The organism is Pseudomonas baltica (assembly GCF_031880315.1).
Classification (GTDB): Bacteria; Pseudomonadota; Gammaproteobacteria; order Pseudomonadales; family Pseudomonadaceae; genus Aquipseudomonas.
The window spans coordinates 2,694,955-2,752,375 of the sequence record NZ_CP134771.1 but is presented as its reverse complement, the minus strand read 5'-3'; the positions used below and the strand labels follow the sequence as shown (position 1 = coordinate 2,752,375).

At 62.1% G+C, this 57,421-nt stretch carries 50 protein-coding genes (1 of these 50 cut by a window edge); 27 read left to right on the top strand and 23 right to left on the bottom strand.

From position 1 onward, the window contains the following. Window positions 1-407: the beginning of an NAD(P)-dependent alcohol dehydrogenase gene (locus REH34_RS12170; protein ID WP_311971773.1), read on the bottom strand. Its footprint begins 607 nt before the window's first position; the window shows 407 of its 1,014 coding nt (coding positions 1-407); the start codon lies at window positions 405-407; its stop codon lies beyond the left edge, outside the window. A gap of 99 nt (window positions 408-506) precedes the next feature. Between REH34_RS12170 and REH34_RS12165 the strand changes: the two genes are divergently transcribed. Continuing rightward, entirely contained in the window at window positions 507-1,403 is an 897-nt protein-coding gene (locus REH34_RS12165; protein ID WP_311971772.1) for a LysR family transcriptional regulator, read from the top strand. Window positions 1,404-1,496: 93 nt separating this feature from the next. Here REH34_RS12165 and REH34_RS12160 read toward each other — a convergent pair whose 3' ends face one another. Together REH34_RS12160 and REH34_RS12155 are read right to left on the bottom strand one after the other, a co-directional pair. Then, window positions 1,497-2,582, bottom strand: coding sequence for an endonuclease/exonuclease/phosphatase family protein (locus REH34_RS12160; RefSeq protein ID WP_311971771.1), 1,086 nt, complete (start codon window positions 2,580-2,582; stop codon window positions 1,497-1,499). 70 nt (window positions 2,583-2,652) lie between these two features. After that, complete coding sequence (locus tag REH34_RS12155; protein WP_311971770.1) at window positions 2,653-3,324, bottom strand: YciC family protein; 672 nt, start codon at window positions 3,322-3,324, stop codon at window positions 2,653-2,655. A 199-nt stretch (window positions 3,325-3,523) separates the two neighbouring features. Between REH34_RS12155 and REH34_RS12150 the strand changes: the two genes are divergently transcribed. From REH34_RS12150 to REH34_RS12135, 4 genes are all read left to right on the top strand, one after another. Next, complete coding sequence (locus tag REH34_RS12150) at window positions 3,524-4,264, top strand: DUF2076 domain-containing protein (RefSeq protein WP_311971769.1); 741 nt, start codon at window positions 3,524-3,526, stop codon at window positions 4,262-4,264. A gap of 486 nt (window positions 4,265-4,750) precedes the next feature. Continuing rightward, window positions 4,751-5,230, top strand: a complete 480-nt coding sequence (locus tag REH34_RS12145; RefSeq protein WP_226506344.1) for an NYN domain-containing protein — start codon at window positions 4,751-4,753, stop codon at window positions 5,228-5,230. A 31-nt stretch (window positions 5,231-5,261) separates the two neighbouring features. After that, window positions 5,262-5,867, top strand: a complete 606-nt coding sequence (locus REH34_RS12140; RefSeq protein WP_226506345.1) for a PolC-type DNA polymerase III — start codon at window positions 5,262-5,264, stop codon at window positions 5,865-5,867. A gap of 97 nt (window positions 5,868-5,964) precedes the next feature. Further along, complete coding sequence (locus REH34_RS12135) at window positions 5,965-7,293, top strand: DEAD/DEAH box helicase (protein WP_311971768.1); 1,329 nt, start codon at window positions 5,965-5,967, stop codon at window positions 7,291-7,293. Window positions 7,294-7,347: 54 nt separating this feature from the next. Here the strand turns inward: REH34_RS12135 and REH34_RS12130 are convergent, their stop codons facing one another. The 3 genes from REH34_RS12130 to REH34_RS12120 all read right to left on the bottom strand — a co-directional run bounded on the left by REH34_RS12130 (window position 7,348) and on the right by REH34_RS12120 (window position 11,620). Beyond that, window positions 7,348-8,982 (bottom strand): ABC transporter ATP-binding protein, encoded by a 1,635-nt coding sequence (locus REH34_RS12130; protein WP_311971767.1) that lies wholly within the window; start codon window positions 8,980-8,982, stop codon window positions 7,348-7,350. A 322-nt stretch (window positions 8,983-9,304) separates the two neighbouring features. Beyond that, window positions 9,305-10,579 (bottom strand): TIGR03862 family flavoprotein, encoded by a 1,275-nt coding sequence (locus REH34_RS12125; protein ID WP_409373287.1) that lies wholly within the window; start codon window positions 10,577-10,579, stop codon window positions 9,305-9,307. Between the two features lie 129 nt (window positions 10,580-10,708). Beyond that, window positions 10,709-11,620 (bottom strand): histone deacetylase, encoded by a 912-nt coding sequence (locus REH34_RS12120; protein WP_311971766.1) that lies wholly within the window; start codon window positions 11,618-11,620, stop codon window positions 10,709-10,711. Window positions 11,621-11,713: 93 nt separating this feature from the next. Here REH34_RS12120 and REH34_RS12115 point away from each other — a divergent pair, with 93 nt between their 5' ends. From REH34_RS12115 to REH34_RS12100, 4 genes are all read left to right on the top strand, one after another. Continuing rightward, window positions 11,714-12,277, top strand: a complete 564-nt coding sequence (locus REH34_RS12115) for a GNAT family N-acetyltransferase (protein WP_226506350.1) — start codon at window positions 11,714-11,716, stop codon at window positions 12,275-12,277. A 68-nt stretch (window positions 12,278-12,345) separates the two neighbouring features. Beyond that, window positions 12,346-13,215: an acyl-CoA thioesterase II gene (gene tesB, locus REH34_RS12110; protein WP_226506351.1), complete on the top strand. Its 870-nt coding sequence runs from the start codon at window positions 12,346-12,348 to the stop codon at window positions 13,213-13,215. Continuing rightward, on the top strand, window positions 13,212-13,805 hold the full coding sequence (locus REH34_RS12105; RefSeq protein WP_311971765.1) for an HAD family hydrolase: 594 nt from the start codon (window positions 13,212-13,214) through the stop codon (window positions 13,803-13,805). The genes tesB and REH34_RS12105 overlap by 4 nt, the downstream gene beginning before the upstream one ends. 221 nt (window positions 13,806-14,026) lie before the next feature. Further along, on the top strand, window positions 14,027-15,298 hold the full coding sequence (locus REH34_RS12100; RefSeq protein ID WP_311972081.1) for a carbohydrate porin: 1,272 nt from the start codon (window positions 14,027-14,029) through the stop codon (window positions 15,296-15,298). A 140-nt stretch (window positions 15,299-15,438) separates the two neighbouring features. Here REH34_RS12100 and REH34_RS12095 read toward each other — a convergent pair whose 3' ends face one another. Continuing rightward, on the bottom strand, window positions 15,439-16,332 hold the full coding sequence (locus REH34_RS12095; protein ID WP_226506353.1) for a neutral zinc metallopeptidase: 894 nt from the start codon (window positions 16,330-16,332) through the stop codon (window positions 15,439-15,441). Between the two features lie 164 nt (window positions 16,333-16,496). Between REH34_RS12095 and pcaH the strand changes: the two genes are divergently transcribed. Then, entirely contained in the window at window positions 16,497-17,216 is a 720-nt protein-coding gene (pcaH, locus tag REH34_RS12090; protein WP_226506354.1) for a protocatechuate 3,4-dioxygenase subunit beta, read from the top strand. 13 nt (window positions 17,217-17,229) lie between these two features. Then, window positions 17,230-17,835 (top strand): protocatechuate 3,4-dioxygenase subunit alpha, encoded by a 606-nt coding sequence (pcaG, locus tag REH34_RS12085; protein ID WP_226506355.1) that lies wholly within the window; start codon window positions 17,230-17,232, stop codon window positions 17,833-17,835. Window positions 17,836-17,881: 46 nt separating this feature from the next. Here the strand turns inward: pcaG and REH34_RS12080 are convergent, their stop codons facing one another. Together REH34_RS12080 and REH34_RS12075 are read right to left on the bottom strand one after the other, a co-directional pair. Next, entirely contained in the window at window positions 17,882-18,673 is a 792-nt protein-coding gene (locus REH34_RS12080; protein WP_311972080.1) for an aldo/keto reductase, read from the bottom strand. A 69-nt stretch (window positions 18,674-18,742) separates the two neighbouring features. Continuing rightward, a complete protein-coding gene (locus tag REH34_RS12075) occupies window positions 18,743-20,461 on the bottom strand; it encodes an FAD-dependent oxidoreductase (RefSeq protein ID WP_311971764.1) in 1,719 nt (572 codons plus the stop codon). Between the two features lie 194 nt (window positions 20,462-20,655). Here REH34_RS12075 and REH34_RS12070 point away from each other — a divergent pair, with 194 nt between their 5' ends. The 3 genes from REH34_RS12070 to REH34_RS12060 all read left to right on the top strand — a co-directional run bounded on the left by REH34_RS12070 (window position 20,656) and on the right by REH34_RS12060 (window position 23,250). Next, window positions 20,656-21,432: an IclR family transcriptional regulator gene (locus REH34_RS12070; protein WP_311971763.1), complete on the top strand. Its 777-nt coding sequence runs from the start codon at window positions 20,656-20,658 to the stop codon at window positions 21,430-21,432. 104 nt (window positions 21,433-21,536) lie between these two features. After that, window positions 21,537-22,352, top strand: coding sequence for a sugar phosphate isomerase/epimerase (locus REH34_RS12065; protein WP_311971762.1), 816 nt, complete (start codon window positions 21,537-21,539; stop codon window positions 22,350-22,352). Window positions 22,353-22,356: 4 nt separating this feature from the next. Continuing rightward, entirely contained in the window at window positions 22,357-23,250 is an 894-nt protein-coding gene (locus REH34_RS12060) for a DMT family transporter (RefSeq protein ID WP_226506359.1), read from the top strand. Window positions 23,251-23,350: 100 nt separating this feature from the next. On the opposite strand, the gene REH34_RS12055 is transcribed toward REH34_RS12060, so the two are convergent. Continuing rightward, the gene (locus REH34_RS12055) at window positions 23,351-24,685 is read right to left on the bottom strand and encodes an MFS transporter (protein ID WP_311971761.1); all 1,335 of its coding nucleotides are present in this window, start codon (window positions 24,683-24,685) and stop codon (window positions 23,351-23,353) included. Between the two features lie 349 nt (window positions 24,686-25,034). Between REH34_RS12055 and quiC the strand changes: the two genes are divergently transcribed. Together quiC and REH34_RS12045 are read left to right on the top strand one after the other, a co-directional pair. Beyond that, window positions 25,035-26,945: a 3-dehydroshikimate dehydratase QuiC gene (gene quiC / locus REH34_RS12050; RefSeq protein WP_311971760.1), complete on the top strand. Its 1,911-nt coding sequence runs from the start codon at window positions 25,035-25,037 to the stop codon at window positions 26,943-26,945. Between the two features lie 111 nt (window positions 26,946-27,056). Beyond that, on the top strand, window positions 27,057-27,725 hold the full coding sequence (locus REH34_RS12045; protein WP_226506362.1) for a TetR/AcrR family transcriptional regulator: 669 nt from the start codon (window positions 27,057-27,059) through the stop codon (window positions 27,723-27,725). A gap of 105 nt (window positions 27,726-27,830) precedes the next feature. Here the strand turns inward: REH34_RS12045 and REH34_RS12040 are convergent, their stop codons facing one another. The 7 genes from REH34_RS12040 to REH34_RS12010 all read right to left on the bottom strand — a co-directional run bounded on the left by REH34_RS12040 (window position 27,831) and on the right by REH34_RS12010 (window position 36,907). Next, window positions 27,831-28,691, bottom strand: coding sequence for a shikimate dehydrogenase (locus REH34_RS12040; protein ID WP_226506363.1), 861 nt, complete (start codon window positions 28,689-28,691; stop codon window positions 27,831-27,833). 304 nt (window positions 28,692-28,995) lie between these two features. Then, window positions 28,996-29,871, bottom strand: coding sequence for an alpha/beta hydrolase (locus REH34_RS12035; protein ID WP_409373322.1), 876 nt, complete (start codon window positions 29,869-29,871; stop codon window positions 28,996-28,998). An 8-nt stretch (window positions 29,872-29,879) separates the two neighbouring features. Beyond that, window positions 29,880-32,123 (bottom strand): TonB-dependent siderophore receptor, encoded by a 2,244-nt coding sequence (locus tag REH34_RS12030; RefSeq protein ID WP_311972079.1) that lies wholly within the window; start codon window positions 32,121-32,123, stop codon window positions 29,880-29,882. 172 nt (window positions 32,124-32,295) lie between these two features. Continuing rightward, window positions 32,296-33,633, bottom strand: coding sequence for a sensor histidine kinase (locus REH34_RS12025; protein WP_311971758.1), 1,338 nt, complete (start codon window positions 33,631-33,633; stop codon window positions 32,296-32,298). Then, entirely contained in the window at window positions 33,633-34,349 is a 717-nt protein-coding gene (locus REH34_RS12020; RefSeq protein ID WP_311971757.1) for a response regulator transcription factor, read from the bottom strand. The genes REH34_RS12025 and REH34_RS12020 overlap by 1 nt, the downstream gene beginning before the upstream one ends. Window positions 34,350-34,529: 180 nt before the next feature. After that, window positions 34,530-35,615 (bottom strand): tRNA (uridine(54)-C5)-methyltransferase TrmA, encoded by a 1,086-nt coding sequence (gene trmA / locus REH34_RS12015; RefSeq protein WP_311971756.1) that lies wholly within the window; start codon window positions 35,613-35,615, stop codon window positions 34,530-34,532. After that, window positions 35,612-36,907: an NCS2 family permease gene (locus tag REH34_RS12010; protein WP_311971755.1), complete on the bottom strand. Its 1,296-nt coding sequence runs from the start codon at window positions 36,905-36,907 to the stop codon at window positions 35,612-35,614. The genes trmA and REH34_RS12010 overlap by 4 nt, the downstream gene beginning before the upstream one ends. Before the next feature lie 496 nt (window positions 36,908-37,403). Between REH34_RS12010 and REH34_RS12005 the strand changes: the two genes are divergently transcribed. Genes REH34_RS12005 through REH34_RS11995 form a run of 3 tightly spaced genes read left to right on the top strand, consistent with a single transcriptional unit; the run spans window position 37,404 to window position 40,078 of the window. Continuing rightward, complete coding sequence (locus REH34_RS12005; RefSeq protein ID WP_226506367.1) at window positions 37,404-38,837, top strand: cytochrome ubiquinol oxidase subunit I; 1,434 nt, start codon at window positions 37,404-37,406, stop codon at window positions 38,835-38,837. A gap of 3 nt (window positions 38,838-38,840) precedes the next feature. After that, window positions 38,841-39,848 (top strand): cytochrome d ubiquinol oxidase subunit II, encoded by a 1,008-nt coding sequence (gene cydB / locus REH34_RS12000; protein ID WP_226506368.1) that lies wholly within the window; start codon window positions 38,841-38,843, stop codon window positions 39,846-39,848. A 56-nt stretch (window positions 39,849-39,904) separates the two neighbouring features. Then, window positions 39,905-40,078, top strand: a complete 174-nt coding sequence (locus REH34_RS11995; RefSeq protein ID WP_226506369.1) for a DUF2474 domain-containing protein — start codon at window positions 39,905-39,907, stop codon at window positions 40,076-40,078. A 68-nt stretch (window positions 40,079-40,146) separates the two neighbouring features. Here REH34_RS11995 and REH34_RS11990 read toward each other — a convergent pair whose 3' ends face one another. Further along, window positions 40,147-41,271 (bottom strand): class I SAM-dependent methyltransferase, encoded by a 1,125-nt coding sequence (locus tag REH34_RS11990; RefSeq protein WP_311971754.1) that lies wholly within the window; start codon window positions 41,269-41,271, stop codon window positions 40,147-40,149. 141 nt (window positions 41,272-41,412) lie between these two features. On the opposite strand from REH34_RS11990, the gene REH34_RS11985 reads away from it, so the two are divergent. Further along, window positions 41,413-42,189, top strand: coding sequence for a ferredoxin--NADP reductase (locus tag REH34_RS11985; RefSeq protein WP_311971753.1), 777 nt, complete (start codon window positions 41,413-41,415; stop codon window positions 42,187-42,189). Window positions 42,190-42,257: 68 nt separating this feature from the next. Here REH34_RS11985 and mscL read toward each other — a convergent pair whose 3' ends face one another. Then, window positions 42,258-42,704, bottom strand: a complete 447-nt coding sequence (mscL, locus tag REH34_RS11980) for a large-conductance mechanosensitive channel protein MscL (protein WP_311971752.1) — start codon at window positions 42,702-42,704, stop codon at window positions 42,258-42,260. A 327-nt stretch (window positions 42,705-43,031) separates the two neighbouring features. On the opposite strand from mscL, the gene radA reads away from it, so the two are divergent. Genes radA through REH34_RS11965 form a run of 3 tightly spaced genes read left to right on the top strand, consistent with a single transcriptional unit; the run spans window position 43,032 to window position 45,364 of the window. Further along, window positions 43,032-44,399 carry a DNA repair protein RadA gene (gene radA / locus REH34_RS11975; RefSeq protein WP_226506480.1) on the top strand — a complete coding sequence of 456 codons (1,368 nt, stop codon included), beginning with the start codon at window positions 43,032-43,034 and terminating at the stop codon, window positions 44,397-44,399. Next, entirely contained in the window at window positions 44,383-44,616 is a 234-nt protein-coding gene (locus REH34_RS11970; protein WP_311971751.1) for a BrnT family toxin, read from the top strand. Before radA ends, REH34_RS11970 begins: the two co-directional genes overlap by 17 nt. Window positions 44,617-44,662: 46 nt before the next feature. After that, a complete protein-coding gene (locus REH34_RS11965; protein WP_311971750.1) occupies window positions 44,663-45,364 on the top strand; it encodes an HAD-IA family hydrolase in 702 nt (233 codons plus the stop codon). A gap of 35 nt (window positions 45,365-45,399) precedes the next feature. Here the strand turns inward: REH34_RS11965 and REH34_RS11960 are convergent, their stop codons facing one another. Then, entirely contained in the window at window positions 45,400-45,768 is a 369-nt protein-coding gene (locus REH34_RS11960) for a PilZ domain-containing protein (RefSeq protein ID WP_226506374.1), read from the bottom strand. Between the two features lie 193 nt (window positions 45,769-45,961). Here REH34_RS11960 and REH34_RS11955 point away from each other — a divergent pair, with 193 nt between their 5' ends. From REH34_RS11955 to REH34_RS11940, 4 genes are all read left to right on the top strand, one after another. Continuing rightward, complete coding sequence (locus REH34_RS11955; protein WP_311971749.1) at window positions 45,962-48,028, top strand: carbon starvation CstA family protein; 2,067 nt, start codon at window positions 45,962-45,964, stop codon at window positions 48,026-48,028. Between the two features lie 18 nt (window positions 48,029-48,046). Next, window positions 48,047-48,244 carry a YbdD/YjiX family protein gene (locus REH34_RS11950; RefSeq protein ID WP_226506376.1) on the top strand — a complete coding sequence of 66 codons (198 nt, stop codon included), beginning with the start codon at window positions 48,047-48,049 and terminating at the stop codon, window positions 48,242-48,244. Window positions 48,245-48,385: 141 nt separating this feature from the next. After that, entirely contained in the window at window positions 48,386-49,369 is a 984-nt protein-coding gene (yjiA, locus tag REH34_RS11945) for a GTPase (RefSeq protein ID WP_311971748.1), read from the top strand. A gap of 83 nt (window positions 49,370-49,452) precedes the next feature. Further along, window positions 49,453-50,919: a trypsin-like peptidase domain-containing protein gene (locus REH34_RS11940; RefSeq protein WP_311971747.1), complete on the top strand. Its 1,467-nt coding sequence runs from the start codon at window positions 49,453-49,455 to the stop codon at window positions 50,917-50,919. A 79-nt stretch (window positions 50,920-50,998) separates the two neighbouring features. Here the strand turns inward: REH34_RS11940 and glyA are convergent, their stop codons facing one another. The 3 genes from glyA to REH34_RS11925 form a co-directional block, all read right to left on the bottom strand. Further along, window positions 50,999-52,249: a serine hydroxymethyltransferase gene (gene glyA, locus REH34_RS11935; RefSeq protein WP_226506379.1), complete on the bottom strand. Its 1,251-nt coding sequence runs from the start codon at window positions 52,247-52,249 to the stop codon at window positions 50,999-51,001. A gap of 354 nt (window positions 52,250-52,603) precedes the next feature. Beyond that, window positions 52,604-56,449, bottom strand: a complete 3,846-nt coding sequence (locus REH34_RS11930) for an EAL domain-containing protein (protein WP_311971745.1) — start codon at window positions 56,447-56,449, stop codon at window positions 52,604-52,606. 207 nt (window positions 56,450-56,656) lie between these two features. Next, entirely contained in the window at window positions 56,657-57,379 is a 723-nt protein-coding gene (locus tag REH34_RS11925) for a FadR/GntR family transcriptional regulator (protein WP_226506381.1), read from the bottom strand. Window positions 57,380-57,421 lie beyond the last annotated feature (42 nt).

The window sequence follows — 57,421 nt, the reverse complement described above, 5'->3', positions numbered from 1 at the left end:
TGCTCATGGCTCAGCCCATCCGGCAGGCGCACCACGGCCTCGCGGGACACTACCTTGAATGCGGTCAACCAGCCGTCGCGGTTGTAGCCGTAGCTGCCAATCGCCCGCTCCGCCACTTTGCGCCCGCCGAACCAGCGGGGGTGGAACAGGCTGACCACGCGATCGCCGGGGCGAAAATCATCGACATCTTCACCCACCTCGACCACTTCGGCCGAAGCATCGCTGACGGGAATGCCGTTGGCCATCGCGGGCTTGAGAATGCGCCCGTTGATCAAGGCCAAGTCGCGATAATTGAGCGAGACCGCATGGACGCGCAGTAGCAATTCGCCGCGCTGGGGCACGGGCATTGGTTCATCGTGCAGGCGCAGGCCGTCGAGGGAAGGGCTGTCGAATCGATAGCTGTGCATGTCTTTCTCCAAGTGGGTGGGGCGTACCATCCATGCTATTGCTTTGGAAAAATTGATAAATGGGCTATAGCTTGCAGGACTCCCAAGGAAAATTTGCCAATGAACCTGCTCAAGTCCATGCAGCTGTTCGTGCTCGCCGTCGACAAAGGCAGCTTGACCGCCGCCGCCGATGAGGCCGGCCTGACGCCGACCATGGTGGGTAATCATCTGCGCGCGCTGGAAGAACACGTTGGCATGCAGTTGCTCAATCGCACCACGCGTCAGCAGCATCTCACCGCATTTGGCGCCCATTACTACGACCGCTGTGCGGAAATCCTCGGGCTGGTGCAGGCTTCGGAGACCTTGGCGTCCAGCGCCCGGGCCGAGCCGCAAGGGCGCTTGCGTGTGACCATTCCCCATGCGTTCGGGGCCGAGCGCTTGATGCCCGCGCTGCAGGAATACCTGGCGCAATATCCCAAGGTCGAGCTGGAGATCAGCTTTACCGACCGCCTGGTGGATTTGCTTGAGGAGGGCTTCGAGGCGGCGATACGCATTGGCGAGCTGCCGGATTCCGGCCTCATTGCCCAAATGCTCCAGCCCCATGATCTAGTGGTGTGTGCGGCCCCGGCCTATCTGCAGGCGCGCCCAGCGCCGAGCCATCCCGCGCAGTTGGTGGATCATGATTGTCTGACCTACCAGTACGCGACTCGCTCGGCGCTTTCGCTGTGGCGGCTGGTCGGGCCGGATGGCGAGCACGGGGTCAGGATCAAGGGCCGGGTGCAGATGGACAACGGCCCCGCGCTGCGTGAGGCCGCGTTGGCGGGCATGGGGATCACGCTGCTGCCGCAGGTGGTAGTCGAGCGGGATATCGAATCGGGGCGATTGCAACGGGTGTTGCCGGAGTACTGCGCGCCGGCGCGGCCGCTGCATGTGCTGTATCTGCCGGATCGTCAGGGCTCGCCGAAGCTGCGCAGCTTTATCCGCTTCATGGTCGAACGGTTCGGTTCGCCCCTGTAGCGAGGGTCTGCAGATGCGGCGCCGCAATCGTTCGCGTAACCGCAGCGTCCATGATTCACCGCGTATCGGGGGGCAAGCCCCCACGCTACAGGATTACCGAGGTGGCAACTGAAAGGTTGCCAACACCGGCAAATGATCGGATATCTCCAACGTATCATCCTGCCTCACCATCGCCTCCTGGCGCGTAATCCGTGGGCTATGGAACAGATAATCCACCGTCCGATCCGGGCTATCCCCCGTCTGACCGTTGGGATAATGCGTCAGCCATTGCGCGCGATCGACACTGCCGACCTCGGCATTGCTGGGGATCATCGGGTACTTGTCCCACAGCAGGTGCAGATCGGCGTCCGCTGAATAGCGTTGCTGTTGGTCAAGTGCCAGACGCTGGCGCTGGCCCAGTGGCAGCAGTTCGAAATCACCGCCGATCAGCCAGGTTTCGCCATGTGCTTCCAGTTGATCGAGCTGCTGGCTGACGGCCTGCAGTTGACGCAGTTGCGTATCCCGCCCGGCGGCATAGCGATCAAGGCGCGTGTTGAGCACCGCCAGTTGACCACCGCCCTGGATCGGCAGGTAGACGTTGAGCAGCGCGCGTTGGGGCGCGAACGGCAGCTTGAAGGGATTGCCTTCGGTGCGTTGCGGCAGTTGCAGGCGCTCGGCGTGCTCGATGCGGTAGCGGCTCAGGGTCGCCAGCGTGCGGCCGACGCTGCCGAAGACGTGCGTGCTGGGGTCGAAGTCGGCCTTCCACTCATAGGCCTGGGCGGAACAGGGGTAGAGGTCGGCGAGGCGTTCACGGATCAAGGCCAGTTGATCCTGGTAATCGCTGGACTTGGCGCCCTTGTCCACGGCCTGCAGCAGGACCACGTCCGGTTGCTCGTCGCGGATGACGCGCGACACTTCATCAAGGTTATAGGCGAGGTCGGCGCTGGTGGCGCGATCATCCGGGCCGCGGTCGTCGGCCAGCTCGTACCAGAACACATAGCGCTTGCCGGCCAGGAACTGCACGTTCCAGGTCATCACCTTGAGGCCTTGGCCTGCGGCCAGTTCGGGGGCGCCAGCATGACACTGCACGGCGATGTTCTGCCGTGCCGGCGGTCGCCAGCTCACTGCGTGTATGGCCAAAAACACCAGCAGTATGGCCAGGGCAATCAGGATCAAGGTGTAGCGCAGCAGTCGGCTCATGGGCGAGGCAGGTCGGTCAAGATCATCTCCCGAGCATAACCGACGCTGGGGGCCGCTGCACACCCGTGCTTCAGGCGGTGCTGTTGTCCAGGTCGGGTTCGGTGACCAGCATGAACAGGCGGAACATCACCACGCTGGTGAACAGCTGCAAAAAACTGTTGAGGCTGTCGATGATCAGGTCCACCAGCGGGTTCTGGCCGGCGGGGTAGAGCATGCCGCTGGCGTCATCCAGCAGCCACAGGGGGATCAGCGCTGCAAGGATGCAGGCCATGATCTGCCAGAAACGCCCGCGGCTCAGTTCCAGACTCTGCTTGATGGCAGCCAGCGGCGTCAGCCCGCGCAGCACCAGCAAGTACTCGGAAAACGCCAGTTTGGCCATCACCCACAACCCCGGCAGGATGAACAACGACATGCCGAGCATGATCAGCAGCGTGCTGATGGCGGCCAGCAAGGCGTAGGGCGGCCAGATCCGCAGGGCAACGGCCAGCAGGTCGCGATGGCGCGGCGTATCGCCATTGCTGCGCGCATCGAGAAACAGGATCAGCGCCCCGGTGTACAGCGGGTAGAACAGCAGCCCGACCATGACCTCGAACACGGGCGAGCCGTCCGGGCCGACCAGATGCCCCACCAGTTGCCGGCCCAGCGATTCAAGCACCAGCAGCGGCAGGCACAGTTGGGCAATGGCCCACAGATTGCGTTGGGAGAAGTAAAGCGAGTCGCGCAGAACGCTGAGTGGATTCATGGGTCAAAAAATTCAGAGTCAAAGCAATTGCACACTGTAGACGATGCGCCAGAGCCCTCCAACCGCTGTCACCTGTGCAGTAAATAATCTTTCATGGGGCCGGGCTATTGAATCGGTGCCCATGCTGCCCCATTAATCCTCTGTACCCGGTTCACCGTGAACCCGGTCGGATCAATTCCGGCAATCTGACGAGGTCGCCATGAACAGCGATGAACAAACCCTGATCGATGGACTGTTTTCCCGGTTGCAACAAGCCGAAAAGGACTCAGGCCCGCGCGACGCACAGGCGCAGGAGCGGATCAAGGAACACGTGACCGCTCAGCCGAACGTGGCCTATTACATGGCCCAGTCGATTCTGGTGCAGGAAGCGGCCATAAAGCGTCTCGATGAGCAGAACAAAAAGCTGCAGGCCGATCTGGCCCAGGCTCAAGCGCAGCTGCAGGCTCAGGCCGCCCCGGCGACGAGCAGCGGCGGTGGTGGTTTCCTGTCGAGCATCTTCGGCAGCGGCTCTCGTGATTCGGCGCCTGCTGCTCCGGCGCCCTCGACCGGCGGATGGCGTGAGCCGGCGCCGCGTTATGCCGCGCCGCCGCCTCAAGCTCCGCAGCAGCAATATGCCCAGCCAGCGCCTGCGGCCGCGCCGGCGGGTGGCGGTTTCATGCGTGGCGCGCTGCAGACGGCGGCGGGCGTGGCCGGTGGGGTGATGCTCGCTGAAGGTATCAGCAGCCTGTTCCATCACAACTCCCAGCCTCAGGAAATTGTCGAGGTGTTGCAGGAGTCGCCTGCCCAGTCCAACGACTGGGGCGGCGGTGGCGGTGAAGAACAGCAACGCCTGAGCAATAACGACAGCTGGGGCAACAACGACCAGGGTGGTATTGTCGACAGTGGTTACGATGATGGCGGCAGCGGCTTCTTCTCGGATGACGATGATAGTTTCGTTTGATTGATTGCCTTGTTGCACAGGACCGGCCTCTAGATGAGGCCGGTTTTTTGTGTGGGTATTAGTGTCAGGCATGCAGCCGTCTTCGCGGGCAAGCCTTGCTCCCACAGGCGTACACCGCACCATTGTGGGAGATGAGGCCGGTTTTTTGTGTGGGTATTGGTGTCGGGCATGCAGCCGTCTTCGCGGGCAAGCCTTGCTCCCACAGGCGTACACCGCACCATTGTGGGAGATGAGGCCGGTTTTTTGTGTGGGTATTGGTGTCGGGCATGCAGCCGTCTTCGCGGGCAAGCCTTGCTCCCACAGGCGTACACCGCACCATTGTGGGAGCAAGGCTTGCCCGCGATGAGGCCATAACAGGCGCCCGATAAAACTGCCGATACCCAGCAGCGAATTCACAGCAACCCTCCCCAGACTGGCATACTGGCGCCTCTTTCGGGCATTGGTTGCAATGCTCGCCCCAGCGGTCAATGTTCACGAGGACGAGCGGTGAAGAGAATCGCGGTGTTCGCCGACGTACAGAACCTCTATTACACGGTGCGTCAGGCATACGGTTGCCATTTCAACTATGCCGCCCTGTGGGCCGATATCAGCCAGCACGGCGAGATCGTCGAGGCGTACGCCTATGCCATCGATCGTGGCGACAGCAAACAGCAACAGTTCCAGCAGATCCTGCGCAATCTGGGCTTCGTGGTGAAACTCAAGCCGTATATCCAGCGCAGCGACGGTTCCGCCAAAGGGGACTGGGATGTGGGCATTACCATCGATATCATGGACGCCGCGCCTCATGTCGACGAGGTGGTGCTGGCCTCGGGCGATGGTGATTTCGACCTGCTGCTCGAACGTATCATCGGCAAGCATGGGGTCAATGCGGTGGCCTACGGCGTGCCGGGGCTGACCGCCAATTCGCTGATTCGCGCCGCCAGCCGTTATGTGCCGATAGACGGCGGGCTGCTGCTGCGAAATTGAAAGCCTTGAAATTGATCCTGCTGGAGCTGTTGTGGACCGTATAGCCGTCATCGACTTTGAAACCACCGGGCTGTCGCCGGGTGCCTGCCGCGCCACCGAAATCGCCGTGGTGATGCTGGAGCGCGGGCAGATCGTCGAGCGCTATCAGAGCCTGATGAACGCTGGCGTGCCGATCCCGGCGTTCATTACCGGCCTGACCGGGATATCCACGGCCATGGTGCGCAAAGCCCCAGCTGCGGCGCAGGTGATGAACGAAGTTGCCGAGTTCGTCGGCGATGTTCCGTTGGTCGCGCACAACGCTTCGTTCGACCAGAAGTTCTGGGACTACGAGCTGGGCCTGGTGCGTCGTCGTCGCGCGCAATCGTTCGCCTGCTCGCTGTTGCTGGCGCGACGCTTGTTGCCGGCCGCTCCCGATCACAAGCTTGGCACGCTCACTCGCTGGGCCAACCTGCCGCACACCGGCCAGGCTCACCGGGCCATGGCTGACGCCGAGATGGCCGCCAACTTGCTGCAGCACCTGGCCACCGAACTGCGCCAGACCCACGGTTTGAGCAACGTCGGCCATGAATTGTTCTGCTCTTTGCAGAAAGTCCCCAAGGCGAAGATCGCCGAGGTGCTGCAAAGGCATCGCGGGTAAGTCAGCGTTGTTGCGGTTGCACATGCACCCTGGACACACGAAACGCAGCCTTACAGGTAAACTGCGCGCCATTGCTGAAATTTCTGACGGTAGACCCATGACATTCGCCTCCCTCGGCCTGATCGAACCCCTGTTGCGCGCCCTTGAAACCCTCGGTTATCAGACCCCTACGCCCGTCCAGGCGCAGGCGATACCCGCAGTGCTGGCCGGCCGCGACCTGATGGCGGCGGCGCAGACCGGCACCGGCAAGACCGCCGGTTTCGGTTTGCCGCTGCTGCAGCGCCTGACCCAGGAAGGCGCCGTGGTCGCGCCCAACTCGGTCCGCGCGCTGATCCTGGTGCCCACCCGCGAGCTCGCCGAGCAGGTCCACGCCAACATCGCCGAATACGCCGAACACCTGCCGCTGCGCACCTACGCGGTGTACGGCGGGGTCAGCATCAATCCGCAGATGATGAAGCTGCGCAAAGGTGTCGACCTGCTGGTGGCCACCCCTGGCCGTTTGCTCGACCTGTTTCGCCAGAACGCCGTCAAGTTTTCGCAACTGCAGACGCTGGTGCTGGATGAAGCCGACCGCATGCTCGACCTCGGGTTTTCCGAAGAGCTGCGCGATATCTACAAGGCGCTGCCGAAAAAACGCCAGACCCTGTTGTTTTCTGCGACGTTCTCCGAAGCCATCCGGGCGATGGCCGGGCAAACGCTCGACAACCCGCTGAGCATCGAAGTCAGCCCGCGCAACGTGGCGGCCAGCACGGTCAAGCAGTGGATCGTCACTGTGGATAAAAAGCGCAAGCCGGAGCTGTTCATCCACTTGCTCAAGCAGCAGCACTGGAAACAGGTGCTGGTGTTCGCCAAGACCCGCAAGGGCGTCGATGAACTGGTGGACCGCCTGCAAGGGCTGGGCATCAACGCTGATGGCATCCATGGTGACAAGCCCCAGGCCACTCGTCAGCGCGCGCTGGATCGGTTCAAGGCCAGTGAAGTACAGATTCTGGTGGCTACCGACGTCGCCGCGCGCGGGCTGGATATCGAAGAGCTGCCGACTGTGGTCAACTTCGATCTGCCGATCGTTGCCGAAGACTATGTGCATCGCATCGGCCGTACCGGGCGCGCGGGTTTGAGTGGCGAGGCGATCTCGCTGGTCTGTGCCGATGAAGTGCAATTGCTGGCGGCCATTGAAGTGCTGACTCGTCAGACGTTGCGACGCATCCAGGAGCCGGATTTCGAACCCGACCACCGCGTGCCGGAAACCAGCGCCAGCGGTGAAGTGGTGAAAAAACCGAAGAAGCCGAAAAAGCCCAAGGCCAGCAGCGGCAAACGCAACCTGGGCAAATGGGTGGATAGCGGTGATAGTGAGCCGGCGCCTGCGGCCAAGCCTGTGCGCAAAGTCCCGGTGTTCAATACCGGACCGCGCAAGCGCAAGCCTTGAGATGATATGCAAGCAGTGCCGGCCGCTAAGAGGCCGGTACAGCCGCCACTCAATCTATGAGACTGGTCTCGTCGAAACGACTTGGCCTACTCCCTCCGCGTGACCACAAACCACCTCCTCATGATCCACCCCAATCGGGCTCTCGCCCCGGTGAGTCACGATGAACAACGTCGTTTGCGGGCTGATATGGGCAAGCAGATACTTCCACACCTGCGGCTCGGTCCGCATATCGAAAGAATTGGTTGCCTCGTCCAGAAACAATATCCTCGGCCCGCGCAATAAACTGCGCACTATCGCCACCCACTGCCGTTCCCCAGCCGACAGATCCTCCATCGCCTGATCCAGCCCCAACGCTCGATTGCCGAAGCCATAGCGCCATTGATCCAGTACCCGCTGAACGTCGTCGGTGCCAATTTCCGGATGCTGCAGCGCGATATTGTCGAATACCGACCCCTTGATCCACTCCACTTGGGCGCTTAGATAGTGAATGCGTTGGTGGTCAATCTGATTGCCATCGATCAAGTGTTTATAGATCCGCCGCAGGCAGGTGGACTTCCCTGCACCCGAAGCGCCCGTCAGCCGGATATGTTTACCCATGCCGACATGCAGGCTGTCGTCTTGCACCTCGAATATAGCTACATCGCTGAGCAACACCCGTTTCCAGCGCTGCTGACCATGCATAAAGGGCTCATTGCCCGACTTGCGCAGCAGATCATCCAGCAGGTCATAGCCCGCCCGAATGGAAATCAGCCCGTGCTGGATATTGTTGATCGCCGAAGACGCGCCAGTGATGGGCGCCAGCACCCGGTCCAGATAGACCACCAGCAAAAACAGCTGGCTGGCCACGATCGCCTGCTCCTGAATCAACCATCCCGCCCAGGCAAAGACAGCTGCGTAGGCGAAGCAGACCGCCAGCGACAGATATGTAGCGCGAACATATTTTTGCGTGAACAGTAGCTGATGTTGCTCCAGCGACGAATGAATCAATCCATCCAGTTGGGTCTTGAAGTAAGCGTCGGCGCCCATTTCGCGGTTGAGCTTGGAATTGGCCAGAATTTCACCGCAATACATCAGTACTTCATTGTCGCAACGGTAGGAAGTGCCCCCTAATTGAACTTCCCGTTCTCGTCCAAGATGGGTGGCGATGTACAGGATGACTGCGGCTATCAAAAAATAAGCGATGAATGTCGGGCCTATGAACCAGTAGATAACGCCAAAGACGATAGCGATCTCTATGAGCGCCGGGAATATGATCACAAACAACCCATGCGTGACCGACATGGAACCAACGTTCATCTTGCTGAGAATGGCGGTACGTTCAGAAACCTGAATCGCACTTTCCGCAAAACCGTTATTAGCCTTATAGGTCGCATTGATGCGCTGAACAATCGTGCGGCAGTATTGATAAGTGGCCGTGTACAGCAGCGGGTTGACCACCCGCCACCGTACATCGCTCAACGCCCTGCCCAGCAGCTTCAAGGCTATAAAGGCTGCAATATAAAAGGCCGGCTGTGAGTGCGGGTTGGCAATGCCCGAAATCACCTGTGCCATGGCAAGGGGGGCGAGTGCGGCAAAAATGACCGCACCCACGATGACAGCGATGCTGATCGACAGGGCGCCGAGATGATTGCGGGCGAAATCTTGAGTCAGGTCTTTATGGATTTTTTTAAGTAAGACTGAGTCGAGCACAATGGCCCCTTTTAATATATGACTTTTAATTAGGTGTGCGGCGGGAGTCGAACGGCCTGTTCAGTCGAGCAGCGGTGCTGAACTTAACATCTGTGATTGAAGTGTCCAGTAGGGGGTTCTGGATTACATGTCTTGTATCAAAAAAATCACGGACTTGTAGGAAGTTTCCGATTTTGATGTAGGGGGGTTGGAAACAGCATGTTGTCGATCCATTCGACATTGAAATTGTCGACGTTCTCTGTAGCTAGTGGCTCGCCCCCAATACGTCGTGTCACTCGCATCTGTTCTGTCTGGCACACCGTAATCGGGGCAAGCCCCCTCGCTAGAGGGGTGTGTTGGCGCGAAGCCAGCTCAGAACACCCTGGGCCGCCCATCGCCCACTGGCGAAACACGCCGTCAGCAAATACCCCCCAGTCGGCGCCTCCCAATCCAGCATCTCTCCCGCACAAAACACCCCCGGCATGGCCTTTAGCATCAACCCCTCATCCAGCCCCGCAGCCATCACACCACCGGCGGTGCTGATCGCCTCATCTATGGGCCGCGCTTTCACCAGTGTCAGCGGCAGTGCCTTGATCGCCCGTGCCAATGCCTGCGGATCGGCAAAGTCGTCCTTGCTGGTCAACTCTCGCAGCAAGGCCGCTTTGACCCCATCGATATGCACCTGCCTATGCAGATGCTTGGCCATCGAGTTCGCGCCCCGCGGCCTGCCCAGCAGGCTGGCGATTTTATCCACAGTCATGCTGGGCAGCAGATCGATGTGCACAGTCGCCGCACCGTCAAGGTTGATCGCCTCGCGGATAGCCGACGACAGCGCATAAATCAGGCTGCCTTCGATACCGGTCGCGGTGATCACGCACTCGCCTAAACGCATTGAATTGCCGGCCAAGCCGATAGCGACGTTCTTCAGCGGTGCTCCGGCGAACTTGTCCACAAGCAGCGGGGTCCAGGCGACCACATCGAAGCCGCAGTTGGCGGCCTGCAAAGGGGCGACCTGTACGCCTTGGGTCTGCAACCATGGCAGCCACGCGCCGTCGGAGCCGAGCCGCGCCCAACTGCCACCACCCAGCGCCAGCACCACAGCGCGTGGCCGCAGCGCCAGCTCGCCCTGTGGATAACTGATCTGCAGCGCCCCATCGGCCGACCATCCCTGCCAGCGATGCCGGGTGTGGATAACTACTCCCGCATCGCGCAGGCGCTTGAGCCAGGCGCGCAGCAGGGGCGCGGCTTTCATGTCCGTGGGGAACACCCGGCCGGAAGTGCCGACGAAGGTCTCGATCCCCAGCCCATGAATCCAGCCCCGCACTGCATCGGCATCGAAAGCCCGCAGCCACGAAGCGACCCAATCCGACTGCCCGCCATAGCGGCCGACGAACGCCGGGTAGCTTTCGGAATGGGTAATATTCATGCCGCCCACACCGGCCAGCAGGAACTTGCGCCCCACCGATGGCATGCCGTCGTACAGGTCGACGGGCACCCCGGCCTGGCTGAGCACTTCGGCCGCCATCAGGCCGGCGGGGCCGCCGCCGATGATGGCGACGCGAGAGGAGGACGGGGCAGAAGTCATGGCGCGCAGGTATCGGCTGAAATTGCCGGGCATTCTACCTCAGCCATCCGGGGGAAGTGGCTGTACAAAAAACGTACAGCGCTCTCTGGGCCTTGCCCTGCTTGGGCGCAGTGGCCTTGCGCTCAGGTTATCCACAGGCCGTTCCACAGCCAATGTGAGTAACTAACTGTTTTCCCAAACCCTTTTGGCGCTGTGGTGGAGGATGCCGTGGCGCCGCGCCAGCGCTTCGCGGTCCTTGCTGTAGCCGCCGCCGATCACGGCCATGACCGGAATATCGCGGCCCAGGCAGTGGCGCAGGACCCGCTCGTCGCGCGCGGCCACCCCTTCATCGGTCAGTTTCAGGTAGCCCAGGGCATCGTCCTTGTGCACATCCACACCGGCGTCGTACAGCACCAGGTCCGGCTGATACAGCGGCAGCAGGTAGTTGAGCGCGTCATCGACCACCTGCAGGTACTCGGTGTCGCCCATGCCCATGGCCAAGGGGATATCCCAGTCGCTTTGCGCCTTGCGCGCGGGGAAATTCTTTTCGCAGTGCAGCGACACGGTGATGGCCTCGGGGGTGTCGGCGAGAATCCGCGCGGTACCGTCGCCCTGGTGCACGTCGCAATCAAAAATCAACACCCTGGAGACTTTGCCTGCCGCCAGCAGGTAGCGGCTGATGACTGCCAAATCATTGAAAATACAGAAACCCGCCGGGTAATCGTAATGCGCGTGGTGGGTGCCGCCGGCCAGGTGACAGGCCATGCCATGGGCCAGCGCTTGCTCGGCGGTCAGCAGCGAGCCGCCCACGGCGCGTACCGTTCGTCGTGCCAGCGCTTCGCTCCAAGGCAACCCGAGGCGCCGCTGGTCTTCGCGGGACAACTCGCCACTCATGTATCGCTCTATATACTCAGGCGCATGGGCGAGGGCGAGGATCTCGGCCGGGCACAACGGCGGACGCAGCAAGTCCTCATCGCGGGTCACGCCGCTGGCGATGAGGTGATCGTGCAGTAAGCGAAACTTGTCCATGGGAAAACGATGATCGGGCGGGAAGTCCGGGCTGTAATCTTCGTGGTAAATAAGGGGCAGGTGCATGGGCGCGTCGATTGGCGAGGATGACCCATCTTGCCAGCAGCACGGCGCTCGCGACCAGCCCCGTTCGGATCAACCAGGCACCACAGGGAGGGAATGATGGCAATTACAGAGCTCGAAAGCGCGCGCCTGCTGATGCGTCAGTGGCGCGATGCCGACCTTGATACCTTTGCCGACATGTGCGCGGATGAACGGGTGATGAAGTACTTTCCCGGCACGCTCAGCCGCCTCGAAAGCGCGGGCGTGATCGGGCGTATCCGTGGACATTTCGCCGAATTCGGCTTTGGCCTGTGGGCGCTGGAGCGCAAGGATACCGGCGCCTTCATCGGCTTTACCGGGCTAAGCACCGTGAGCTTCGACGCGCATTTCACCCCGGCAGTGGAGATTGGCTGGCGCCTGGCCTACGACCATTGGGGCCTGGGGTTCGCCAGCGAAGCAGCCTGGACCGCGCTGCGTTGCGGTTTCGGCAAGCTGGAGCTGGAGGAGGTCGTCGCGTTTACCGCCGAACTCAACGTGCCATCGGAGAAAGTCATGCAGGCAATCGGCATGCGCCGCGATGCCGACGACGATTTCGACCACCCCGCGCTGGCCGAGGGGCACCCGTTGCAGCGGCAACGCTTGTACCGTATCACCCGCGAGCAGTGGCAGGCGACGCTCTGAGTGTGGTTGGCCACTGCCATCGTTCACCCTGTATGATTTCCCTCTTGAATTCGCTGTTGGAGTGAGACATGAGCCATGTGCTGGAAGATCTGGTCGACATGCTGTCGCTGGAGCCTGTTGAAGAAAGCATCTTCCGTGGTCGCAGTCAGGACCTGGGGTTTCGCCAGTTGTTCGGTGGCCAGGTGCTGGGTCAATCGCTGTCGGCGGCCACTCAAACGGTAGATCCCGAGCGCCAGGTGCACTCGCTGCATGGCTACTTTCTGCGCCCCGGCGATGCTTCGCTGCCGGTGGTCTACATGACCGACAAGGTCCGTGATGGCGGCAGTTTCAGTACTCGGCGGGTGACCGCCGTGCAGAAGGGCAAGCCGATCTTCTTCTGCTCGGCGTCGTTCCAGAGCGCCGAGGAGGGCTTCAACCATCAGGCGCAGATGCCCGAGGTGGTGGGGCCGGACAACCTGCCCACCGAGCTGGACATGATGCATCAGGTCGCGCACCTGATCCCCGAGCACATGCGCGAAAAACTGCTGTGCGCCAAGCCCATCGAGGTGCGCCCGGTCACTGAGCGCGATCCTTATAATCCCAAGCCCGGTGACCCGCTCAAATACGTGTGGTTCCGCGCTGATGGCGCGTTGCCGGACACCGCGGCGCTGCACAAGTACATCCTCGCCTACGCCTCGGATTTCAACCTGCTGACCACCTCGTTGCTGCCCCACGGCAAATCGGTGTGGCACCGCGACATGCAGCTCGCCAGCCTCGATCATGCGCTGTGGTTCCACGGTCCGCTGCGCGCGGACGAATGGCTGCTGTATGCCATGGACAGCCCGTGGGCCGGCAATGGCCGCGGTTTCGCCCGTGGCAGCATCTATAACCAGGCGGGCCAGTTGGTGGCCTCATCCGCGCAGGAAGGCTTGATTCGTCATCGCGAGGATTGGTCATGAGTCTGGCCGATGTGCGCCACTGGGTGTTCGACATGGACGGCACCCTGACCATCGCCGTGCACGACTTCGCGGCCATTCGCCAAGCCCTGGCGATCCCTGCCGAGGACGACATTCTCACCCACCTGGCGGCGTTGCCGGCCGAAGAGGGCCGCGCCAAGCACGCCTGGTTGCTGGAGCACGAGCGCGAACTGGCCGTAGCCTCGCAACCGGCGCAGGGTGCGGTGGCACTGGTGCGCGAGCTGGCCGCGCAGGGTTGCCGGTTAGGCATTTTGACCCGCAATGCCCGCGAGTTGGCACACGTCACCCTGGCGGCGATCGGCCTGGACGAATGCTTCCCGGTGGCCGATATCATCGGCCGTGACGAGGCGCTGCCCAAGCCCGATCCCGATGGCCTGTTGCAGCTGGCGAGCCGCTGGGGCGTGGCACCGAGCGAGATGGTGATGGTGGGTGATTATCGCTTCGACCTGGACTGCGGCCGCGCTGCCGGCGCGCGCACGGTGCTGGTCAATGTCCCGCAAAACCCCTGGCCGGAATTGACCGACTGGCATGCTGAAGATTGCCACGCGCTGGCGCGGTTGATCTCTCGGTAGCGAGGGGCATGCCCCCTCGCTGCAGTCGGCGCTGATGCCATGTAAATAAATTAACCAGTCGGAACATTCCGTCATGTTTCGGCAATAATCATTTTCACTTCGCCCGCTTAATCCCGCCCCTCTGTGTCTCTATCATGCCGCGCACCAGAGCCCTCCCTGCGACGGCTTGTCACATGATTTGTCTAAAGAGACCTATGCCTACTTTTGCCCCTCGTTCCCTGATGCCCTCCAGTCTGGTCGCCGGCCTGTCCCTGAGCGCGCTGTTGATCAGCCCAGGTGCATCCGCTGCCGATGACGACTTTTACACCCGGCCCTACATGACCGGTGATTGGGGTGGCGAGCGTCAAAAGCTTGAAGATGAGGGCGTCAAGCTCAGCGCCGACTATGTCTCGGAAACCTTCAACAATCTGCATGGTGGTATCAAGCGCAGTACCCGTTACGCCCAGCAGGTTCGCATGGGCGCACGCTTTGACCTGAGCAAGTTGCTGGATACGCCGAACGCCGGTGTCGTACAGGTGACCATCAATGATCGCCGCGGCAACAGCGCTTCTGACGATTTGGTGGGCAACCGTCTGGCTGTACAGGAAACTGCCGGCTACAACTACACCCGTATGACCGAACTGAGCTACGCCCGCTCCTTGTTCACTCCGGACCTGGAAGCCAAAGTCGGTTATATGGCCATGGGCAACGATTTCGGCGGCATGGGCATCCTCACCAGCTTTGTCAGCGCCGGTTTTTGCGCGCACCCGTTGTCGATGTCCGGTGGTAGCGGGTGGGGCAACTACCCGAACGCGCATTGGGGCGCCGAGCTCAAGTATCAGCTGACGCCGGAGTGGATGGTGCAGGCTGCGATCTTCCAGGTCGATGCGGCCAGCAACAGTCAATCGCGCTATGCATGGACCATGAAGTCCTACGGCGCCACCGGTAATATCCTGCCGATCGAGGCGGTGTATACCTACCGCGGCGCGCTTGAAGGCCAGTACAAATTCGGCTGGTACTACGACACGTCCAATACCACGCGTATCGGCAGCAGCCATGAAAACAGTGGCCGCAGCGGCGCCTATGTATTGGCCGACCAGACCGTGTGGCGTGACAGCGGTGATTCGACGCGCAATCTGCACCTGTTCGCCCAGGCCACGCAGACCGACAAGGCGACGTCGCCGTTCAGTCACTGGTACTCGGCCGGCGTGGTGCTGCACAAGACTTTCGCCAACCGCGAGCACGACACCCTGGGCTTCGCTTACGGCCGCGCGGTGCTGAACCCGCGGACCCGCGACGTGCAGGAGCAGCAGGCCGCCGACCTGGCCAGCGCCGACAATATCGACAACCTCGATAGCGGCGAGCAACTGCTGGAAGCCAGCTACGGCGCGCAGATCACCCCTTGGCTGCTGGTGCGCCCGGATGTGCAATACGTGATCGAACCGGGGGCGTTTTACGGCACCCATCAAGGCAACGCGCTGCTGGTGGGGTTGCAGGTCAAAGCGACGTTCTAGGTTGGGTCATTGATATCTGCGGTCGCAGGGCGGTCCTTTTCGCGGGCAAGCCTTGCTTCCACAGGTGTACGGCGCTGGAACCGTATTGTGGGAGCAAGGCTTGCCCGCGAAGAGGCCGGGAGCAACGCCGCATAACTAAGCTACAAACTCTTCGCCTTGAACGTATCGCACTGCCCTATCTGGCCCTGCGCAAACCCCGCCTTGAACCAGCGCACCCGCTGCGCCGAGGTACCGTGGGTGAACGAATCCGGCACCACGCGCCCTTGACCCTGCTGCTGCAGCCGATCATCACCAATCGCATTGGCGGCATTCAGCGCTTCTTCTATATCCCCCGGCTCCAGCCAGTTCAGACGCTGTTGAGCGTGGTTGGCCCACACCCCGGCCAGGCAGTCAGCCTGTAGCTCCTGGCGCACCAGCAAGCCACCATCGCCTTCCATCCGTTGCCCGCGTTGGCGTGCCGCATCGACCTGGGCGGACACCCCGAGCAACGTTTGCACATGATGGCCGACCTCATGGGCGATCACGTAAGCCTGAGCGAAATCCCCGGAGGCTGAGAACCGCCGAGACATTTCGTCAAAGAACGACATGTCCAGATACACCTGCTGATCGGCCGGGCAATAGAACGGGCCAGTAGCCGAGCTGGCCAGCCCGCACGCTGAGTTGACGCGCCCGCTGAAGAGCACCAGCTTGGGATCGCGGTACTGCTTGCCGGCTTGCTGGAAGATCGCCTGCCACGTGTCCTCGGTATCGCCAAGAATCGAGCGCACGAATTCGGCCTGCTGATCGTTGGCCGGCGGTGCGCTTCGTGTTTGCGGGGCTGGGGCGCTCTGCTGCTGGGTCATCTGCCCGGTCAGTTGGCCGAGGATCTGCATCGGGTCCTGCCCGGTCAACAGGCCGAAACCGACGATCAACACCACTGCGCCCAGGCTCAGGCCCTTGCCGCCCATGCGAAAGCCGCCACCACCGCTGCCGCCGCCATCGTCGCCGCGCTCGTCCACCACATTGTCGCTGCGCCGGCCTTTTTTCCAGAGCATGGCTAGATCCTTTTATTCGGGTTATCCATAACCATACGGTTATGTATGCGAGGGTTATTTTCAGTATCGGCCCGGGATGTTTTCCCTGAGACTAGTACCAAGCCTGACCGTGGGCTTTGTATGACAGCAAAAGCTCTCAATAAATCAAATAACAGGAGATCGACATGTCTGATCAAGACACTAGTCGTTTCGTAATCCGTGACCGTAACTGGCACCCCAAAGCCTTGACCCCCGACTACAAGACCTCTGTGCCGCGTTCACCGCGCCAGGCCTTGGTCAGCATCCCGCAAACTGCCAGCGAATCCACCGGCCCCGACTTCTCGCACCTTAAGTTCGGTGAGCACGACCACGACCTGCTGCTCAACTTCAACAATGGCGGCCTGCCCATCGGCGAGCGCATCATCCTTGCCGGCCGCGTGTGCGATCAGTACGGCAAGCCATTGCCGCACACCCTGGTCGAGATCTGGCAGGCCAATGCCGGTGGGCGTTATCGCCACAAGAACGACCGCTACCTGGCGCCGCTCGATCCTAACTTCGGCGGTGTCGGCCGCATGCTCACCGACAGCGAAGGCTATTACAACTTCCGCACCATCAAGCCGGGCCCGTACCCGTGGCGCAACGGCCCGAACGATTGGCGCCCGGCGCACATTCACGTGTCGGTGAGCGGCCCGTCGATCTCCACGCGTCTGATCACCCAGCTGTATTTCGAAGGTGATCCGCTGATCCCGATGTGCCCGATCGTCAAGTCGATCGCCAACCCTGAAGCGGTACAGAGTCTGATCGCCAGGCTCGACATGGCCCACGCCAATCCGATGGATTGCCTGGCCTATCGCTTTGACATCGTGTTGCGCGGTCAGCGCAAGACGCACTTTGAAAACCGTTGAGGGGGACACGCTCATGCCTATTCAATTGCTGAATGAAACCCCTTCGCAGACCGCCGGCCCCTACGTGCATATCGGCCTGGCCCTGGCGGTCGCCGGCCTGCCACCGCGGGAGCAGGAACTGTGGAACCGCCTGGCCAAGCCCGAGGCGCCCGGCGAACACATCCTGTTGCTGGGCAACGTCTACGACGGCAATGGCCACCTGGTGCGCGATTCGTTCCTGGAGTTCTGGCAGGCGGACCATCAAGGCCGCTATCAGCCCGAATACAACCAGGAAAACGCCTTCAACAGCTTCGGCCGCACGGCGACCACCTTCGATGCCGGTGAGTGGACGCTGAACACCATCAAGCCGGGCGTGGTCACCACCAGCGCCGGTGTGCCGATGGCGCCGCACATCAACGTCAGCCTGTTCGCCCGGGGGATCAACATCCACCTGCAAACGCGCCTGTACTTCGAGGATGAAGCCGAAGCCAACGGCAAATGCCCGATCCTCAACCTGATCGAGCAACCGGCCCGCCGCGAAACGTTGATCGCCAAGCGTTGCGAAGTCGACGGCCAACTGGCCTATCGTTTCGACATTCGTATTCAGGGCGAAGGCGAGACTGTGTTTTTCGATTTTTGATCGATGATGTCGCGAGGGGGCAAGCCCCTCGCGGCAGTCAATGCTGTCAGGCATCCCACTGCGGCGCGAAATCCGGGTTCACCAGCCGCTGATTCTTCGGCAACCCTGCAATCAGCGCCCGATCCTCATCATCCAGCTGCACCTTCAACGCCTCAAGATTGTTCCGCTGGTTGGCCTGGCTGGCGGCCTTCGGAATCGCCGCCACATTCGCCTGATCCAGCAGCCACTTCAACGCCACCTGCGTCGGCAGCACCCCGTGCTTGGCGGCGATCTGCTGTAGCTCGGCGATCTGCGATACCTTGTTGCGCACCAACGGGCTATACGCGGTCAGCGCCATATCGTGCTGGCGGGCGTAGTCGAGCAGCGCGGTCTGCCCCAGCGTCACGTGGTACTCCACCTGGATGGCGGCCAGCGGCGCATTCAGCTCCTCGACTACCTTTTTAAGCAGCGGCAGCGGGAAGTTGGCCACGCCGATATTGCGTGCCCTGCCGTTTTCCTTGAACGACACCAGCGTCTCGATGGTCTTGGGCAGGTCCCAGTCCTTGCCCGGCCAGTGGATCAGGAACAGATCGACGTAATCGCTGCGCAGCGCATGGAGGGTGGCCTCGAACGAAGCGCGCATGTCGGCCGGCTGCAACTTGTCCCACCAGACCTTGCTGGTCACGTGGATCTGCTCGCGCGCCACCCTCGACTGCTCCAGCGCCTTGCCCACTGCGGCTTCGTTGTTGTAACCGGCGGCGGTGTCGATGTGCCGATAGCCCAGTTCCAGCGCTTGCACCACGGCATCGGTGCATTCATCGCCGAGCATGGGCCAGGTGCCGAGGCCCAGCTTGGGCATTTTCAGGTTCAGCTTGTTGGTGATGTTGTCCACGTTGATCTCCTTGTGACGGGTAACGGGCACCGGCGGCTATTCATAAGCACAAACGCCGGCGATATGGCGTGCCGCGATGTAGCCGAAGGTGAGGGCTGGGCCGAGATTGATACCGCCCGCCGGGTAGTGGCCGCCCATGACGCTGGCCATATCAGTGCCGGCGGCGTAGAGGCCGGCAATGGCCTGGCCGTCGGCATCCAGCACCTGCCCGTGCGCGTTGGTCTTGAGCCCGGCGAAGGTGCCGAAGCTGCCCGGCCGGACCTTGACTGCATAGAACGGCCCTTGCTCGATAGGCGCGACGCAGGGATTGGGTGTGTGCAACGCGTCACCCTGCTTGCGGTTATAGGCTGTGCTGCCGCGGCCGAATTCAGGGTCTTCGCCCAGCCGAGCGTGGCGGTTGAATTCACTGACCGTGGCATTCAGGCCCTCGGCATCGATACCGCAGGCGTGGGCCAGCTCGGTGATCGTGTTGCCGATCTTCAGGTAGCCGGAGCGCACATAAGGGGCCACCGGAATGGGGAAGGGCCGCGAGATACCCAGCCCATAACGGCGCTGGAACGGCTGGCTGCAGATCAGCCATGAGGCGACTTCTTCACCGGGCGCGGCCTCGACCATGGCCTTGGCGTAATCGTAGTAGCCGCCGGCTTCATTGACGAAACGCTTGCCGTTGGCCAGCACGCCGATGATCCCCGGTTTGCCACGCTCGATGATGTGCGGGAAATGCCCGACACTGCCATCGGCGTAGGGCACCGCCGAGACCGGGCACCAGGCCACGGGCGAGGCGAGGTCGGTGGCCACTTGCGCGCCGACGCTTTCGCCCAGGCGCAGGCCGTCGCCATTGGCGCCCAACGGCGGCAATGCCAAGTGTTCTGCACCGGTCGGCGTGCGGGGGAACAGTGCCTTGCGCCGCTCGATATCGTTGGCGAAGCCCCCGGTTGCGAGGACCACGGCCTTGCGCGCGCGGATCGCCACGGGGCCTTTTGGCGTATCGATGTGGGCCCCGGCGACACGGTTTTGTTCGTGGATCAGCTCGGTAACCGGCGCCGATTCCCACAGCAGCACGCCCAAGTCCTCAGCCGATTTGGCCAACCGCGCCACCAGCGCCACACCATTGACCAGATGCGTGGCCCGACCCTTAATGGCCAGGCCCAGTAGATGCCGAGTCAAGCGCTTGCCCACATGCAGCGCCGAGCGCCACGAGCGGGTCAGGGTCAGGAAGGCGGTGAGGTCGGCGCCGGCCATGATCGGCATGCCTAGGAACGAAGTCTCGCGCATCGTGCGGCGCAGCCGTTTGAGCAGGCTGCCCAGCTGATAGGCGTTGTAGGGCGCGGCGATCACCGAGCGGCCTCCGGTGCCGGCGCCGGGCGTATCGCCATGGATGTCGGCGATACCGTTACCATCGGCGAATTGCAGCGCGGTGTGGCGCTCGAAGAACGACACCATGTGCGGCGCCGCGTGCAGAAAGGCATCGACCCGCGCGGCGTCGAAATGTTCGCCAAGCTCGTGTTCGAGATAGGTGCGAGGCGCGGCCGGGTCTTCGTTGATGCCGGCGCGTTGCGCCAGCGGATTGCGCGGCACCCACATCCAGCCACCGGACCAGGCGGTGGCGCCGCCGAACACTGGGTCTTTCTCGACCAGAATCACCTTTTGGCCATGCCAGGCGGCCGTCACGGCGCAGGCCAAGCCGGCGGCGCCGGAACCGATCACCAGCACGTCACAATCGACGGTGGCGCGTATCACTGGGCGGGCAGACATCAACATTGCTCCTCGCACTCGGTTCGGCTTGGGGGCGGATGTTGTAGTATTGTGGAACCGAGTTCCATATTCTATGGTTGCGAGTGGCCGATCGCCAAGAGGCGGGCCGCCGCAAGTGTTCGAAGATCGCACATCACTTGCCTTTCACCTCTGTAGCGAGGGGTTATTCATCATTGACCGGACTCCGTTGAACCATGGCTGGTAGTCAAATAGAACGCGCTTTGAGCCTCCTGGAAAGCCTGACGGGTGATGCCCGCGGGCTGCCGATGCAAGCCCTCGCCGAGCAGTTGCAGATACCCAAGAGCGCCGCTCATCGCATGCTTGCCGAGCTGATCCGCCTGGGGTACGTGCGGCAGAATCCGGATAACAGCCGTTATCAGCTGTCGACCAAACTCGTGGCCCTGGGTTTTCGTTATCTGGCCAACAGCGGCGCCGACATCGTCCAGCCCATTCTTGATCGCCTGGCCCAGGAAACCTCCGAGCTGGTACGTCTGGGGGTGGTGGAGGGCGACCACCTGACCTGGATTGCCAAGTCCCAGGGCGCGCGCTCCGGCCTGCGGTACGACCCGGACATGGGGCGCGATGCGCCGCTGTTCTATACGGCGTCGGGGCACGCGTGGCTGGCGCACCTGAGCGATGCCCAAGCGTTGGCGTTGGTCGAGGCTCAGGGCATTGCCGACCCGGCGGACTTTGGCCCTCAGGCACCGCGCAACAATATCGAGCTGCTCGATCGCTTGCGCTTGGCCCGTGAGCGCGGCTATGCCTGGGTGGTCGAAAGCTCGGCGGTGGGCATGTCAGCGTTGGCAGCGGCGGTACGCCATCCGCTCAGTGGCCAGGTAGTGGGAGTGCTGAGCGTGGCGGGGCCGACTGCGCGCCTTGCGGAGGCGCGCATACATGAGTTGTCCGCAGTGCTGGTGGGGGCGGCGGCAGAACTGTCGAATGCCAGCCCGGCGTCGGAGATGTTTGGTTGAGGTGTGAACGGGCAATAAGGCCCTCAGCAGCGACCGCTACTTCCCAGTTGCAAAAAAACTGGAACTAGGTTCTAAATAAAAAATATTCGCCGTTCGAGACTTCCATGAGCCAACGCATCATCTCCCTCGCCGCGCTCACCGTGCTCGAGCTGTCCCCTCCCGACATGATCGAAGTCGCAGCGCGGGCCGGTTACAGCCATGTCGGTCTGCGCACCGAGCCGGCGACCCTCGAAGAACATCATTTCCCTCTGCTGCGTGACGCCGAGCTGCGCCGCCAGACCCTGGCACGCCTGCGCGACACCGGCATCAAGGTGCTGGACATCGAAATCCTGCGGCTCAAGCCCGACACCCGTGTCGCCGACTTCGCGGTGCATCTGGCGGCCGGCGCGGAGTTCGGCGCTGGCGAGTTGCTCGTGGCCGGCAACGACCCCGACGAACAACGCATGACCGAGCGCTTCGCCGAACTCTGCGACCTGGCCGCACCCTACGGCATCCATCCGCATCTGGAGTTCATGCCCTGGACCGACTGCAAGCGTTTCACCGATGCGCAACGTGTCGTCGAAAACGCCGGCCGCGAAAACGGTTGCGTGCTGATCGACGCCTTTCATTTCGATCGCTCGGGCTCGCGTCTTGAACAGATCGCTTCACTGTCGCCCTCGCGCATGCGCTATGCGCAATTATGTGATGTGATTGGCCCCAGGCCCGATGACATGGCCGAGATCCTGCGCCAGGCGCGGCAGGAGCGGCGTTTTCCGGGGGAGGGCGACTGCGACCTTGTCGGCTTGCTGCGCGCGCTGCCGCCAAGCCTGCCATTGAGCCTCGAGATCCCTACGCAACGCCTGCTGGAGCAAGGTGTCAGCGCACTGCAACGTGCGCAAATGGCCATCGACCACACTCGCCGCGTGCTGGAGCGTCTATAGCCCCATGAGTACAACCAACACGTCGTTGACCGCCACCAGCCAGCCTTTCAAGGGCATTCTGGTGATGTTGTCAGCGACTCTGCTGTTCGCTGGCCACGATGTGTTGTCCAAGTATCTGTCGGGCTTTTACCCGGTGATGCTGGTCATTTGGGTGCGTTACCTGATCCACACGCTGTTGATGATGGGCATCTTCCTGCCGCAGTCCGGCTTGCGCGTATTGCGCACCAAACGTCCGGTGCTCCAGGTGGTGCGCGCGCTGTGTCTGCTCGGCACCAGCATGCTGTTCGTCACAGCCCTGCAATACATCCCGCTGGCAGAGGCGACTGCGGTCAACTTCCTCGCGCCCTTGCTGGTGACAGCACTGTCGGTACCGCTGCTCAAGGAGAACGTCAGCACCGGCCAATGGATCGCCGTGCTGGTGGGCTTTTGCGGGGTGATGGTGATCGTGCATCCCGGCGGAGAACTGTTCACGCCGGCGATCCTGCTCCCGTTCTGTTCGGCACTGTGTTTCAGCTTCTATCAACTGCTGACCCGGCTGGTGGCGCGGGTCGACAGCCCGACCACCAGTAATTTCTTTGCGGGCATTTTCAACACGCTGCTGATGAGCGCTATCGTGCCGTTCTACTGGCAGTGGCCGACGTTCTGGCACGGGGTGTTGATGCTGGCGCTGGGCGGCTGCGGGATGGGCGCCCATTTGTTTCTGACCCAAGCCTTCCGCCACGCGCCGCCGGCGGTATTGGCGCCCTTTGGTTATGCGCAGATCGTCTTCGCGGGAATCCTGGGATATCTGATTTTCGACCACACGCCGAGCCTGACCGCGCAGATCGGCATTGCGGTGATCTGCGCCAGCGGTATCGCCGCAGCATGGTTGCAGCGGCGGGCATCGCGCAAGATGTGAGCGGTGTGGCGCGTCCTTCGCGGGCAAGCCTTGCCTCCACACGGGTACCCCTGTGGAAGCAAGGCTTGCCCGCGAAGAGGCCCGCGAGACTGCCGCAGAATCAGGCCTGATCCAGCACCGGCACCTTGCGTGGCGCCATCAGGTACAGCCAGCTCAGGGCGATGAAGTACATCACCGGGATCAGCGTGAACAGCAACGCGTAGTTGTTGTTGGTCTTGGTCAGCATATAGCCGACGATCTGGGTCATGAACATCCCACCCACTGCCGCGCACATGCTGCCGAAACCGAACACGGTGCTCATCATGTGCTTGGGCGTGTAGTCCATCACTACGCTCCAGATATTCGCGGTCCAGGCCTGATGCGCGGCGATCGCCACCGAAATGGCGGCGACGGCGACCCATAGGCTGGTGGCGCCGGCGGCGAAGATCACGCTGATGATGGTCAGGGCGAACACCAGCATCGACACCAGGCGCGCCTTCACCGGCTGCATGCCGCGGCCGATCAACCAGGAAGACAGAATCCCGCCGCCGATGCTGCCAAAGTCCGCCGCTACATAGATGATGATCAGCGGAATGCCCATCTGGGTCACGTTGATGCCCAGGTTGTATTGCTGATTGAGGAACGGCGGCAGCCAGTACAGGTAAAACCAGAACACCGGCGCCGTGCACATGAAGGCCCCGGCGAATGCCCAGGTGCCGCGCATGCGCAGGATGCGATGGAAGGGCACGCCTTGCTGATCCGGCTCGGGTTCGCCCATCACGTAGGCGCGCTCGGTTTCGCTGAGGCGCGGGTGATCTTCGGGATTGAAGTATTTCAGGCCCCACAGCACTGCCCAGAACAGCCCCAGGAAGGCAATGCACAGGAACGCCGCCTGCCAGCCCCACACACTGAGGATCAGCGGCAGCATCAGCGGCGTCAGCAGGGCGCCGACGTTGGTGCCGGCGTTGAAGATACCCGTTGCGATCGCCCGCTCGCCGGCCGGGAACCACAGCCGCGTGGTCTTCACGCAGGCCGGGTAGTTGGCGGCTTCGGTCAGGCCGAGGATGAACCGGCAGACCATGAAGCCCGCCGCCGAAGTGGCCAGCCCGTGGGCGCCGGTCGCCAGGCTCCACAACAGTACGGCGCAGAAGAACACCCGTTTCACGCCGATCTTGTCGATCAACCGCCCTTGCAGCAGGAAGCCGACGGCATACCCCACCTGGAACCAGAAGTTGATGTTGGCGTAGTCCATCGCCGTCCAGCTCATTTCCTTGGCGAGGATAGGCTGCATGACGCCCAGGGCGGCACGGTCGATGTAGTTCAGGGTGGTGGCAAAGAACACCAGGGCGAGCATGCCCCAGCGGGTTTTGCCGACGGCCAGGCCACTGCGGATTTTTTCACCGATACCTGGCGTCGCGGCCTTGTCGAGTGGACGGGCTATCGCAGACATGAGCATTTACCGTTTGTTGAAATTTTTATGGGCGACTCTCAGGGTCTATGCACTGAGTAGGAGTAACCTGAGGCCCTGGCTGGCATTTAACACCTGGAAGGGCTTCACTAAGGGGGTGGATGGTGCTGATCATCAAAGGTATCGTCAATTAACAACGCGGTGGTCTGGCCGATTATCGCACACAAAACTAACCGGTTCGTACGCACTCAATTGCGCTATAGAATCGTCACCAACAGAATTCTCGCCCAAGATCGGCCCGCACTTTCAACCTGCGGGCCGGCGTGTCCGAAACCTGGCGCGCAGTGGAAACAGGGCCTGCAGCAAGGCCGTTTCAGCCGCCATTTGGAGTGGAAACATGCACCGTTCGATTGCCACCGTCTCCTTGAGCGGTACCCTGCCGGAAAAACTCGAAGCCATTGCCGCTGCGGGTTTCGATGGTGTCGAGATCTTTGAAAACGACCTGCTGTATTACGACGGCAGCCCGCGTGAAGTCCGGCAGATGTGCGCCGATCTGGGCATCGACATCACCCTGTTCCAACCCTTTCGCGATTTTGAAGGTTGCCGCCGCGACAAGCTGGCGCGCAACCTGGACCGGGCCGAGCGCAAGTTCGACCTGATGCAGGAGCTCGGCACCGATCTGGTACTGGTGTGCAGCAACGCCTCCGCCGATTCGGTGGGCGACCAGCAGATTCTGGTAGACGACATGCGCCTGCTCGCCGAGCGCGCCGGCGCCCGCAATCTGCGCATCGGCTACGAAGCGCTGGCCTGGGGCCGCCATGTCAATACCTATCAGCAAGTCTGGGACATCGTCCGGCAGGCCGATCACCCGAGCCTGGGCGTATTGCTCGACAGCTTCCACACCTTGTCGCTCAAGGGCGACCCGAGCGCCATCGCCAATATCCCGGGCGACAAGATCTTCTTCGTGCAAATGGCCGATGCACCGATCCTGGCCATGGACGTGCTGGAATGGAGCCGCCACTTCCGCTGCTTCCCGGGGCAGGGCGAGTTCGACCTGGCCAACTTCCTCGCGCCGATCATCAAGTCCGGCTACACCGGTCCGCTGTCGCTGGAGATCTTCAACGACGGTTTCCGCGCTGCACCGCCGCGCGCCAACGCGGCCGATGGCCTGCGTTCGCTGCTGTATCTCGAAGAGAAAACCCGCAAGGTGCTGGAGCAGGAAGCCGAGCCAGTACCGAACATCGATATCCTCTTCTCGCCGCCCGAGGCCAGCACCTACGATGGCGTCGAATTCCTCGAGTTCGCCGTCGACGAAGCGCTGGGCGCCAAATTGGGCCACTGGTTCCAGCGCCTGGGCTTTACCGCGTCGGGCAAGCACCGCTCCAAGGCCGTCGAGCTGTATCGCCAGGGCGATATCAACCTGATCCTCAACTCCGAGCCGTACTCCTTCGCCCACAGCTTCTTCGAATCCCACGGGCCGTCGCTCTGCGCCACGGCGATCCGGGTCAAGGATAGCGCCAGCGCGCTGCAACGGGCCATCGACTACCGCGGTCAGCCTTATCGCGGCCTGGTCGGCCCCAACGAGCGCCATCTGGCGGCCGTGCGCGCCCCCGATGGCAGCCTGATCTATCTGGTCGATCAGGACGCCGACGGGCGTACCATCTACGACACCGATTTCGACATCAAGCCATTGCCGCCGAGCACCGTCGGCCTCAAGCGCATCGACCACATGGCCATGGCCCTGCCGCCAGACAGCCTCGACAGCTGGGTGCTGTTCTACAAGAGCCTGCTGGACTTCAAGGCGGACGACGAGGTGGTGCTGCCTGACCCGTACGGGCTGGTCAAAAGCCGTGCGATCCGCAGCCGCTGCAGTACCATTCGACTGCCGTTGAATGTCTCGGAAAACCGCAATACGGCGATTTCCCATGCACTGTCGACCTACCGCGGTTCGGGCGTGCATCACATCGCTTTCGATTGCGATGACATCTTCGCCGCCGTCAGCAAAGCCAAGGAGTCGGGTGTGGCATTGCTCGATATCCCGCTCAATTACTACGACGACCTGGCAGCGCGCTTCGATTTCGATGACGAATTCCTCAGCGAACTGGCGTACTACAACGTGCTTTACGATCGTGACGCCAACGGCGGCGAGCTGTTTCACGTGTACACCGAACCGTTCGAAGATCGCTTCTTCTTCGAAATCATCCAGCGTCGCGGCGATTATGCTGGCTACGGTGCGGCAAACGTAGCTGTGCGCCTGGCTGCCATGGCCAAGGCCCGCGCCGGTGGCATCCGCCACGCAAAACTCTAAGTCGAAGCGACAGCCTGCGGGGCGACGTCTGATTCAGGCGCCTGCAGGCTTCCCTTACCCCGGCCACGGACTTCATAATTGGAGCTGATTCACGTCGGCCACGAGCGCCCCATGACAATAATTCAAGACCCTGGCGTCGAGCCTGCCGCGGCTCCGCGCAAATCGCGCAAGAACAACCCTGAAAAGACCCGTGAGAATATTCTGCAGGCGGCCATCACCGAGTTTGTCCTGCAAGGCTTGGCGGGCGCCCGCGTCGATGCCATCGCCGAGCGCACGCAAACCTCCAAACGCATGATCTATTACTACTTCGGCAGCAAGGAGCAGCTCTACGTCGAGGTGCTCGAGAAGCTCTACGGTGATATCCGCAACACCGAGAACGACCTGCACCTGGCCGAACTTGATCCTGTCGAAGGGATTACCCGGCTGGTGGAATTCACTTTCGATCACCACGATCGCAATGTCGATTTCGTGCGCATCGTGTGCAACGAAAACATGCACAAGGGCGAATACGTCAAACAGTCCGAGACGATCCGTTCGATGAACAAGAGCGTGTTGCTGGCGCTGGACGAGATATTGCTGCGAGGGGCCAAGCTGGGGGTCTTTCGCGGTGGTTTGCAGGCGATCGATGTACACCTGCTGATCAGTTCGTTCTGCTTCTATCGAGTGTCCAACCGCCACACCTTTGGCGAGTTGTTCCAGGTGGACTTCGGCGATGCGCAACTGCGCCAGAGCCATCGGCAGATGATCTGCGATTCGGTGCTGCGGTATTTGCTGGTTTAGTCCGCCAATCTACGGTGATGCAGCGGGCCCTTGCGCGGGCAAAGCCCGCTCCCACAGGTGCACGCGATACCCTGTGGGAGCGGGTTCTGCCCGCGAAAGGGATGATCAGCCATTCATGCTATTGAAGTGCTCGACCATCCGCTGGGCATCGGGCTCGATGCCACTGAACAGCTCGAACGCCTTGACCGCCTGGAACACCGCCATGGTGCCGCCGTCGAGGGTGCGTGCACCCAGCGCCCGGGCTTCGCGCAGCAGTTCGGTTTCCAGCGGGAAGTAGACGATCTCCGCTACCCACAGGTCGGCGCGCAGCAGCGCCTTGGGTACTGGCATGCCCGGCAGTTTGGCCATGCCCATGGGCGTGGTGTTGACCAGGCCGTCGGCGGCGCCGACGCTGGCGCTCAGGTCGGTACCGAGCACTGCGCGCTGGCCGCTGAAATGCTCATTGATGTTGTCGACCAGTGCCTGGGCACGGCTGGCTTCGACGTCGAAAATCGTCAGTTGCTGCACACCTTCGGCGATCAGCGCATGAGCCACGGCCGCACCGGCGCCGCCTGCGCCCATTTGCACCACGCGTTCACGGGCGACACCGGCCATGCCGCGCTTGAAGCCTTCGCCAAAGCCGAGGCAGTCCGTGTTGTGGCCGACGCGTTTACCGTCCTTGAGCACCACGGTATTGACCGCGCCGATGCCGCGGGCTTCGGCGGACAGGTCGTCGAGCAGGGGGATGATCGCCTGCTTGCAAGGGAAGGTGATGTTCAGGCCGGTATAGCTCATGCGCTCGGCGGCGGTGAGCAGTTCTTCGAGGTGACTGGTGTCGAGTTGCAGCTTGTCGAGGTCGATCAGCCGATACAGATAGCCCAGGCCCTGGGCGGCACCTTCCTGCTCGTGCAGGGCAGGGGTACGGGACAACTGGATGCCGGCGCCGATCAGGCCGGCCAGGACGCTGGCTTTTTTATTCTGGGACATACACGAATGCCTTTGTTGGTTCCAAGTGGCCGGCCGGCGAGGGCCGTGGGAGTGCCACACGAGCGCAGACGGACGAGCGTCCACGCCATTGTTATTTTGGGTACCTGCGGACAGGTTCACGGGCGACAAGGCGCTTGCCAGTAAATTGTACTAACCAGTTAATTTGGTCAAATGATTTCGTGTCCTCGAAGATGACATAGCGCAACTGTAGCGAGGGGGCTTGCCCCCGATAGCGGAATGTCAGCCACATCGATCTGGCAGGCACTTCGTATCGGGGACGAGCCCCTTCGCTACATGGGTGTATTCAGTGTCGCAACAGATAGCGTAGCGAGGCTTCCAGCATCGGCCCATGATTCAGCCCGGGGAAACTCCGGTACTGCACCTGTAACCCGGGCATCGGCTGCAGTGCCCTGAGCAAGTCCAGCATCGGTTGATCAGCCTGTACCCCGGGCATTGGCTGAGCATGGGGTTGCCCGGGTTCATCTTCACCGCGCATCAACAGCAAACTCGTGGATTGCCCCTGCAGGCGCGGCGCCAATCCGGCAACCGCCGCGTTCATGCGCGCCGGCCCCCACCACCACAAGGATGGGCTGGCCGACGCGTAATGCTGGAAGCTGTGCGGCCGGGTCAGCAGCGCATCCAATACCAGCAGGCCCCCATAAGAGTGTCCCCACAGGGTCTGCTGATGGTTATCCACCACCAGGCGCTGTGCCACCGCCGGCTTGATGCGCTGCTCCAGAAGATCCAGAAACGCCTCCGCGCCGCCGCTGGGCAGTTGCGTCAGCGGGTCGCTGCCCCGTGGTCCCGGGGTGTAATCCAGGGTCCGGCCGTCGCGGTCGATACGCTTGCCACCGGCATAACCGACCGCTACCAGCACCGGCGCCGCGCCTTGATTCAGCGCCCGCAGGTCATCGGGCTTGAGCGCGCCCAAGGCCGCATTGCCGTCGAGCATGTACAGCACCGGGTAACCGGAGGCGGGCACCGGGTGCTCCGGTTTGCCGATCCAGATCTGGTAGTGGCGTTGGCCATCGGTCGAATCCAGTGTCAGCGTCTGAAAGTGATAGCCCGTGCCACGGCTATGCACAATCGCGTCGTCCATCGGCTGATTCGGATCAGGCCTGGCCCAGGCCGTGGCACAGGCGCTCAGGCCCAGCAGCACAGTCAGCGCCCCGCGGCGCAGGCTGACCATCAGAACGACGCCGTCAGGCTGGTGAACAAGGTGCGTCCCGATTCGTTGTAGGTCGCCGCGCCAGCGCCTTCGATATTGGTCACGCCCTGGGCATTGCCTTCACGCCAGTGGCGCTTGTCGAAGAGATTATCGACGCCCGCCGTCACACTCAGGTGCTTGGTCAGCGCGTAGGTGCCGCTGACGCCCACCAGGGTGTAAGGCGCGACTTCCTGGTTGGCGGTGCCGGTCACGCGGTTGCCATGGTAATCGTACTTTTTCGGCTTCTGCTTGCCGTACCAGGCCACGGTGGTCTGCAGCGACAGCTTGTCGGTGGCCTGCCAATCGAGCATCGAGTTGAGGGTGTACTTGGGCGTCACCGACAGCACGTCGCCGGTTTCCTTGTTCACCGAGCGCAGCATGTAGGTGTAGTTGTTGGTCCAGGTCAGGCTGCTGGCGAGCGGCAGGGTCAGGTTGCCTTCCACGCCCTCGACCAGCGCCTTGGGCACGTTCTCCCACTGGAAGATGTTCGATGCGGTGCCGGTGCCCCCAGTTGCCGTGCCGACCGGCACCAGACCGGACTCGATCTTGTTCTTGTAGTCATTGCGGAAGTACGTGAGCCCGGCCACCACGCCGTCATGCTTGTACTCGATGCCCAGTTCCTTGTTGATGCTGTTCTCGGCCTTGAGATCCTTGTTGCCCTGCAGATAGCAGCTGACGGTCGAGCCATAGCAGCCTTGGCCGTTGCTGTAGAGCAGGTAGTTCGGATCCAGCTGATAGAGGTTCGGCGCCTTGTAGGCCCGGGCGATGCCGGCCTTGAGGGTGACGGTGTCGGTCAAGACTTGCGAGAGGTTGAGCGACGGGCTCCAGTTGTCGCCGACGATATCATGATGGTCGAAGCGCAGGCCTGGGGTGAGCTTGGTGCCAGGCAGCAACTGGATATTGTCCTCGACGAACACCGAGGCTATTTCCGACGAGAATCGGGTATCCCGGCCCGTGCTCGCGAGCCCCGCGACCGTGCCCCCGGCGGCGGTGCTGGTGGCCTGGGTATTGGCGCTCGGGTCGTCGAGTTTCGACTGCACCCACTCGGTGCCGACGGTCAGCACCTGATCTACGCCAAAGTGCAGCGGCAGGTTGACCTCGCCATGGGCGGTCAGGTCGTTGAGCGTGGTGGTATAGAAGTCGCTGTTGGAGAAAATCCCCTCCAGCCCGCCGGCCAGGCCCTCGTTGATCCGAGTGTTGCGGGTTTTCTCGTATTGCAAGTACGCCAGGGTGGTGCCGAAGTCGTAGTCGCCGCGATCGGTGAGCGAGAACGTCTGGCGATACATCCGATTGGTCTCGTGGCCCAGCAACGATTTCACGTAGGCATTGCTGTTGGTGTTCTGGGTGTCACCGGTGTAGATGTTGCCCTGACGGCTGTAGCCCATTTCGAAGTCCAGCGTTTGCTCGGGCGACAGCTTCCAGCTCAGCAGGCCATTGAGGTCCTTGTTGCGCACGCCTTCACGCCCAGCCGGCAAGGTGCCGACTTGATTGCCGGTGCGCACCGATTCGTGGCCGCTGTTGATGTCCGAGTCATCGGCGTCGGTCTTGGCGACGTTGCCGAAAACGCGATAGGTGAGGTTGTCGGTCAGCGGGCCGTCGAGGCTGAAATTCATACGCTGGGTGCCGCCCTCGTCGCTGTGGGTCGGGAAGCGGGTGTAGACCGTCGCCGAACCGTGGGTCTCCTGAGTGGGCTGCTTGGTGACGATATTGACCACGCCGCCGGCGGCGCCGTTGCCATAGCGCGCCGCAGCCGGGCCACGGATGACTTCGATGCGCTCGACCATCTCGGCCGGCACCCAGTTGGTGTCGCCACGGGAGTCCCGCTCGCCACGCCAGCCGTAACGCACCGAGCTGCGGCTGCTGACCGGTTTGCCGTCGACCAGGATCAAGGTGTTCTCCGGGCCCATGCCACGAATGTCGATCTGCCGGCCGTTGCCGCGCTGGCCACTGCTGGAATTGCCGGTGAGGTTGACGCCGGGCATGGTGCGGATGATCTCTGACAGGTCATTGGCCGGCGGGCGCTTCTGGATGTCTTCGGCGGTGATGATCGATACGCCCGGCGCCTGCTTGATCTCTTCCTCGGCGGTACCGAGGATGGTCTGACTGTCCAGCACGATGGGCTTTGGCGCTGCTGCGGGGGCCTCGGCGTGAGCGACGGCAGGCAGCAGGTTGCAGGTGCTCAGGAGCACGGCGAAAAAAGGCAGGGGCGGCAGGCGCAGTTGCATGGTGATCTCCAGGGAAAACATGGCCGACTGATAGCGGGTGGCCATGGCGATCACAGATGATAGTCAGTCTCAAATGAGAGTAAAGATCATTAACTTTCTAAACATTTGTGGAGTGATACACAGGTCGGGAGCTCAGCTTGCTGGCGAAGGCGTCGTTATGACAGCGCTCCATTCATGCCGCCGGCAAACGCAGATTCATGACCAGCCCAGCCTGGCCACGACTGGCCCATAACTTCCCATCCTGCAATTCGATCGCTCTTCTGGCGATGCTCAACCCCAGGCCGAAGCCCTTGCCCGGTGTGCCGTCCAGGCGCAGGAAGGGGTCGAAGATGCGTTCCAGTTCGGTCTCGGGCACTCCGGGCCCCTGGTCTTCCAGGCGCAGCTGCCAATAGTCGCCATCGCGGTAACCGCTCAGACGGATCACGGCCGCTTCAGGCGAATGCCGAATCGCGTTACGCAGCAGATTCTCCAGCGCCTGCGCCAGGCTGTTGAGATGCACCTGCACCTCGCAGTCCACCCCCAGATCACACACGAACCGTGACGAGCCCCAGCCCGACTCGAAGCAGGCATCCGCTACCAGCGCCTCCCACACGGACAGCATCAGCACCGGCTCGCGGGTCAGTTGCGGACGCTCGGTGTCGAGCCAGGCGAGGTCGAGGGAGTCTTCGATCAGGCGTTGCATGTCGTCGATTTCCCGCGCCAGGCGCTCTTGCAGATCCTCTACCGGCAGCTGGCTTTCGCTGGCGATGCGCAAGCGCGCCAGGGGCGTGCGGATTTCATGGGACAGGGTGCGCAGCAGTTGGCGTTGCTGCTTGAGGCTCTGGCGCAAGCGTGCGGCCATGTGCTCGAAGGCCTGAGCCAGTTCGCCGAGTTCGTCCTGGCGGCGGGCGACGTCACTGTGCATCACGCTGTCGAGGTCGTCGGCGCGCAGGGCGTTGGCACGTTCGCGCAGGTCGGTCAGCGGCACCACCAGATGGCGGTACAGCAGCAGGCCCAGACCCAAGGCCAACAGCGCCGGGACGACGCCATGGGTGAACAGGTGGGTCCAGGGTGTGAGGCCCTTGGGCAGCAGGCGTTCGGGCAGTTGCATCACCAGCCGGCCGGTTTGTGGGTGCGTGGGGAAATCGATGCTGACGAACGGCAGCTCGTCCTGCAGCCGTCGGCTCATGGGCCAGTCGAGCTTGCGCATGAAGGTCAGGTGGCTGTACTCCAGCGGCGTCAGCGGCTGAGTGCCGAGACTATGCAGGTGGTCACCCAGCACCGCCACCCAGGTGTGCTCTTGCCGCGCCAGCGCCTGGCGCCATTGCTCGACACCGGCATTGCCGCCTTGCTCCCAGGCACGCTCGGCCTGCTGAGCGTATCTGGCCAGGTGGTGCTGATCGGTCTTGTCGAGGAAGTAGGTGCTGCGCTCCACCTCGAGCCCCCAGAACCAGATCAGCCAAACCAGCAGCAGGCAAAAGCCGATTTGCAGCAGGGCAAGCTTCCACAGTAGCGAATGACGGCGGCGCATCAATAGGAGTCGCTGGTGACGAGCATATAGCCTTGGTTGCGCACCGCCTGGATGTGCAGATCGGTCACTTCGAGTGCCGCGAGTTTGCGCCGCAGGTTGCAGACGTGTACGTCGAGGCCGCGGTCCAGGCGGGTGTAGGGCCGGTGCAGCACTTGTCGATAGAGAAACGCCTTGCTCAATGGCTCGCCCTGGTGCTGGCGCAGCAGGCTCAAGAGGCGGAATTCGGAACCGGTCAGCCCGGCGTGGCGGCCGTGGTAACTGACGTCCTGGGCACTGAGGTCGTCTTCAAGATCGTGGGCCGGCGCGCGTACGGCGGGCTGTCGATCCAGCGCCACGCGGCGCAACAGGGCTTCGAGGCGGGCATCCAGTTCGGCCAGGCTGAAGGGCTTGGGCAAATAATCATCGGCACCGCGGGTGAAGCCGCTGATGCGATCCTGTTCCGCGCCCAACGCCGACATCAGCATCACCGGGATGCCCTGTTCGCGGCGCAGTTGTTCGAGCACCGCAAGGCCGTCCATGCCCGGCAGCATGATGTCGAGCAGCACCAGGTCGAAACGTTGCTGTTGCGCCAGGTGCAATCCGCCATCGCCACGTTCCACCGCGGTCACGGCGAAACCGCGCTGGCGCAGGTGATGGGCAAGGTGAGTGCGCAGTTCGGCATCGTCCTCGATCAGGAGCAGATGGGCGCGGGGGAGGGGTAATTGAGATTGGTTCACAGTTGCGGGAGTATCGCATCTGTGCGCAGGGACGTCAAAAGCCGCAGGCGCAATCCCTATGGTGAGCGGGCTTCCCCCAAGAGGCCGGTTCTGACACACCTGGGTGATCAGTGAAGGCCCATCGGGAGCAGGCACCCTCGCCACGGGGTAAGCAGATTTACCGCGTCCAGTCTGGGTGGCTCAACGCCTAACCAGCATCACGCCCGATTCCATATGGTGGGTATACGGAAACTGGTCAAACAACGCACAGCGCTCGATCCGATGGGTGTCGTGCAGTTGCGCGATATTCTGCGCCAGGGTCTCCGGGTTGCAGGAGATGTACAGAATGTTGTCGAAGCGCCGGGTCAGCTCGCAGGTGTCCGGGTCCATGCCGGCGCGCGGCGGATCGACGAATACGCTGGCGAAGTCGTAGCTCTTGAGGTCCACGCCTTCGAGACGGCGGAACGGCCGCACTTCATTCAGTGCTTGGGTCAGTTCTTCGGCGGACAGGCGTACCAAGGTGACATTATCTACGCCATTGTCAGCCAGGTTGTGCAGCGCGGCGTTGACGGACGTCTTGCTGATCTCGGTGGCCAGCACTTTACCCACTCGGGTCGCCAGCGGCAGGGTGAAGTTGCCGTTGCCACAGTACAGCTCCAGCAGGTCATCCTGGCGCTCGCCCAGGGCATCGAAGGCCCAGCTCAGCATCTTCTGGTTGACCGTGCCGTTGGGCTGGGTGAACGCGCCTTCGGGCTGGCGGTAACGGAAGGTGCGACCACCGACCTGCAGCTCCTCGACCGCGTAATCGCGGCCGATCACCACACGTTTGCCTTTGGAGCGGCCAATGATGCTGACGTCCAGTTCCTGCGCGAGCTGCTCGGCGGCGGCGTGCCAGTGCTCGTCGAGCGGGCGGTGATAGCACAGCGTGACCATGGCATCGCCGGCCATTGTAGTGAGGAACTCGACCTGAAACAGTTTGTTGCTCAGCGCTGGATTGCCCTGCCAGGCCGCCTTGAGACGCGGCATCAAGTCGTTGATGCGCAGGCTGGCGATGGGGAACTGTTCGAAGAAGATCGGCGTGTTTTTGTCGCCCGGCGCGAACATCGCGTACAGGCGCTGGCCGTCTTCGCGCCACAGGCGAAACTCGGCGCGCAGCCGATAGTGCTCGCGCGGCGAGTCGTACACGCTCGGCTCGGGGGCATCGAAAGGCGCCAGCAGTTCACGCAGGCGCGCGACCTTGGCCTGCAGTTGGGCGTCGTAGCTCGAGGGATCGAAGACAGCACTCATGCGTTGTACCAGCCCAGCTTGATGACGAACAGAATGGAGAGAATGATCAGCGCCGGGTTGAGGTCCTGGCGACGGCCCGACAGCAGCTTGATCGCCGTCCAGGTGATGAAGCCGAAGGCGATGCCGTTGGCGATCGAGTAGGTGAACGGCATCGCCAGCGCGGTGACCACGACGGGTGCGGCTTCGGTAATGTCATCCCAATTGATCTCGGCCAGGCCCGAGCACATCAGCACCGCCACGAACAACAGCGCCGGCGCGGTGGCGTACGCCGGAACGCTGCCCGCCAGCGGGGCGAAGAACAGTGCCAGCAGGAACAGGATCGCTACCACCACCGCGGTCAGCCCGGTACGGCCACCGGCGCTCACGCCTGCTGCCGACTCGATATAGCTGGTGGTGGTCGATGTGCCCAGCAGCGAGCCGGCCATGGCCGCGGTGCTGTCGGCGATCAGGGCGCGGCCCATCTTCGGCATATGGCCGTTCTTGTCCATCAGGCCGGCGCGCTTGGCCACGCCGATGAGGGTGCCGGAATTGTCGAACAGGTCGACGAACAGGAAGGCGAAGATCACGCTCACCAGACCGATATTCAGCGCGCCCTTGATATCCAGTTGCAGGAAGGTCGGCAGCAGTGACGGTGGTGCGGAAATGATGCCGCCGAATGGGCTGAAGCCCCCGACGATCGAGACGATGGTCACCGCCAGAATGCCGATCAGCACCGCGCCACGCACCTTCAGCGCTTCAAGGCCGACGATCAGGAAGAAGCCCAGAATCGCCAGCACCGGCCCAGGTGCCCTGAGGTCACCGATCCCGACCATGGTCGCCGGGTTGCCGACCACGATCCCGGCCTCATGCATGCCGATCAATGCCAGAAACAAACCAATGCCGGCGGCAATCCCCGAGCGCAGCGGCAGCGGGATGCTGTTGACGATCCACTCGCGGATGCGAAAGATCGACAGCAAGAAGAAGCACACCGCCGAAATGAACACCGCCCCCAGCGCCACCTGCCAGGTATGGCCCATGTGCAGGACCACGGTGTAGGTAAAGAAGGCGTTGAGGCCCATGCCCGGCGCCAGGGCGATCGGGTAGTTGGCGATCAGGCCCATCACGGTGGAGCCGATGGCGGCGGCCAGGCAGGTGGCGACGAACACCGCGCCCTTGTCCATGCCGGTCTCGCCGAGGATGCTCGGGTTGACGAAGAGGATGTAGGCCATGGCCAGGAACGTGGTCACGCCCGCCAGGATTTCGGTGCGCACAGTGGTGTCGTGCGCCTTGAGTTGAAACAGCCTTTCCAGCATGCCTGCCCCCGCAATGGATGTAACGACCCGTAGAGCACAGCACAGCCTGCGCCAGGTCGCAAAAAAGCCGGGCATGATACCAGTACCGGCCCGAAAACAAGAGCCCGTTCAGCCCCCTTGCCTATCCCTGTGGGAGTAGGCTGTGGCCGCGAAGCTTTTCCAGGCGCCGCCTGCGCAGCAGCAGTCAAGAACTTCGCGGGCAGAGCCCACTCCCACGGGGCGATTGAGTGGATTTACTGTTACTGATTCTGCAACACAGTTCCCATCGGGTGAGGCAATTGGCCACGCGGCAATAGACCACGCGGTCCGTCGCAGGGAATGGGTCTACTCTTTTACAGATCATTGATCCAGGTCAACGCTTGCAGCCTGCAAGCGGGTCGTGGCCATTGCTCGCAATCCCTGCGTATTCAGACCCTGAAATTGCCGTGCTCCCTATGCGCAGGGGCCGTTGGCCTGGTTAGCCGCCAGTCCGCATTACCCTGATAGAGGAAGCTATATGTTCGGTTTAGAGGCAATAGATCTCGCCCGAATGCAGTTTGCGTTTACGGTTTCGTTCCACATTCTCTTCCCTGCCATCACCATCGGTCTGGCCAGTTTTCTGGCAGTGCTCGAAGGTCTCTGGCTGAAGACCCATGACGACACCTACCGCGATCTGTATCACTTCTGGTCGAAGATTTTCGCCGTCAACTTCGGCATGGGCGTGGTCTCGGGCCTGGTCATGGCGTACGAGTTCGGTACCAACTGGAGCGGATTCTCCGACTTCGCCGGTGCCATCAGCGGTCCGCTGCTGACCTATGAAGTACTCACCGCATTCTTCCTCGAAGCAGGGTTCCTCGGCGTCATGCTGTTCGGCTGGAACCGCGTCGGCCGTGGTCTGCACTTTTTCGCGACCGTCATGGTGGCGATCGGTACGCTGATCTCGACGTTCTGGATCCTGGCCTCCAACAGCTGGATGCAGACACCGCAGGGCTACGAAATCGTCGATGGCCGTGCGGTGCCCGCCGACTGGCTGGCGGTCATCTTCAACCCGTCGTTCCCGTTCCGCCTGGCGCACATGTCGATCGCCGCGTTCGTCGCTACCGCGTTCTTCGTCGGTGCTTCGGCGGCCTGGCACTTGCTGCGTGGTCGCCGTACTCCGGCCATCAAGCGCATGTTCTCCATGGCCATGTGGATGGCGCTGATCGTCGCGCCGATCCAGGCCTTCGTCGGTGATGCCCACGGTCTGAACACCCTGGAACATCAGCCCGCGAAAATCGCTGCCATCGAAGGCCACTGGGAAAACGTCGGCAACGAGCCGACCCCGCTGGTGCTGTTCGGCTGGCCGGACATGAAAGCCGAGACCACGCGCTTCAAAGTCGAAGTGCCGTACCTGGGCAGCCTGATCCTGACCCACAGCCTGGACAAGCAGATTCCGGCGCTCAAGTCCTTCCCGCCTGAAGACCGCCCTAACTCGACGATCATCTTCTGGTCGTTCCGGGTCATGGCTGGCCTGGGCATGCTGATGATTTTCGTCGGCCTGTGGAGCCTCTGGCTGCGCAAGCGCGACGCGCTCTACACCTGCCGTCCGTTCCTGTACCTGACGCTGTGGATGGGCCCATCGGGCCTGATCGCGCTGCTGGCGGGCTGGTTCACCACCGAGGTCGGTCGTCAGCCGTGGGTCGTGTATGGCCTGCTGCGCACCGTCAATGCGGTATCTAATCACAGCGTCACGCAGATGACCATCACCCTGGTGACCTTCGTCGTCGTGTACTTCTCGCTGTTCGGCGTGGGCCTGGGCTACATGATGCGCCTGGTGCGCAAAGGGCCTAAAGCTCACCACGATGACCAGCCGCACGGTGGCCCTGGCCAGCAGCGTACACCGGCACGTCCACTGTCCGCCGCCGATACTGGCGAGCACAGCGGCCACGACAGCTTGAGCAAGGGGAACTGAGTCATGGGTATTGATCTTCCACTGATCTGGGCCGTGATCATCATCTTCGGCGTCATGATGTACGTGGTCATGGACGGCTTCGACCTGGGGATTGGCATTCTTTTCCCCTTCTTCAAGGACAGCAAAGACCGTGACGTGGCGATGAACACCGTCGCGCCGGTCTGGGACGGTAACGAGACCTGGCTGGTACTGGGTGGCGCAGGGTTGTTCGGCGCCTTCCCGCTGGCCTACTCGGTGGTGCTCGAGGCGCTGTATCTGCCGCTGATCTTCATGCTCGTGGGCTTGATCTTCCGCGGTGTGGCGTTCGAGTTCCGCTTCAAGGCCACACCCGCCAAGCAACACATCTGGGACAAGGCCTTCATCGGCGGTTCGCTGGTGGCGACCTTCTTCCAGGGCGTAGCGCTGGGCGCGTTCATCGACGGTATTCCGGTGGTCGGGCGCAAGTTCGCCGGCGGCGGCCTGGATTGGCTGACCCCGTTCAGCGTGTTCTGCGGCCTGGCACTGATCGTCGCTTACGCACTGCTGGGTTGCACCTGGCTGATCATGAAAACCGAAGGCGGGCTGCAGCAGACCATGCACAAGCTGGCGCGGCCGTTGACCCTGTTGCTGCTGGCGGTGACGGGTGCGGTGAGTATCTGGACGCCGCTTGCGCATCCGGACATCCACGAGCGCTGGTTCAGCACCCCGAACCTGTTCTGGTTCCTGCCGGTGCCGATCCTGGTGCTGGTTGCGGTGTACGGCCTGCTGCGCGCTGTAGCGCGTAAAGCGCATTACACGCCGTTCCTGCTGACCTTGCTGCTGGTGTTTCTGGGCTATACCGGGTTGGGCATCAGCCTGTGGCCGCACATCGTGCCGCCGTCGCTGACCATCTGGGATGCCGCCTCGCCGGCGAAAAGCCAGGGCTTCATTCTGGTCGGCACCTTGTTCATCCTGCCGTTCATCCTGGGCTACACCTTCTGGAGCTACTACGTGTTCCGCGGCAAGGTGACACCTGAGGATGGTTACCACTAGTCGTCTGTCAGGCGCCCGGGTCGTTGAGGTCCGGGCGTCCTTCTAGGAGATGAGTCATGGTTCACAAAGACGTTGTTACGAATGAACAAGCCGGCGAGACAGTACAGTCGCCGTGGTACAAGCGCGTTGGCTGGCTGGTATTGATCTATGTCGGCAGCGTCGTGGCCTTGGGGTTGTTCGCCATGCTGATCCGTCTGTTCATGACGGCGGCGGGGATGAAGTCTCACTGATATCTGTGTCGACTGGCTGGCCTCTTCGCCGCCGAAGAGGCCAGTACTGACACGCTGGAATTTGATCCTTACTTGCGCGCCTTGAGCACCACGAACTTGGGCGTCGCCGCCACCTGCTCCACCCCTCTGAACAACCGCGCCAGCTTGCTGTGATAGCCCAGGTGCCGGTTGCCGACGATATACAACGCCCCGCCCACCACCAGCGCCTCGCGCGCCTGCTGGAACATCCGCCACGCCAGGAAATCCCCCACCACCTGTTGCTGGTGAAACGGCGGATTGCACAGCACCACGTCCAGTGAGTCCTCCGGCTGCGTCGCCAGGCCGTCATCGGCGCGCGTGGTCACCGGGCGATCGCCCAGCGCTACCTGCCAATTCTCGGCCGCCGATTGCACCGCCATGTAGGACTCGTCCACCAGGCTGTACTGCGCCTGCGGGTTGGCCAGCGCACTGGCGATGGCCAGCACGCCGTTGCCGCAGCCCAGGTCTGCCACCCGAGCATCCCCAAGGTTGCCCGGCAAGTGCGGGAGAAAGGCGCGGGTGCCGATGTCCAGGCCTTCGCGGCAGAACACATTGGCGTGGTTGATCAGCTCGATGGCCGGCGCATCAAGGTGGTAGCGCGTCGGGTAGGGCGAGATGGCAATCGGCCGCGGCTGCGCCGTGGCAATCAGCAAACGAGCCTTCTTGACCGCCAGCGACGCCTGCATCGTGCCGATATAACGCTCCAGCAGATCACCGGCGGCCCGTGGTAAGTGCTTGACCATGGCGGCGGCGATCACCTGAGCGCCCGGCGCCAAGTGGCCCTGCAACCGAATCAGTTGTTCTTCGAGCAGGGCGAGGGTCTTGGGCACGCGGATCAGCACGCGATCGAACGGGCCCTGCCATGGCCTGCTGGCCGGCACAAAGGTAACCGAGTCGAACGGCTGGTGATTGCGCGTCAGGTTCTTTTCCAGGGCCAGGTGGCCCAGGTACGAGTCGCCGCTGCTGATCAATTGGCACTGCCCGCTAAGGCTCACCGCCAAGGCGCCGAAGCTGTCGTTGAGCACCAGTACCCGGGTGCTGGCCGGCAGTTGCTGTTCGGCCAGATGATTGAGCAGGTATTCATCGGCGGCGTCGAACGCCTGCAGCGGTTCGTCCGGCTGGTCTGGTTGGCGGATCAGGTCGAGCTGGGCGTAGGCGGTTTTGAGCAGGGGCATGGCAAGCGGACACGAGAGCGGCGGAGGCGGGTGATTCTACGGGGTTTTTGTAGGGCCTGCTGGGGATGACATTACAAACCGGCGGTGTTTATCTGCTGCCGTTTGCGGGAAACTGTCGCCATCAGTTCAATGGAGCGCGTCATGTCCGCCAGCGCAGAAAAATTTACCCGTCAGACCATCACCCATGTCGAGCCGCTGACCCCCAGCCTGTTTATCCTGCGCACCACCCGCGATGCCGGGTTTCGTTTCGTGGCCGGGCAGTTCGCGCGCCTGGGGGTGACCAAGGCCGACGGCACGGTGGTATGGCGGGCGTATTCGATGGTGTCGTCGCCCCATGACGAGTTTCTCGAGTTCCTCTCCATCGTGGTGCCGGGCGGTGAATTCACTAGCGAGCTCAGTCGCCTGCAGGTGGGTGATGAATTGTTGGTGGAGCGCCAGGCGACGGGCTACCTGACCCTCGATCGTTTCGTCGATGGCCGCGACCTGTGGATGCTGTCGACCGGTACCGGCGTGGCGCCGTTTCTGTCGATCCTGCAGGATTTCGAGGTGTGGGAGAAATTCGAGCGCATCGTCCTGGTGTACAGCGTGCGCGAAGGGCGCGAGTTGGCGTATCAGGAGCTGATCGCCGGCCTGGAGTCGCGTGAATATCTAGCGGACTACAAAGGCAAGCTGACCTTTATCGGTACGGTCAGCCGTGAGGATTACCCCGATACCCTGCGGGGCAGGATCACTGGGCTGATCGACAACGGCGAGTTGGAGGCCAAGGCCGGTGTGGCGCTGACGCCGGAGCATTCGCGGGTGATGATCTGTGGCAATCCAGAGATGATCGACGACACCCGCAAGTTGCTCAAGGCGCGCGACATGCAGCTAAGCCTCAGCCGCCGACCGGGGCAGGTGGCGGTGGAGAATTATTGGTAAGCGGTGGTTTGATCTTGCGCACGCTTGCCCGCGAAAGGGCCGGCAGCCCGATCGCGAATCCAGCAGGCTCAAACCAGCCTATCAGGCGCCGCTACAGTCGGAACCGCTTTGGCATTTTGATCCTTGAGCAAATCGCGGATCTCGCCCAGCAGCACTTCTTCCTTGCTCGGGGTCGGTGGCAGGGTTGGAGCCTTGGCTTCTTCGCGCTTGAGGCGGTTGATGGCCTTGACGCCCATGAAGATGGCGAACGCGACGATGATGAAATCGACGACCGTCTGGATGAATTTGCCGTAGGCCAATACCACGGCCGGGGCGTTGCCTTCCGCTGCCCGGAGGGTGATCGCGAGGTCGCTGAAATCAACGCCACCAATCAATAACCCCAGAGGCGGCATGATCACATCGCCGACAAAGGAGGAGACAATCTTGCCGAATGCAGCGCCGATGATGATACCAACGGCCATGTCGACTACATTGCCCTTGACCGCAAAGGCCTTGAATTCACTTAGCACGCTCATTTAGATATTCCTTGTTACAGATGAGGTTGGTCGACGCAGTGTAATTCAGCCTTGTTTCATGCTCTACGCCCGTTTTTAGTGACACGGTTATTAGCGAGAAGTTTTGTCGAATTTGAGCCTAGCCCTATTCGCGCGCCGCGCCGCAAAGTTTCATCCAGCCATTGCTCACCTTGTAGGGAGGGGGCTTGCCCCCGATTGCAACGGGTCGGAAAACACATGGGTGCCTGGTCCACCGCATTGAGGAGAAGCCCCCTCACCACAAGTAAGTGTCTGGCCACGGGCGGCGGCAGGCGCGGTATCATGGCGACTTTTGCCCCAGGAGTTTCCATGGCCAAGGCCAAGCGCATGTACGGCTGCACCGAGTGCGGCGCCACCTTCCCTAAATGGGCCGGACAGTGCGGCGAGTGCGGCGCGTGGAACACCTTGGTGGAAACCGTGCTCGACCAGACCTCCGCCGCACCGCCCAGCGGGCGCACCGGCTGGACGGGCCAGCAGGCGCAGATCCGGACCTTGGCAGAAGTCAGCGTCGAGGAAATCCCGCGTTTCTCCACCGCATCCGCCGAGCTGGATCGCGTCCTGGGGGGTGGCCTGGTCGATGGGTCGGTGGTGCTGATCGGTGGCGACCCCGGTATCGGCAAATCGACCATCCTGTTGCAGACGCTGTGCAATATCGCCACGCGCATGCCGGCGCTGTACGTCACCGGCGAAGAATCCCAGCAACAGGTCGCCATGCGTGCGCGGCGCCTGGGGTTGCCCCAGGACAAGCTGCGGGTCATGACCGAGACCTGCATCGAGGTCATCATCGCCACGGCCAAGGTCGAGCAGCCCAAGGTGATGGTGATCGACTCCATCCAGACCATCTTCACCGAGCAGTTGCAGTCCGCCCCCGGTGGCGTGTCCCAGGTCCGCGAGAGTGCGGCGCTGCTGGTGCGCTACGCCAAGCAGAGCGGCACGGCGATCTTCCTGGTCGGCCACGTCACCAAAGAAGGCGCGCTGGCGGGGCCGCGGGTGCTGGAGCACATGGTCGATACCGTGCTGTATTTCGAAGGCGAATCCGATGGCCGCTTGCGCTTGCTGCGCGCGGTGAAGAACCGCTTCGGCGCCGTCAACGAGCTGGGCGTGTTCGGCATGACCGATCGTGGCCTCAAGGAAGTCTCCAATCCGTCGGCGATTTTTCTGACTCGTGCGCAGGAAGAAGTGCCCGGCAGCGTGGTCATGGCCACGTGGGAAGGCACCCGGCCCATGCTGGTCGAAGTGCAGGCGCTGGTGGACGACAGTCATCTGGCCAACCCGCGCCGCGTCACCCTCGGCCTCGACCAGAATCGCCTCGCCATGTTGCTGGCGGTGCTGCATCGCCATGGCGGCATCCCCACCCACGACCAGGACGTGTTCCTCAATGTGGTGGGCGGCGTGAAGGTGCTCGAGACCGCGTCGGACCTGGCCTTGCTGGCGGCGATCATGTCGAGCCTGCGTAACCGGCCCCTGGCCAACGACCTGCTGGTGTTCGGCGAGGTCGGGTTGTCTGGCGAAGTGCGCCCGGTGCCCAGCGGCCAGGAACGCCTCAAGGAGGCCGCCAAGCATGGCTTCAAACGCGCCATCGTGCCCAAGGCCAACGCGCCGAAGGAGAATCCGCCTGGATTGCAGGTCATTGCGGTGACGCGGCTGGAACAGGCGCTGGATGCATTGTTCGAGTAAACCGATGCTGACCCTTTGCGACAAGCGCGCCGATAATGGCGAGGAGCGCTGGGTTGGCATTGGCTGGAGGGTGTCGCGGGTGGGTGTAGTGGTTTTCACCAGATCGACAGGAAATGTCATACGCTTCATTTCGGCCCGCAGGGCCACACGTGAAGTTACTGCGCCATTACCTACACGCACATCAAGGCAGATCGCTGTGCCAGCAGGGCAGCGCTAATCTGTGCTAGGTTGTTGCGATCAATTATCAGCTGAGGGCGTATCCCATGAGCTCGACACCTTTGAATGCAGTCGCTGAAGGCTACGGGCCGGTCAAGGCAGTGATCTTCGACATGGACGGGCTGTTGCTCGACACCGAGGGCGTGTACACCGAAGTCACGCAGATCATCGCTGATCGCTACGGTCGCACCTTTGACTGGAGCATCAAGCAGAACACCATCGGTCTTGGGGCCGGTGACCTGTCGAAGTACATCGTCAGCGCACTGGACTTGCCACTCAGCCCCGAGGAGTTCATGGAGGCTCGTGCGCCTTTGATGTACGAGCGTTTCCCCAAGGCCGGCGCTATGCCGGGTGCGGAGGCGCTGGTGCGGCACCTCAAGGCCCACGGAATCCCGGTAGCGGTAGGCACCAGCTCTTCGCTGCACTATTTCGATCTGAAGATCACCCGCCACCGTGAGTGGTTCGCGCTGTTCGATACCATCGTCACGGCGGACGACCCGCAGGTAGGCGCGGCCAAACCCGCGCCGGACATCTTTCTGGTCGCCGCCGAGCGCCTGGGCGTGAACCCGGCCGATTGTCTGGTGTTCGAGGATTCACCCTTCGGCATCACCGCCGCCAAGGCCGCTGGCATGTTCGCTCTTGCCGTACCCGACTCGGCGATGCCTGCCAGCAAATACACCCACGCCGACGGCTTGTTGCCCAGCCTCGAGGCATTTGTGCCGCAAGCTTGGGGGTTGCCGGCGCGTTGACGAGAAACGTCAGGCCTGGCGTTCATCCCTTGCAGTCACACCGCCAGCAACGCCGCCAGCTCTCGCTCCAGCTCCGCCTCATCGCCCAGGTTAAGCTCGATCAAGCGCCGCAGGTGGCTGATTGAATCCACGTCGATATGGCTGCAGTGAAAGCCCAGCTGGTTGTGGTCGTCGTGTACCAACTCGACTTCCATGACGACGGGGGTGTCGTCGTTCAGGTGGATGTTGGCGGTAAACGCCTGCTGGGGGTCACCTTCCCAAGGCTGCGGCTTTTCGATCAGCAGCCCTTTGAGGGACAGGTCCAGCAGTTTCACCGACCAACTGTGGCCGGCCTGGCTCAGTTCGGTCTTGGCGTCGAATGCAATGCGTACGAAGCGCCGACGTTCGGCGTGGGTGTCAGTCATGATCGATCTCTCCTGGGTTGCCTGACTATAGCTCAGCGCGCCGAAGGCGATGGCGAACCGGTCGACAATCCGCACCTGCGACCCATAAAAATATCCATGCCACGCCTCTAGGACGAACGTGGGGGTGCTCTTTGGCGTAACTCTGGCTAAACTCGAATGGCTGGTTTCCGTATCCCCTAGCTGGAACTAAAACATGAAAAATAATAATAGTCTGCTACGCCATCTGCCATGGCTCGTAGTGGCAGTCATAGGAGCGGGCGCATTGGGTGTCGTTGCCCTGCGCCGAGGTGAACCGATCAACGCTTTGTGGATCGTAGTGGCATCTGTCGCGATCTACCTGATCGCTTACCGTTACTACAGCCTGTTCATCGCCACCAAGGTGATGCAGCTCGACCCTAACCTCGCCACGCCGGCGGTGGTCAACAATGATGGACTCGATTACGTCCCGACCAACAAACATATCCTGTTCGGCCATCACTTCGCCGCGATCGCGGGTGCAGGCCCGTTGGTCGGCCCGGTACTGGCGGCGCAAATGGGCTATCTGCCCGGCACGCTGTGGCTGATCGCCGGCGTGGTGCTCGCGGGGGCGGTGCAGGACTTCATGGTCCTGTTCCTCTCCACCCGTCGCGACGGCCGCTCGCTGGGCGACATGGTGCGTGAGGAAATGGGCCGCATCCCTGGCACCATCGCGCTGTTTGGCTGCTTCCTGATCATGATCATCATCCTCGCGGTACTCGCGCTGATCGTGGTCAAGGCGCTGGCCGAGAGCCCTTGGGGCATCTTCACGGTCATGGCGACCATCCCGATCGCGATGTTCATGGGCGTCTACATGCGCTACATCCGCCCTGGCCGCATCGGCGAAATTTCCCTGATTGGCGTGGTGTTGCTGCTGGCGTCCATCTGGGCTGGCGGCCAGATCGCCGCAGATCCGGTGTGGGCCAAGGCTTTCTCGTTCACCGGTATCCAGATCACCTGGATGCTCATCGGCTATGGTTTCGTCGCCGCCGTGCTGCCGGTATGGCTGATCCTCGCGCCACGGGATTACCTGTCGACCTTCCTGAAAATCGGCACCATCATCGCCCTGGCGATCGGCATTCTGGTGACCATGCCCGAGCTCAAAATGCCGGCGCTCACCCAGTTCACCGATGGCACCGGGCCGGTGTGGAAAGGCACGCTGTTCCCCTTCCTGTTCATCACCATCGCCTGTGGCGCGGTATCGGGCTTCCACGCGCTGATCTCGTCGGGTACTACGCCCAAGTTGCTGGATAACGAAGTCAACGCACGTTACATCGGTTACGGCGGCATGCTCATGGAGTCGTTCGTGGCGATCATGGCCATGGTCGCTGCTTCGGTGATCGAGCCTGGCGTGTATTTCGCCATGAACAGCCCAGCCGCCGTGGTAGGTGGTGATGTGGTTGCCGTGGCGACGGCAGTCAGCAACTGGGGCTTCGCCATTACCCCTGAAGCGCTGACGGCGGTTGCCCACGACATTGGCGAAACCACCATTCTGGCCCGCGCCGGTGGCGCGCCGACGCTGGCGGTCGGTATCGCGCAGATCCTTCATCAGGTGCTGCCCGGCCAGAACACCATGGCGTTCTGGTACCACTTCGCGATTCTGTTCGAGGCGCTGTTCATCCTGACCGCCGTCGATGCCGGTACCCGTGCCGGGCGCTTCATGCTGCAGGATCTGCTCGGTTCGTTCGTGCCCGCACTCAAGCGTACCGAGTCGTGGGGCGCCAACGTGCTCGCCACTGCCATTTGCGTGGCGTTGTGGGGCTACCTGTTGTATCAAGGCGTGATCGATCCGCTGGGCGGCATCAACACCTTGTGGCCGCTGTTCGGTATCTCCAACCAGATGCTGGCCGGTATCGCCCTGATGCTCGGCGCGGTGGTGCTGGTGAAGATGAAGCGTCAGCGCTATGTGTGGGTGCCGCTGGTGCCGGCGGTGTGGCTGTTGATTTGCACCACCACGGCAGGCTTTATCAAGCTGTTCGATGCCAGCCCGGCGGTGGGCTTCCTGGCGCTGGCCAAGAAGTACAGCGACGCCCTGGCGGCCGGTCAGGTGATCGCGCCGGCCAAGAGCGTCGAGCAAATGCAGCACGTGATCTTCAACGCGTACACCAACGCGACCTTGACCGGGTTGTTCCTGTTCGTGGTCTTCGCGATTCTGTTCTTCGCGATCAAGGTCGGCGTTGCGGCCTGGGGCAAGAAGGAACGCACCGACAAGGAGGCACCATTCCAGGCGCAGCCCAATGTGTGATCAACCGAGGGTAGCGCCATGTTCAACGACCTGAGCCGGCTGGGCAAATACCTGGGCCAGGCTGCGCGCCTGATGGTCGGAATGCCTGACTACGACAATTATGTCGAGCACATGCAGACCGAACATCCGGACAAGCCGATGATGAGCTACGAGGCGTTCTTCCGAGAGCGCCAAGAGGCGCGTTACGGCGGCAAGGGCGGGCCCAAGTGCTGTTGACGCTCCGCTAATCCTGTAGCGAGGGGGGGCTTGCCCCCGATTGCGGACTTTCAGTCATCTCAATCTGGCTGATACACCGTCATCGGGGCCAAGCCCCCTCGCTACATACGAGACACGCATTTTTGAAGTTGGAGGCAACGTTTGACCCTTCCCATCCCCGTCACCGTCCTCAGCGGCTTCCTCGGCGCCGGCAAGACCACCTTGCTGCGCTACCTGCTACGCGCCGAACACGGGCTGAAAATCGCCGTGATCGAAAACGAATTCAGTGAAACCAGCATCGACACCCACCTGCTGGGCGACGAGCCGGTGCAGGTCATGACCCTCGCGAACGGCTGTGTGTGCTGTACCATCCACACCGACCTGACCAAGGCCCTGTACCTGCTCCTCGAACGACTGGATAACGGCACCATTGCCTTTGATCGCCTGGTCATCGAGTGTACTGGTCTGGCCGATCCGGCCCCGGTGGCGCAGACGTTCTTCATCGACGAAGAGCTGCGCGAGCGCTACATCCTCGACGGCATCATCACCTTGGTCGATGCCGCCAATGCCGATACCCATCTGGCCCAGACCATCGCCCAGGCGCAGGTCGGTTTTGCCGACCGCCTGCTGCTGAGCAAGACCGATCTGGTTGCAGCCGATGTCGTCGATGCGCTGAGCGCGCGCCTGACCCGCATCAACCGACGGGCACCGATCCGTATCGCTCAGCAGGGCGAGATCGACCTCGCCGAGTTGCTGGATGTGCGTGGCTTCAACCTCAATGCCGACCTGGGCGGTGGTCTGAGTCTGCGGCCTGTCGTCGGTACCTCGGCGGACCGTATCTCGAGCCTGGTGCTGCGCACCGAGAAGCCACTGCACATCGATCGCCTCAGCGATTTCATGAACGGCCTCCTGGAAACCCACGGCAAGCAATTGCTGCGCTACAAGGGCGTGCTGAACATCGAAGGGGAATCGCGGCGGCTGGTGTTCCAAGGTGTACTGAAGCTGTATGGCTTCGACTGGGATACCGAGTGGGGTGAAGATGAATCCCGTGAAAGCGTGATGGTGTTCATTGCCGATGAGCTGCCCGAAGCGCATATCCGCCGCTCGTTTGAGGACATGCTCGATGAGATTGAGAGCGAGCCCTGAATCCTGACGCGATGATTATGTAATGACTGGCAAGTGCCTGGCGCTCCTAGAGTCTTGGTTCATCCAAAGACAAGGTACTCGCCATGAATCTGCATCGTTACCGGGCTGCTATCGGGCTGTCACTGACACTGACTCTCACTGCACCGGCCGTAATGGCCGACCCTCCAGCGCCACGCTTTCTGGATAATGCCGACGGTCTGAATACGCTGTGGAATGGAGTCGGTAAGCTGGAAACTTCCGCCAGTGGGTGTACGGCGTTCCTCATCGATACGCGCAGTGCCGACCACGCTCAAACGCCTGCCTACATACTCACCGCTGGCCACTGCGTCGACAAGTCTCCCTCTAGCGTCATCCTTGACCAGCCCATTGAGGGTACGGTGGTGTTCAATTATTTCAAGGACACCGCTGAAACCCGGACCAGTGTTGCGCTAAGCCAGGTCAAATGGTCGGCGATGCACGGGGCCGACCTGGCCATTATCGAACTCGACAGCACGCTGGACCAGTTGACCGAGGCGGGGATCAATCCGTTGGCGCTTACGACCAAGCCTGTCGACGGAAGTGAAATGGTGATACTCGGTATCCCTGGTGCAGACACCCTGCAGTGGTCTGGCTGCAAGTCGGAATGGGCCGGCACCCTTATCGAGGCACCCTGGGTTTGGCGGCACCAGGTCAAGAACAACTGCCGTGGCGTGACCCAAGGGGTGTCTGGTGCCCCTGCTATCGATCCTGCGGGAAACCGCGTGTTCGCCGTGATTGGCACCACGACCGGTGGCAGTTCGGCAGACAGTCGTCAGAACGCGCCCTTTGAGGTTGTGGACGGCGTCGCGCACTGGCGCGACGTCACCAACTACGGCTCGACCGTAGAGCATCTACCCGCCTGCTTTGCCGAAGGGCGCTTTGACAGCACCCGTCAGGGCTGCGGCTTGCAGCCCAGCTTCTCGGTGATTCCCGACGCCGATCAGCCACCTTTGCAGGATATGAAAATGCGTCGGGATGAGCGCGGAGAGCTGATTGCACCTAGCTGGAATTATCGGTTCAGCATCAGCACACCCCATTATCGTTACAAGGCGGTTGGCGACGCCCAGGAGTGCGAAAGCGCAGTGGGCTACAGCCAAGCGCTGGACGCTCAGGACGCGGTGATCGACGATATCCTGCCGACGCAGACAGGTGTGCACGCGCTGTGTATTTTGGGGGTAGAGTCCGACCAGCAGCGATCCTGGCCAGGCCTGCTACGCAACAGTGTGACGCACGCGGTACAGCTCCACGATCCCAGCCCAGCTCGCGCGCCCCGCATAAGCCATGAGTGGAGCGATGACGGCAAGCTGTTGGTTCTCACTTATGTCTCCCAGCCACACACCACCACCTTGAAACTCAAGCGCGGTCTGGCGGGCGAAGTCGACTGCAGTGATGAGGAGGGTTACGTCTTCTTTGATCACAATATAGCGATGGTCCGCGGGTTGGACGAACCACCGCTGCAGTTGTGTGCCTACGGCCTCGATAGCAATGGGGCGCTTTCGGAGCTCAAGGTGCACTCGATTCCTGAGGCCTGACTCGATAACGGATGCATTTTCAATCAGTAACAAAAAGCCCGGCTCACTGAGCCGGGCTTTTCATGTCACATCAACGCGATCAGCCATAAACCGGCAGCTTGGCGCAGATGGCCTTGACCTTCTCGCGCACGGCGTCGATCACCGCTTCGTTGCCCAGGTCAGCCAGGATGTCGCAGATCCAGCCGGCCAGTTCCTTGCACTCAGCCTCTTTGAAGCCACGGGTGGTGACGGCCGGGGTGCCGAAACGCAGGCCCGAGGTCACGAACGGCGAGCGTGGATCGTTCGGTACGGAGTTCTTGTTGACGGTGATGAAGGCGCGACCCAGGGCGGCGTCGGCATCTTTACCAGAGATGTCCTGCTTGATCAGCGACAGCAGGAACAGGTGGTTTTGCGTACCGCCCGACACTACGTCGAAGCCGCGCTCGATGAACACGCCAGCCATGGCCTGGGCATTTTTCACCACTTGCTGCTGGTATTCCTTGAACTCAGGCTGCAGCGCCTCTTTGAAGCAGATCGCCTTGGCCGCGATCACGTGCTCCAGCGGGCCGCCCTGGGAGCCAGGGAAAACGGCCGAGTTGAGTTTTTTCTCGATGTCGGCGTTGGCACGGGCCAGGATCAGGCCGCCACGTGGACCGCGCAGGGTCTTGTGGGTAGTGGTGGTCACGACATCGGCGAACGGCACCGGGTTCGGGTACACGCCTGCCGCGACCAGACCAGCCACGTGGGCCATGTCGACGAACAGGTAGGCACCGACCTTGTCGGCGATTTCGCGGAAGCGCGGGAAGTCGAGGATCTGCGAGTAGGCAGAGAAGCCGGCCACGATCATTTTCGGCTTGTGTTCGACCGCCAGGCGCTCGACTTCGTCGTAGTCGATCAGACCATTGCCGTCGATACCGTACTGAATGGCGTTGTACAGCTTGCCCGACGAACTGACGCTGGCGCCGTGGGTCAAGTGACCGCCGTGGGCCAGGCTCATGCCCAGGATGGTATCGCCCGCCTGCAGCAGGGCCAGGTAGACCGCCGAGTTGGCTTGGGAGCCGGCGTGTGGCTGGACGTTGGCGTAATCGGCACCGAACAGTTGCTTGGCGCGATCGATGGCCAGTTGCTCGACCACGTCGACGAACTCGCAGCCGCCGTAGTAACGCTTGCCTGGATAGCCTTCAGCGTACTTGTTGGTCAGCACCGAGCCTTGGGCTTCCATGACAGCCGGACTGGTGTAGTTTTCGGAAGCGATCAGCTCGATGTGCTCTTCCTGGCGCTGGGCTTCTTGCTCCATGGCGGCAAAGAGATCGGCGTCGTACTTGGCAATAGTCAAATCACGGCGGAACATGGCGGTCCTCGAGGATCGGTCAGAAAAGGGGGGCATTCTAACCCATCAAAAGTTATCTGGCATATGAATGCCAATCATCCCTTGGACGAGCGGGATTCATATGGGCTGCATCAGACGACAGATTGGCGGCGCGCCGTTCGCGAGCAAGCTTCGCTCCCACAGTGCCAGCGTTGCGGCGGCGTCCACCTGTGATTCCCAGAGTGCTGACAGATCCGGCGGCGTCCACCTGTGATTCCCAGTGTGCTGACAGATCCGGCGGCGTCCACCTGTGATTCCCAGAGTGCTGACAGATCCGGCGGCGTCCACCTGTGGGAGCGAGGCTTGCCCGCGAAGAGGCCCGCAAGATCACCGCAATCAATCGAACATGAACAACGCATCGTTGCTGAACTGCGCCTCGAACCGATTAGCCGGCATCGGCCTCCCGAACAGATAACCCTGCACCTCATCACAGCCGTGCTCACGCAGGAACTCCAGCTGCTCGTGGGTCTCTACGCCCTCGGCGATCACTGCCAGGTTCAGGCTGTGGGCCATGGCGATGATCGCCCGAGCGATCTGCGCGTCCTGCTCGCCCGACGGCAGGCCATCGACGAACGAACGGTCGATCTTCAGCACGTCGATGGGGAACTGCTTGAGGTAGTTGAGCGACGAATACCCCGTGCCGAAGTCGTCCACCGCAATGCTCAGGCCGAGAAACTTCAAGCTGTCGAGGATCAACATGGCCTCGTTGACCTCGCGCATCAGGATGCTTTCGGTCAGTTCCAGCTCCAGGCAGGCGGGCGGCAGGCCGGTTTCCTTGAGAATAGTGGCGATCCGCGTCCCCAGTTGGCCGTCCGAGAACTGCCGGGCGGAGATATTCACCGAGACCTTCGGCACGCGTACCTTGGCCGCGTGCCAGGCCTTGAGTTGGCGACAGGCTTCGGTAATGACCCAGTCGCCGACATCCACCACCAGGCCAAGCTCTTCGAGTACCGGGATGAAATCCCCGGGTGGCACCAGCCCGCGCCGTGGATGGCGCCAGCGCAGCAGCGCCTCGGCACCGGTCAGGCGCTTGCCGTCGCCGCTGAACTGCGGCTGGTAATACAGCACGAATTCTTCTTGCTCCAGCGCGTGGCGCAGGTCGCTTTCCAGCTCCAGGCGCTCGAGCGCCGTGGCGTTCATGTCGGCCTGGTAGAACTGGAAGTTGTTCTTGCCGCGCTCCTTGGCGTGATACATCGCCGTGTCGGCATTCTTCATCAACTGGCTCAGCTCGTTGCCGTCCTGCGGGCTGAGGGCGATGCCGATACTGGCGGTCACGAAGAACTCGCGGCCTTCGAGCACGAACGGCTTCACCAGGCTGCCGAGGATCTGCTCGGCTACATGAATGGCGCGATTGAGGGCGATTTCGCGGCTGGCGCCGGGTTGCAGCAGCAGCGTGAATTCGTCGCCGCCCATGCGGGCCACGGTATCGTCGTCATCGACGCAGCCGAGCAGGCGCGTCGCCATCTCCTTGAGCATGCGGTCGCCGGCGGCGTGGCCCAGGGAGTCGTTGATCGGCTTGAAACGGTCGAGGTCGAGGAACATCAACACCACCCACGACTTCTGCCGCTCCGCCGATTGCAGGGCGGTGTGCAGGCGGTCCTGGAACAGCGTGCGGTTGGGCAGGTGGGTGAGGGCGTCGTAATAGGCCAGGCGATGAATGCGTTGCTCGCTGGCCTTGCGCTCGCTGATGTCGCTGAAAAAGCACACGTAGCTGGCCAGGTCGCCTTCGTCATCGACCACCGCGGTGATGCCGACCCAGGCGGGGTAATGCTCGCCGCTGCGGCGCTTGAGCCTGACCTCACCCTCCCAACTGCTGCGCTCGTGCAACTGCCTGATGATGTAGGCCAGATGGGCTTCCTGTTGGTCCACCACGGTGAGCATCTTGGGCAATTCGTCGAGGACCTGCGACACCTCGTAACCGCTCACGCGGGTGAAAGCGTCGTTGGCCTGGACGATATAGCCGGCGGGGTCGGTGATGAGGATCGCCGAGGTCGAGTGCTCGAACACCGTGGCGGCCATGCGCACGTCTTTTTCGGCGCGACGCTGCTGACTGATATCGCGGCCGACGCCCAGGATGCCCTCGAATTGATCGTTTTCGTCCCACACCAGTACCAGGCGCAGTTCGATCGGTATCTTGCGGCCGTCGGCGCGCAGGCAGTCGAACAGGAACAGCTGAGTATGCAGCGTGCGCCGCAGCTCGGCCATCGCCTCGGTTGTCTCGAGCGCGCGATAGAGACGCTCGATCAGCGCTTCGAGGTTCCCCAGCTGCGCCGGGTTGGCGATGATCGCCTGCCAGCCCTGATCGAAGATCGATGCCACGTCGTAGCCGAGCACGGTCTGCACCGACGGGCTGACATAGTTGAGTTGCAGGCGGCTATCGGTGGAGAAGATCACGTCGCTGATGCTTTCGGCCAGCATCCGATAGCGTTTTTCGCTGTCGCGCAGAGACTCGCTGGCCGCCAGTTGCTCGGTGATGTCCTTGGCCACCCCGATGATCCGCGTCACCCGCCCGTTAGCGTCGCGCGCCAGAGTTTGTTCACGAATGTCGAAGCGCCGCCAGCCGCCGTCCAGATGCTGAAAGCGGTATTGCACCTGCAAGGGACTGGCATAACCCGTATCGCGCTGGTGCTGGCGCAGATTGTGATAGTGGGCAGCGTCATCGGGGTGCAGCAGGGTTTCCCAGAACTGCTCGCCTTTTTCTTCCAGCTCGCCTTTGCGGTAGCCCAGTATCTCGCCCAGGTGGTTGTTGCTGTAGATCTGCGACCGGCTGAGCACGTCGCCCACGTACAGGTGGTCCGGCACGGTGCTGACCACGTTGGACCAGAACCGCTCGCGCTCCACCAGCGAGAGCTCGATCTGCTTGCGGCGGGTATTGTCGCTGAGGCTGAGGATGACCGCGTGGTAGTCGTCGGACTGCTCGGGGAAGCGCACCATGACCCACACGTGTCGATCGGGCCCGTTGGCATCGGTCAAGCGCACTTCGATCTCGACTTCGTGCTGGCGATCGAGCAGCGCTTCGACCACCTGATAGCCCACACCACGTGAGCTGTCCGATCCCTCCAGCAATTGCCGCCATTGACCCTGGTTGATATCAGGGCCCAGCAGGCTCACGGCCACCTGGTTGATTTCGGTAATACGCAGCTGTTTCATCAGCAGCGGCAGGCGGTCAGGGTGGATGCTCAACCAGCGATCGAGTTCTTCGCGGCGCTTGATGGCAATACCGTGCAAAAAATGCTGGACGTCGCTGAGATCGAGCACGCACAGGGCCACGCCGGTGCCTTCGAAAATATCCTGATAACGCCGGCGCCCGGCCTGCAGCTCGCGCTGGCGGCGGCGCAGGTTGAGCAGAGCGACGCCCGGCAGCAGCGACAGCAGAATCCCCAACAGGCACTTGGCCAGCAACGCCGGTATCAGCGCCCGGCGCGCCTGGGACTCGTCATACAGGGTGCGCAGCTGCCAGTCGCTGTTGCTCAGCCGCGACATCATCAGGCTCTGCTCATGCTCCTGGGGGGTGAGCTGCGTAGCGGTATGCGGGGTATTGTCCTCGCGACGAATGACCTGGCCGCTCAGGTGATTTTCCAGCAGCCAGTGCTCGGTGCTGGCGCGGCCGGCCTGATGCGTGAGGGTTTCATAGACGCCCGGTTGCAGGCGCAGCAGCCAGCGCGCGCCGTCGTGGCTGGCAGGCTGATTGAGCAGCAGGTAGATCCAGTCACCGTTGGCACTGTTGCTGTAGAAGTAGCTTTGGCCGGCAGTGCGCGCGGCGATGCGGCGGATCTCGTCCTGATCGCCGCTTTGCGCCACGCTGTCGGCGATCACCCGCCCGGCATCGTCGAGCCAGGCCACGCTGTGCAGATCGGGCAACGCCTGGCGCAGATTGTCGAGCAGGGTGGCCTTGTCGGTGGAGGTCGCCCAGGACGGGTTGCTGAGCATCTGGTTGAGGCCGATCTGGGCATACAGCGCCATGCCGCCATCAACCTGCGCGGTGAGGTCGGTGCTGTAGTCCAGCGCGCGCTGGCGCTGTTCGGCCTGGGTGCGCTGGAATTGGTCGATCAGTTGCCAGAACAACAACGCCAGCAGCAGCAAGGCGAGCAACGCCAGCGCGCTTTTTATGGAGCCGTGCAGAGATGTGCCAGTTTCCTGGCCTTTGAGGCGCGACGGCGACGGCTGCGGGAACTGGGTCAAGCTGGTTCATCCTGCGATAGGGCGGACTGGGCAGGTGGGGGTCGCACGGGCAAAACTGGCGCCTGCGTGTCACTCACAGATTTCACTATAGGCGGCACGCGCTAATGCCGCCTAGCTTGCCTTGAATTGTGGCAAAGGGCCAGACCCGATGATCGTCAGTTGGCGGCGATTGCGCCATTCTTGACGCAAAGCAGCGTTGCCCAGGTTTTATAGTGGGGTCAGCATATTCATCACGGTGTCCAGGGCATTACGCGTATCGTCCAGTTGCACCAGCGAAGCATGCCGAGCCCCCAGCGCGTCACGGTTCTTGATGGCGGTGAGGATGGCCTTGTGCCGTGGCAAGGTGAGTTCTTGCACGTTGGGCCGCTGGTTAGTGACATTGATCGACTCACGCAGGGGCAGCGAGAGCATGTTGCACATATAAGCGAGCAGATCATTGTGAGTGGCGTCGGCGATGGCGCGATGGAAATCCAGGTCGGCCTGCAGACGCACTTCGTGGGTTTGCGCGCCTTCCATGCGCTGATACGCCTGGGTGATGGTGTCGATATCCGCCTCGGTGGCGGTGTTCGCGGCCATGGCGGCGATTTCCGGCTCGAGCACCCGGCGTACCCCGGCCAAGGTGTTGAAGAACTCGCTGTGGGGCGTCGACTGCATCAGCCAGAACAGCACGTCCGGATCCAGCAGATGCCATTCCGCGCGGGGCCGCACCACGGTGCCGACCCGCGGCTTGGAAGACACCAGGCCCTTGGCGCTGAGCACCCGCGTGGCCTCGCGCAGCACCGGCCGGCTGACCTGGTATTCCTCGCACAGGCTCGACTCCAGCGGCAGCTTGTGTTCAGGCTTGAAGCGCCCGGAAACAATGTGCATGCCTAGCTCCTGGACGATCTGGGCATGCATGCTCTTGCGCGGTTTTGGAGCCTGATAATCCATAGCGAGGGGAGTGTCTCTGGCTAAATACCGGGCATCATAGCA

Bases quoted from the DNA above. Each gene is read 5' to 3' on its own strand.
- REH34_RS12055 (WP_311971761.1), bottom strand. From the start codon at position 24,685: ATGCTCATGTCTGCGATAGCCCGTCCACTCGACAAGGCCGCGACGCCA.
- pcaG (WP_226506355.1), top strand. From the start codon at position 17,230: ATGCCTATTCAATTGCTGAATGAAACCCCTTCGCAGACCGCCGGCCCC.
- trmA (WP_311971756.1), bottom strand. From the start codon at position 35,615: ATGAGTGCTGTCTTCGATCCCTCGAGCTACGACGCCCAACTGCAGGCC.
- REH34_RS12040 (WP_226506363.1), bottom strand. From the start codon at position 28,691: ATGTCCCAGAATAAAAAAGCCAGCGTCCTGGCCGGCCTGATCGGCGCC.
- REH34_RS11955 (WP_311971749.1), top strand. From the start codon at position 45,962: ATGAAAAATAATAATAGTCTGCTACGCCATCTGCCATGGCTCGTAGTG.
- REH34_RS12075 (WP_311971764.1), bottom strand. From the start codon at position 20,461: ATGTCTGCCCGCCCAGTGATACGCGCCACCGTCGATTGTGACGTGCTG.
- REH34_RS12065 (WP_311971762.1), top strand. From the start codon at position 21,537: ATGAGCCAACGCATCATCTCCCTCGCCGCGCTCACCGTGCTCGAGCTG.
- REH34_RS12100 (WP_311972081.1), top strand. From the start codon at position 14,027: ATGCCCTCCAGTCTGGTCGCCGGCCTGTCCCTGAGCGCGCTGTTGATC.
- REH34_RS12010 (WP_311971755.1), bottom strand. From the start codon at position 36,907: ATGCTGGAAAGGCTGTTTCAACTCAAGGCGCACGACACCACTGTGCGC.
- REH34_RS11985 (WP_311971753.1), top strand. From the start codon at position 41,413: ATGTCCGCCAGCGCAGAAAAATTTACCCGTCAGACCATCACCCATGTC.
- REH34_RS12105 (WP_311971765.1), top strand. From the start codon at position 13,212: ATGAGTCTGGCCGATGTGCGCCACTGGGTGTTCGACATGGACGGCACC.
- REH34_RS11965 (WP_311971750.1), top strand. From the start codon at position 44,663: ATGAGCTCGACACCTTTGAATGCAGTCGCTGAAGGCTACGGGCCGGTC.
- REH34_RS12025 (WP_311971758.1), bottom strand. From the start codon at position 33,633: ATGCGCCGCCGTCATTCGCTACTGTGGAAGCTTGCCCTGCTGCAAATC.
- REH34_RS12115 (WP_226506350.1), top strand. From the start codon at position 11,714: ATGATGGCAATTACAGAGCTCGAAAGCGCGCGCCTGCTGATGCGTCAG.
- REH34_RS12165 (WP_311971772.1), top strand. From the start codon at position 507: ATGAACCTGCTCAAGTCCATGCAGCTGTTCGTGCTCGCCGTCGACAAA.
- REH34_RS12080 (WP_311972080.1), bottom strand. From the start codon at position 18,673: ATGCCCAAGCTGGGCCTCGGCACCTGGCCCATGCTCGGCGATGAATGC.
- REH34_RS12150 (WP_311971769.1), top strand. From the start codon at position 3,524: ATGAACAGCGATGAACAAACCCTGATCGATGGACTGTTTTCCCGGTTG.
- REH34_RS11970 (WP_311971751.1), top strand. From the start codon at position 44,383: ATGCATTGTTCGAGTAAACCGATGCTGACCCTTTGCGACAAGCGCGCC.
- REH34_RS12005 (WP_226506367.1), top strand. From the start codon at position 37,404: ATGTTCGGTTTAGAGGCAATAGATCTCGCCCGAATGCAGTTTGCGTTT.
- REH34_RS12160 (WP_311971771.1), bottom strand. From the start codon at position 2,582: ATGAGCCGACTGCTGCGCTACACCTTGATCCTGATTGCCCTGGCCATA.
- REH34_RS11940 (WP_311971747.1), top strand. From the start codon at position 49,453: ATGAATCTGCATCGTTACCGGGCTGCTATCGGGCTGTCACTGACACTG.
- REH34_RS12070 (WP_311971763.1), top strand. From the start codon at position 20,656: ATGGCTGGTAGTCAAATAGAACGCGCTTTGAGCCTCCTGGAAAGCCTG.
- REH34_RS11950 (WP_226506376.1), top strand. From the start codon at position 48,047: ATGTTCAACGACCTGAGCCGGCTGGGCAAATACCTGGGCCAGGCTGCG.
- REH34_RS12155 (WP_311971770.1), bottom strand. From the start codon at position 3,324: ATGAATCCACTCAGCGTTCTGCGCGACTCGCTTTACTTCTCCCAACGC.
- REH34_RS11995 (WP_226506369.1), top strand. From the start codon at position 39,905: ATGGTTCACAAAGACGTTGTTACGAATGAACAAGCCGGCGAGACAGTA.
- REH34_RS11990 (WP_311971754.1), bottom strand. From the start codon at position 41,271: ATGCCCCTGCTCAAAACCGCCTACGCCCAGCTCGACCTGATCCGCCAA.
- REH34_RS11925 (WP_226506381.1), bottom strand. From the start codon at position 57,379: ATGGATTATCAGGCTCCAAAACCGCGCAAGAGCATGCATGCCCAGATC.
- REH34_RS12060 (WP_226506359.1), top strand. From the start codon at position 22,357: ATGAGTACAACCAACACGTCGTTGACCGCCACCAGCCAGCCTTTCAAG.
- REH34_RS12095 (WP_226506353.1), bottom strand. From the start codon at position 16,332: ATGCTCTGGAAAAAAGGCCGGCGCAGCGACAATGTGGTGGACGAGCGC.
- mscL (WP_311971752.1), bottom strand. From the start codon at position 42,704: ATGAGCGTGCTAAGTGAATTCAAGGCCTTTGCGGTCAAGGGCAATGTA.
- REH34_RS12120 (WP_311971766.1), bottom strand. From the start codon at position 11,620: ATGCACCTGCCCCTTATTTACCACGAAGATTACAGCCCGGACTTCCCG.
- radA (WP_226506480.1), top strand. From the start codon at position 43,032: ATGGCCAAGGCCAAGCGCATGTACGGCTGCACCGAGTGCGGCGCCACC.
- quiC (WP_311971760.1), top strand. From the start codon at position 25,035: ATGCACCGTTCGATTGCCACCGTCTCCTTGAGCGGTACCCTGCCGGAA.
- cydB (WP_226506368.1), top strand. From the start codon at position 38,841: ATGGGTATTGATCTTCCACTGATCTGGGCCGTGATCATCATCTTCGGC.
- pcaH (WP_226506354.1), top strand. From the start codon at position 16,497: ATGTCTGATCAAGACACTAGTCGTTTCGTAATCCGTGACCGTAACTGG.
- REH34_RS12030 (WP_311972079.1), bottom strand. From the start codon at position 32,123: ATGCAACTGCGCCTGCCGCCCCTGCCTTTTTTCGCCGTGCTCCTGAGC.
- tesB (WP_226506351.1), top strand. From the start codon at position 12,346: ATGAGCCATGTGCTGGAAGATCTGGTCGACATGCTGTCGCTGGAGCCT.
- REH34_RS12125 (WP_409373287.1), bottom strand. From the start codon at position 10,579: ATGCCCGGCAATTTCAGCCGATACCTGCGCGCCATGACTTCTGCCCCG.
- REH34_RS12045 (WP_226506362.1), top strand. From the start codon at position 27,057: ATGACAATAATTCAAGACCCTGGCGTCGAGCCTGCCGCGGCTCCGCGC.
- glyA (WP_226506379.1), bottom strand. From the start codon at position 52,249: ATGTTCCGCCGTGATTTGACTATTGCCAAGTACGACGCCGATCTCTTT.
- REH34_RS12135 (WP_311971768.1), top strand. From the start codon at position 5,965: ATGACATTCGCCTCCCTCGGCCTGATCGAACCCCTGTTGCGCGCCCTT.
- REH34_RS11960 (WP_226506374.1), bottom strand. From the start codon at position 45,768: ATGACTGACACCCACGCCGAACGTCGGCGCTTCGTACGCATTGCATTC.